The sequence below is a fragment of the Hoylesella nanceiensis DSM 19126 = JCM 15639 genome, from assembly GCF_000379965.1.
Classification (GTDB): domain Bacteria; phylum Bacteroidota; class Bacteroidia; order Bacteroidales; family Bacteroidaceae; genus Prevotella; species Prevotella nanceiensis.
Map to the genome: position 1 here is coordinate 1 of NZ_KB904335.1, position 57671 is coordinate 57671.

At 39.1% G+C, this 57671-nt stretch carries 48 protein-coding genes and 7 tRNA genes (1 of these 55 running past the window's edge); 38 read left to right on the plus strand and 17 right to left on the minus strand.

Features of this window, described 5'->3' with window-relative positions; genetic code table 11:
• The coding region (locus A3GM_RS11250; RefSeq protein WP_026216139.1) for a carboxypeptidase-like regulatory domain-containing protein at positions 1–362 on the minus strand (362 nt) is incomplete at its 3' end.
• A gap of 1155 nt (positions 363–1517) precedes the next feature.
• Between A3GM_RS11250 and A3GM_RS0110425 the strand changes: the two genes are divergently transcribed.
• From A3GM_RS0110425 to A3GM_RS0110445, 5 genes are all read left to right on the plus strand, one after another.
• Complete coding sequence (locus A3GM_RS0110425) at positions 1518–3569, plus strand: protein-disulfide reductase DsbD family protein (protein WP_018363308.1); 2052 nt, start codon at positions 1518–1520, stop codon at positions 3567–3569.
• A gap of 283 nt (positions 3570–3852) precedes the next feature.
• The gene (locus tag A3GM_RS0110430; RefSeq protein WP_018363309.1) at positions 3853–5145 is read left to right on the plus strand and encodes an L-cysteine desulfidase family protein; all 1293 of its coding nucleotides are present in this window, start codon (positions 3853–3855) and stop codon (positions 5143–5145) included.
• 993 nt (positions 5146–6138) lie between these two features.
• Positions 6139–9339: a SusC/RagA family TonB-linked outer membrane protein gene (locus A3GM_RS0110435; protein ID WP_018363310.1), complete on the plus strand. Its 3201-nt coding sequence runs from the start codon at positions 6139–6141 to the stop codon at positions 9337–9339.
• Between the two features lie 16 nt (positions 9340–9355).
• The gene (locus A3GM_RS0110440; protein ID WP_018363311.1) at positions 9356–10999 is read left to right on the plus strand and encodes a RagB/SusD family nutrient uptake outer membrane protein; all 1644 of its coding nucleotides are present in this window, start codon (positions 9356–9358) and stop codon (positions 10997–10999) included.
• A gap of 184 nt (positions 11000–11183) precedes the next feature.
• The gene (locus A3GM_RS0110445) at positions 11184–12521 is read left to right on the plus strand and encodes a deoxyguanosinetriphosphate triphosphohydrolase (RefSeq protein WP_018363312.1); all 1338 of its coding nucleotides are present in this window, start codon (positions 11184–11186) and stop codon (positions 12519–12521) included.
• Positions 12522–12976: 455 nt separating this feature from the next.
• On the opposite strand, the gene A3GM_RS0110450 is transcribed toward A3GM_RS0110445, so the two are convergent.
• Both A3GM_RS0110450 and A3GM_RS0110455 read right to left on the minus strand, forming a co-directional pair.
• Entirely contained in the window at positions 12977–13198 is a 222-nt protein-coding gene (locus A3GM_RS0110450) for a DUF2795 domain-containing protein (protein WP_009228605.1), read from the minus strand.
• 330 nt (positions 13199–13528) lie between these two features.
• The gene (locus A3GM_RS0110455) at positions 13529–15577 is read right to left on the minus strand and encodes an HD family phosphohydrolase (RefSeq protein ID WP_018363313.1); all 2049 of its coding nucleotides are present in this window, start codon (positions 15575–15577) and stop codon (positions 13529–13531) included.
• Positions 15578–15691: 114 nt separating this feature from the next.
• Between A3GM_RS0110455 and gltX the strand changes: the two genes are divergently transcribed.
• The 3 genes from gltX (at position 15692) to A3GM_RS0110470 (ending at position 19493) form a co-directional block, all read left to right on the plus strand.
• Entirely contained in the window at positions 15692–17209 is a 1518-nt protein-coding gene (gene gltX / locus A3GM_RS0110460) for a glutamate--tRNA ligase (protein ID WP_018363314.1), read from the plus strand.
• Between the two features lie 177 nt (positions 17210–17386).
• The gene (locus tag A3GM_RS0110465; protein ID WP_025830199.1) at positions 17387–18604 is read left to right on the plus strand and encodes a 3-deoxy-D-manno-octulosonic acid transferase; all 1218 of its coding nucleotides are present in this window, start codon (positions 17387–17389) and stop codon (positions 18602–18604) included.
• A gap of 130 nt (positions 18605–18734) precedes the next feature.
• Positions 18735–19493, plus strand: a complete 759-nt coding sequence (locus A3GM_RS0110470; protein ID WP_154648155.1) for a hypothetical protein — start codon at positions 18735–18737, stop codon at positions 19491–19493.
• Positions 19494–19536: 43 nt separating this feature from the next.
• Here A3GM_RS0110470 and A3GM_RS0110475 read toward each other — a convergent pair.
• Positions 19537–19609 (minus strand) — tRNA-Pro (locus A3GM_RS0110475).
• Positions 19610–19760: 151 nt separating this feature from the next.
• Here A3GM_RS0110475 and A3GM_RS0110480 point away from each other — a divergent pair.
• Positions 19761–19833, plus strand: a tRNA-Phe gene (locus A3GM_RS0110480).
• Between the two features lie 393 nt (positions 19834–20226).
• On the opposite strand, the gene radC is transcribed toward A3GM_RS0110480, so the two are convergent.
• The 3 genes from radC to efp all read right to left on the minus strand — a co-directional run bounded on the left by radC (position 20227) and on the right by efp (position 22625).
• Positions 20227–20916, minus strand: coding sequence for a RadC family protein (gene radC / locus A3GM_RS0110485; RefSeq protein WP_018363317.1), 690 nt, complete (start codon positions 20914–20916; stop codon positions 20227–20229).
• Positions 20917–20965: 49 nt separating this feature from the next.
• A complete protein-coding gene (locus tag A3GM_RS0110490) occupies positions 20966–21970 on the minus strand; it encodes a glycosyltransferase family 2 protein (protein ID WP_018363318.1) in 1005 nt (334 codons plus the stop codon).
• Between the two features lie 88 nt (positions 21971–22058).
• Positions 22059–22625 (minus strand): elongation factor P, encoded by a 567-nt coding sequence (efp, locus tag A3GM_RS0110495; RefSeq protein WP_018363319.1) that lies wholly within the window; start codon positions 22623–22625, stop codon positions 22059–22061.
• A gap of 366 nt (positions 22626–22991) precedes the next feature.
• Between efp and rpmH the strand changes: the two genes are divergently transcribed.
• The gene (gene rpmH, locus A3GM_RS0110500) at positions 22992–23147 is read left to right on the plus strand and encodes a 50S ribosomal protein L34 (protein WP_009228614.1); all 156 of its coding nucleotides are present in this window, start codon (positions 22992–22994) and stop codon (positions 23145–23147) included.
• Between the two features lie 246 nt (positions 23148–23393).
• Positions 23394–24470, plus strand: a complete 1077-nt coding sequence (locus tag A3GM_RS0110505) for a serine protease (protein WP_018363320.1) — start codon at positions 23394–23396, stop codon at positions 24468–24470.
• Positions 24471–24564: 94 nt separating this feature from the next.
• On the opposite strand, the gene A3GM_RS0110510 is transcribed toward A3GM_RS0110505, so the two are convergent.
• The 7 genes from A3GM_RS0110510 to A3GM_RS0110540 form a co-directional block, all read right to left on the minus strand.
• A complete protein-coding gene (locus A3GM_RS0110510) occupies positions 24565–25329 on the minus strand; it encodes a UDP-2,3-diacylglucosamine diphosphatase (protein ID WP_018363321.1) in 765 nt (254 codons plus the stop codon).
• 16 nt (positions 25330–25345) lie between these two features.
• A complete protein-coding gene (locus tag A3GM_RS0110515) occupies positions 25346–25666 on the minus strand; it encodes a metal-sulfur cluster assembly factor (protein WP_018363322.1) in 321 nt (106 codons plus the stop codon).
• Between the two features lie 312 nt (positions 25667–25978).
• Complete coding sequence (locus A3GM_RS0110520; RefSeq protein ID WP_025830196.1) at positions 25979–26875, minus strand: helix-hairpin-helix domain-containing protein; 897 nt, start codon at positions 26873–26875, stop codon at positions 25979–25981.
• 62 nt (positions 26876–26937) lie between these two features.
• Positions 26938–27453, minus strand: a complete 516-nt coding sequence (locus A3GM_RS0110525; RefSeq protein ID WP_018363325.1) for a CYTH domain-containing protein — start codon at positions 27451–27453, stop codon at positions 26938–26940.
• Positions 27454–27591 (minus strand): hypothetical protein, encoded by a 138-nt coding sequence (locus tag A3GM_RS11710; RefSeq protein WP_018363326.1) that lies wholly within the window; start codon positions 27589–27591, stop codon positions 27454–27456.
• Between the two features lie 102 nt (positions 27592–27693).
• Entirely contained in the window at positions 27694–28815 is a 1122-nt protein-coding gene (gene prfB / locus A3GM_RS0110535; RefSeq protein WP_018363327.1) for a peptide chain release factor 2, read from the minus strand.
• Positions 28816–28881: 66 nt separating this feature from the next.
• Positions 28882–30690, minus strand: a complete 1809-nt coding sequence (locus A3GM_RS0110540; protein ID WP_018363328.1) for an AMP-dependent synthetase/ligase — start codon at positions 30688–30690, stop codon at positions 28882–28884.
• A 472-nt stretch (positions 30691–31162) separates the two neighbouring features.
• On the opposite strand from A3GM_RS0110540, the gene A3GM_RS0110545 reads away from it, so the two are divergent.
• The gene (locus A3GM_RS0110545; RefSeq protein ID WP_018363329.1) at positions 31163–32251 is read left to right on the plus strand and encodes a hypothetical protein; all 1089 of its coding nucleotides are present in this window, start codon (positions 31163–31165) and stop codon (positions 32249–32251) included.
• Here A3GM_RS0110545 and A3GM_RS0110550 read toward each other — a convergent pair.
• Complete coding sequence (locus tag A3GM_RS0110550) at positions 32248–32508, minus strand: hypothetical protein (RefSeq protein ID WP_018363330.1); 261 nt, start codon at positions 32506–32508, stop codon at positions 32248–32250. The two genes, A3GM_RS0110545 and A3GM_RS0110550, sit on opposite strands and share 4 nt — an antisense overlap.
• Positions 32509–32647: 139 nt before the next feature.
• Here A3GM_RS0110550 and mutY point away from each other — a divergent pair, with 139 nt between their 5' ends.
• The 9 genes from mutY to A3GM_RS0110595 all read left to right on the plus strand — a co-directional run bounded on the left by mutY (position 32648) and on the right by A3GM_RS0110595 (position 43063).
• Positions 32648–33709: an A/G-specific adenine glycosylase gene (mutY, locus tag A3GM_RS0110555; RefSeq protein ID WP_018363331.1), complete on the plus strand. Its 1062-nt coding sequence runs from the start codon at positions 32648–32650 to the stop codon at positions 33707–33709.
• Between the two features lie 78 nt (positions 33710–33787).
• Positions 33788–34417 (plus strand): hypothetical protein, encoded by a 630-nt coding sequence (locus A3GM_RS0110560; protein ID WP_018363332.1) that lies wholly within the window; start codon positions 33788–33790, stop codon positions 34415–34417.
• 103 nt (positions 34418–34520) lie between these two features.
• On the plus strand, positions 34521–35462 hold the full coding sequence (locus A3GM_RS0110565) for a PorP/SprF family type IX secretion system membrane protein (RefSeq protein WP_026216192.1): 942 nt from the start codon (positions 34521–34523) through the stop codon (positions 35460–35462).
• 119 nt (positions 35463–35581) lie between these two features.
• Positions 35582–37033, plus strand: a complete 1452-nt coding sequence (porK, locus tag A3GM_RS0110570; protein ID WP_018363334.1) for a T9SS ring complex lipoprotein PorK/GldK — start codon at positions 35582–35584, stop codon at positions 37031–37033.
• Position 37034: 1 nt separating this feature from the next.
• Positions 37035–37799, plus strand: a complete 765-nt coding sequence (porL, locus tag A3GM_RS0110575; RefSeq protein WP_018363335.1) for a type IX secretion system motor protein PorL/GldL — start codon at positions 37035–37037, stop codon at positions 37797–37799.
• Positions 37800–37834: 35 nt separating this feature from the next.
• The gene (gene porM, locus A3GM_RS0110580; RefSeq protein ID WP_025830194.1) at positions 37835–39385 is read left to right on the plus strand and encodes a type IX secretion system motor protein PorM/GldM; all 1551 of its coding nucleotides are present in this window, start codon (positions 37835–37837) and stop codon (positions 39383–39385) included.
• Between the two features lie 35 nt (positions 39386–39420).
• Positions 39421–40476 carry a type IX secretion system ring subunit PorN/GldN gene (porN, locus tag A3GM_RS0110585; protein WP_025830193.1) on the plus strand — a complete coding sequence of 352 codons (1056 nt, stop codon included), beginning with the start codon at positions 39421–39423 and terminating at the stop codon, positions 40474–40476.
• Between the two features lie 48 nt (positions 40477–40524).
• Positions 40525–41139: a porin family protein gene (locus A3GM_RS0110590; RefSeq protein WP_018363338.1), complete on the plus strand. Its 615-nt coding sequence runs from the start codon at positions 40525–40527 to the stop codon at positions 41137–41139.
• A 382-nt stretch (positions 41140–41521) separates the two neighbouring features.
• Positions 41522–43063: a membrane protein gene (locus A3GM_RS0110595; RefSeq protein WP_018363339.1), complete on the plus strand. Its 1542-nt coding sequence runs from the start codon at positions 41522–41524 to the stop codon at positions 43061–43063.
• A gap of 252 nt (positions 43064–43315) precedes the next feature.
• On the opposite strand, the gene priA is transcribed toward A3GM_RS0110595, so the two are convergent.
• Together priA and A3GM_RS0110605 are read right to left on the minus strand one after the other, a co-directional pair.
• Positions 43316–45586: a replication restart helicase PriA gene (gene priA / locus A3GM_RS0110600; RefSeq protein ID WP_025830191.1), complete on the minus strand. Its 2271-nt coding sequence runs from the start codon at positions 45584–45586 to the stop codon at positions 43316–43318.
• 93 nt (positions 45587–45679) lie between these two features.
• Positions 45680–47476 carry an aminopeptidase P family protein gene (locus A3GM_RS0110605; RefSeq protein ID WP_018363341.1) on the minus strand — a complete coding sequence of 599 codons (1797 nt, stop codon included), beginning with the start codon at positions 47474–47476 and terminating at the stop codon, positions 45680–45682.
• 274 nt (positions 47477–47750) lie between these two features.
• Between A3GM_RS0110605 and A3GM_RS0110610 the strand changes: the two genes are divergently transcribed.
• From A3GM_RS0110610 to rpoB, 17 genes are all read left to right on the plus strand, one after another.
• Positions 47751–48743, plus strand: a complete 993-nt coding sequence (locus tag A3GM_RS0110610) for a malate dehydrogenase (RefSeq protein ID WP_018363342.1) — start codon at positions 47751–47753, stop codon at positions 48741–48743.
• A gap of 593 nt (positions 48744–49336) precedes the next feature.
• On the plus strand, positions 49337–49528 hold the full coding sequence (gene rpsU / locus A3GM_RS0110615; protein ID WP_009228641.1) for a 30S ribosomal protein S21: 192 nt from the start codon (positions 49337–49339) through the stop codon (positions 49526–49528).
• Between the two features lie 81 nt (positions 49529–49609).
• On the plus strand, positions 49610–50503 hold the full coding sequence (gene xerA, locus A3GM_RS0110620; protein ID WP_018363343.1) for a site-specific tyrosine recombinase/integron integrase: 894 nt from the start codon (positions 49610–49612) through the stop codon (positions 50501–50503).
• Between the two features lie 16 nt (positions 50504–50519).
• Positions 50520–50819, plus strand: a complete 300-nt coding sequence (gene hpf, locus A3GM_RS0110625) for a ribosome hibernation-promoting factor, HPF/YfiA family (RefSeq protein WP_018363344.1) — start codon at positions 50520–50522, stop codon at positions 50817–50819.
• A gap of 101 nt (positions 50820–50920) precedes the next feature.
• Positions 50921–50994, plus strand: a tRNA-Thr gene (locus tag A3GM_RS0110630).
• A gap of 31 nt (positions 50995–51025) precedes the next feature.
• A tRNA-Tyr gene (locus tag A3GM_RS0110635) sits at positions 51026–51108 on the plus strand.
• 17 nt (positions 51109–51125) lie between these two features.
• Positions 51126–51198, plus strand: a tRNA-Gly gene (locus A3GM_RS0110640).
• Positions 51199–51203: 5 nt separating this feature from the next.
• Positions 51204–51275, plus strand: a tRNA-Thr gene (locus tag A3GM_RS0110645).
• A gap of 86 nt (positions 51276–51361) precedes the next feature.
• Positions 51362–52552, plus strand: coding sequence for an elongation factor Tu (gene tuf / locus A3GM_RS0110650; RefSeq protein WP_018363345.1), 1191 nt, complete (start codon positions 51362–51364; stop codon positions 52550–52552).
• A 66-nt stretch (positions 52553–52618) separates the two neighbouring features.
• Positions 52619–52691, plus strand: a tRNA-Trp gene (locus A3GM_RS0110655).
• A gap of 17 nt (positions 52692–52708) precedes the next feature.
• Entirely contained in the window at positions 52709–52900 is a 192-nt protein-coding gene (secE, locus tag A3GM_RS0110660) for a preprotein translocase subunit SecE (protein ID WP_018363346.1), read from the plus strand.
• 14 nt (positions 52901–52914) lie between these two features.
• Positions 52915–53460: a transcription termination/antitermination protein NusG gene (gene nusG / locus A3GM_RS0110665; protein WP_009228645.1), complete on the plus strand. Its 546-nt coding sequence runs from the start codon at positions 52915–52917 to the stop codon at positions 53458–53460.
• A 61-nt stretch (positions 53461–53521) separates the two neighbouring features.
• On the plus strand, positions 53522–53962 hold the full coding sequence (gene rplK / locus A3GM_RS0110670) for a 50S ribosomal protein L11 (RefSeq protein WP_018363347.1): 441 nt from the start codon (positions 53522–53524) through the stop codon (positions 53960–53962).
• A 22-nt stretch (positions 53963–53984) separates the two neighbouring features.
• Complete coding sequence (rplA, locus tag A3GM_RS0110675; protein ID WP_018363348.1) at positions 53985–54677, plus strand: 50S ribosomal protein L1; 693 nt, start codon at positions 53985–53987, stop codon at positions 54675–54677.
• A gap of 18 nt (positions 54678–54695) precedes the next feature.
• Entirely contained in the window at positions 54696–55214 is a 519-nt protein-coding gene (gene rplJ, locus A3GM_RS0110680; protein WP_018363349.1) for a 50S ribosomal protein L10, read from the plus strand.
• A gap of 51 nt (positions 55215–55265) precedes the next feature.
• Positions 55266–55643: a 50S ribosomal protein L7/L12 gene (gene rplL / locus A3GM_RS0110685; RefSeq protein WP_018363350.1), complete on the plus strand. Its 378-nt coding sequence runs from the start codon at positions 55266–55268 to the stop codon at positions 55641–55643.
• Between the two features lie 142 nt (positions 55644–55785).
• On the plus strand, positions 55786–57671 hold the 5' end (the start) of the coding sequence (rpoB, locus tag A3GM_RS0110690; protein WP_018363351.1) for a DNA-directed RNA polymerase subunit beta. Its footprint extends 1927 nt past the window's final position; the window shows 1886 of its 3813 coding nt (coding positions 1–1886); it begins with the start codon at positions 55786–55788; the stop codon falls past the right edge of the window.

Consider the following 57671-nt stretch of genomic DNA (forward strand, 5'->3'; position numbering starts at 1 on the left):
TCGGTTGCACCAGTAAACAATCGTCTGTCGGTTTTAGTCAAACCAGTTACCACAACGTCTGATAATACTTGTGCATCGCTTTTCAATAGCACTTTCATGTTGGTGGTTCCTTTAAGTGTTTGAGCCACCATTCCAATATAACTAATAGTTACTTTGGGATTACTTTCATTCACCGAAAGCGTAAATTTACCGTCAATGTCGGTCACAGTAGCTATCTTTGTGCCCACAACTGTAACAGTTGCACCAATAACTGGTTCGTTATCAGCGGCACCAATAACCACTCCCGAGACTTTTGTTTGAGCTAAAGCAGTTCCTAAACAAAGGAAAATGCCAGCTAAAAACACAGCTAGTCTTTTCTTCATAAATTCTCTCTCTATTATTAATTAATGTGATACAAAAACTTTTTATCATGAGGTGAAGTCTTCAAGACTTTCCTAACGCCACTCTATTCCGTAGATTTGAATAAAGAGCTACACATAATGTATGTTTTGTTTCGATTTAAAACAAAATGGTGTCAACTACTAAAAAGAATGAAAGAAAAACAATATTTCAGTAGAGTTGTTAGCGAAAATAGGGAAAATGAAAATTTTTTACAAGCAAAAAAGCAAAAGAAATTGTTTCTATAACAAATCTTAACACTAAAATTGCATAAATCTATTAAATCTCGATATTTATGCAATTTACATACAGAAAGAGCCTACTTGTGTGATGTTTGTAATAAATTGAAAGCTAAGAGTGTGTTTATTTTGATTTTCTTCTATAAAATATTGAAAATAAAATAGTATTCGTTGTGAATTTAAATTGCATATTTATTCTGTTAAGAGCTTTTGTTGTCGGTTTAAAGGGCTTTTTTATTGCGAATAAAGATAATACTTGTTAAAATCAAGTTAGTTTGTATTCGTTTCTCGATTGTTGACGAAATGCAATGGAAAGGTAGAACTTTGGCATTTATATAGTCGACGTGTTGCAGATTGAAAGCTATTGAGTTAAGGCAGAAAAGTGACAGAAAACGTAAAACATTCATATTCTTTTGTTTACAATGCTCATTCCTTCGCTTTTCAAAAGCATTGATATTGCACTGCAAAAACATTGATATTGGTGTGTAATTGCATAGCTTTTATAGTGCAAAAGCATTGAGTTGAGAATCTAATTCAAAAACCTTTCCAACGCAATCGAAAAACAACCCCAAAGAACTAACAACGAATGTTGGAATAAACTAATAAGAATAAGCGATAGAAGGGTATTGGGGTAGCGAAGTAAAATAATGATAAAACTATCTATATTTTTATCGATTTTTTGTGTACTAATCGTATTAAATATGTATATTTGCATGTTGTTTGTTCTTGATGTCGGTAAAAGTGGTAGATAATTATCACTCAACGAAGTAAAGAATGTAATACAAAGAGTAGATAAAAAATATGTTTTGTAAGCTCTTTTATATTTCAACTTGAGCAATAAAAACTTGTTGTATACAAGCAGAAAATAACCATTAATTACGCAAAAGAAAGCACACGAAGATGAAAAAAACTATCTCTATGGCGCTATTATTGCTTATTGCAATATTCGCTAACGCACAGATGGCAACCCCAGTGAAGTCTTCTTCACAGTTAAAAATGGGTAAAGGCGCAGAAGCAGAAATGCTTTTTACGCTTACAATTGAGCCTAATTGGCACGTTTATTCAACCAATTTGGGTTCTGGAGGACCAACTGAAGCTGCCTTGAAGTTTGACAAAAAAGACGGAATTGAGCTTGTTGGTGGTTTAAAAGCAGTGGGCAAAGAAATTAGTAACTTTGACCAAATGTTCGGAATGAACCTTCGTTATTTCGAAAACCACGTAACATTCGTTCAAAAAATTAAGTTTACTAAGCCCGAATACACCATCGATGCTTTCTTAGAGTATGGTGCATGTAGCGACAAAATGTGTCTTCCTCCTTCTGAAGTTGCATTGAAGAAGAACGGAAAAGCACCCGTTACTGCGGCTGCTGACGCTACAAAAGACGTAAAAAAAAACGAAAGTGAGATAGAAAAAGACGCTGAAACGCCTGAAACGGTGACTGCATTGCCCGCAGATAGCGTTGTTCCTGCAAAGGTAGACACCTCTTCGGGCGTTGCAAGTGGAGATCTTTGGACTCCCGTTGTGAAAGAACTTCAGGCAAAAGACGGCGTTAGCGACATCGCACAACAGTCTATTTTTTACATCTTTTGCATGGGATTCTTGGGCGGATTGTTGGCACTTTTCACACCATGTGTATGGCCAATTATCCCTATGACCGTTAGTTTCTTCCTCAAAAGAAATAAAGATAAAAGCAAAGGATTGCGTGATGCAATAACCTATGGTATTTCTATTGTGGTGATTTATGTCGCATTAGGCTTGGTTATTACATCTATATTTGGTGCAAGTAGACTAAATGATTTGGCTACAAATGCGATATTCAACATCGTGTTCTGTGCGCTTTTAGTTGTATTTGCACTGTCTTTCTTTGGCTGGTTCGAGATAAAACTTCCCGAAAAATGGGCTAACTCAGTAGACAATAAAGCCAATAACACAAGTGGATTGATATCTATCTTCCTCATGGCTTTCACCCTTTCGTTGGTAAGTTTCTCTTGTACAGGTCCAATTATTGGCTTCCTTTTGGTGCAAGTAAGTACAACTAACAGCATAGCAGCACCCGCAATTGGTATGTTTGGCTTTGCTCTTGCACTTGCATTGCCCTTCACTTTGTTTGCATTGTTCCCATCTTGGCTCAAACAAGCACCCAAATCAGGTAACTGGATGAACACCATTAAAGTTACATTGGGTTTCATTGAGCTTGCATTCGCATTGAAATTCTTCTCAGTTGCAGACCTTGCTTATGGTTGGCACTTATTAGATCGTGAGGTGTTCCTTGCTATTTGGATCGTAATATTCGGTATGTTGGGTCTTTATCTCATTGGAAAGCTTAAGTTTCCAAGCGACCTTGTGAATGGAGAAGATAAGGCAATGCCCGTTCCTGCGATAGCTCTTGGTATGGTATCTCTTGCCTTTACCGTTTATCTTGTACCAGGATTGTGGGGCGCACCCGTTAAAGCTGTAGGTGCTTTTGCGCCTCCTATCAATACACAAGACTTCAACTTAGATACCAAACAGGTACATGCTGCATACAAAGATTATGAAGAAGGAATGGCAGCAGCTAAGCAATTGGGTAAGCCAGTGATGATAGATTTCACAGGATTTGGCTGTGTTAACTGTCGTAAGATGGAGGCTTCGGTATGGACCGACCCACAAGTTGCAGCTAAGTTAACCAACGATTATGTCCTCATCTCTCTCTTTGTAGACGATAAGACACCACTTAAAGAACCTATTGTCGTTACAGAAAACGGACAAGAGCGCAAGCTTCGCACAATAGGAGATAAGTGGAGCTACCTTCAAAGAGTTAAGTTTGGTTCGAACACTCAACCTCAATATGTTGGACTCGACCACAACGGAAAACCTATTACTGGCTCATATAGCTATAAAGAAGATATTCCTGCCTACTTAGATTTCCTTGATAAGGGTCTTGAAACCTTTAGAAAAGCGCAACAAAAATAGGCTCATTGATTGATGAAACGAATGTATATCCCGCTCGATTCTTATATAAAGAAGACAGAACCCGCATTCGTTTCATCAATTGTTTTAAATAGACTATCTATAAGAAGTTATTTTATTCGAAAATAAAAGCAATGTTTTTGGTGTGTAATAGCAGTTCTTTTAGCATGCAAAAGCAATCCTTTTACAACCTAAAAGCAATTCTTTTTAATTCGACTATCTTTTCAATTGCCTTTCGAACCAATTCAGAAACATTATAATCAACACTTTAAATTAGCCTTAAACAATGATTAATGCAGAAACAAGAGCACAGATTATCAACCTTATTAATAAAGAAGTTGTGCCTGCAGTGGGCTGTACTGAGCCTATGGCAGTGGCATTGTGTGCCGCAAAAGCAGCCGAAGTGTTGGGCTGTAGACCGCAAAAAGTGAGAGCACAGCTAAGTGCAAACATCCTAAAAAACGCCATGGGAGTGGGTATTCCTGGCACAGGTATGATTGGATTGCCTATCGCAATTGCCTTAGGAACATTGATAGGGAAGAGCGAATATCAGTTAGAAGTGATTAAAGATCTCACTCCTGAGACCTTAGAAGAGGGCAAAGCCTTTATCAAAGAGCAACGAATAACGATCTTACGAAAGAGCAATATAGAAGAAAAACTATATATAGAGGTAGAGAGCTCTACTGAAACAAGCACGGCAACAGTCATCATTTCTTGCGCACATACTAATATTGTGTATGTCGAAAAAGATGGAAATGTGTTGTTAGATAATCGCACTACTCGCTCGGAATCATGTGAACAGAAAGATATTTCGCTTGATTTAAAGTTGGTTTACGACTTTGCAACCACTGCTCCCGTAGGTGAAATAGACTTCATTCTCAAAGCCAAAGACTATAATTTAAAGGCTGCCGAAGATTCGCTTAAAGGCAATTACGGCCATTGTTTAGGTAAAACTATGGACCGTCCGCTATCTCATGGCATCTTTGGAGATAGCATTTATTCGCACATTATCGCCAAAACTGCATCGGCATGTGATGCTCGTATGGGGGGAGCAATGATACCAGTGATGAGTAATTCAGGCTCAGGAAACCAAGGAATATGCGCTACTAACCCCGTAGTTGTATTCGCTTTAGAGAACAAAAACACCGAAGAGGAATTGGTGAGAGCCTTAATTTTAAGTCACTTAACCGCAATTTATATCAAACAAAGTCTTGGAAAGCTTTCCGCTTTGTGTGGTTGTGTGGTGGCTTCGATAGGCAGTAGCTGTGGAATTACCTACTTGATGGGAGGCGACTATGATAAGATTTGTCACTCAGTGAAGAACATGATAGCTAATTTAGCAGGTATGTTGTGCGACGGAGCCAAGCCAGGTTGCTCGCTAAAGATTAGCTCTGGCGTTTCAACCGCATTGCTTTCGGCTGTATTGTCAATGGAAGGTCGTTTCGTTACCGCTGCAGAAGGCATCGTAGATGATGATGTAGATAAGTCTATTCGCAACCTAACCAGTATTGGAGCCAATGCAATGAACCTCACAGACGAGATGGTTTTGAACATTATGGTGAACAAAAACGGTTGCTAAGTAATTATAATTCCTATTTATTGGTAAGCTGATTTTCTTATATTTGCCCGCTGTCTTCGTGCCGATAAGCTTATACTCCTATTAGATTAATAAGGTGTATGCTTAATAATAAGAAGGAGGAATGATGGCGAATGAAAAGAAATAAAGAGATAAAACGATTGCGTTGCTAAGAAATTAGTAGCGCAATTTTTATTTTGTGGCAATGCCTTTGAAAGCGGGCGGTGTAGGGTAGGGATGTAAAAGCAATGCTTTTGATTGGTAATTGCAGTGCTTTTAGAGGGTAATAACATTGCTATTACGAGCCAATATCATTGCTTTTGCACTGTCATTGTTTTGTGCTGTTTAATCGTTCTTGTGTCTTGTTTAATGCAGTGGAAAAGCCTTTGTGGTGCAAGAGTTCTTCCTTTCTTTTTAGTATAGATTGTTTTTGTCTTCTATTAAGGAATTAACTCATTTGTAAATAGATTTTTAATAAATTTTGTTTCATAATAGTTTGTTTTTTACATTCTACTTTCTTTTAAATAATAAAGATACTATGTTTGAGCTACTTAGCGTTATTTTGTTCTCTGTTTTATTGTTAATTACTTGCGTATTGATGTAAATCAAGTTTTAAATAATAAGAAATAGCTATCTAATTCTTTTACTTTGAAACTTAGTTCTCAAATTTATTGCTATTTAATACCTAAAAAGTTGGCTTCATACAGTTTTTATACAAGAAACAGTTAATATATGTTTAAATTGGAATGTAATTGCAACTTTCGCTTGCTTTGTTCGTCGCTTTTCCCTATTTTTGTAAAAATCGAAAAGAAGACTGTTTTAAATTTCAATTTCAAAGAATACGTTGTTTATTTATAATGAAACGTAAGAAATTGTTTGAGAGAGTATAAACTTGGATGTAAAAACTATTGTAAAGGCTTATTCTGTTTGTGAGTTGTAGCATAAAAAGATAAGTCCCACATCATTTATTATTATTTGTTATAAACCAAAAAGATTATGAGAAGAAAACTAACATTGATTTTTTTGAGTCTCTTTGTCGTCGTTTCTGCAGCTATTGCACAAACAACCGTAAAGGGATTAGTACTCTCTTCGGAGGGGAATGAACCTGTGATAGGTGCTTCAGTAAAGGTGGTTGGCGCAGATAAAGGCGTCATTACAGACACTGATGGTAATTTTTCGATAAGCGTAAACAGCTTAGACGAACGCTTGGAAGTATCATATATTGGTATGATTACTAAAATAGTGAAAGCCTCAAACAATTTAAAAGTAGTGTTAGATCCCGATCATAAACAGATAGATGAAGTGATTGTGGTGGCTTATGGTAAGCAAAAAAAAGAAGCATTTACGGGTGCAGCAGGTGTAGTAGGTAGCGAAACACTTAGCAAACGTGTTGTTTCTAATGCCTCAACAGCCCTTGCTGGTAGTGTAGCCGGTGTGCAAATGTATAGCACAAACGGTGCTCCTGGAGCAGATCCAGTCATTCGTGTTCGTGGTATTGGCTCTATTTCTTCAAGCAATAAACCTCTTATTATATTAGATGGTGTACCTTATGATGGTGATATCTCATCAATCAACCCTTCTGATATCGCTTCAATGACCGTATTGAAAGATGCTGCTTCGAACGCTATCTATGGTGCTCGTGGTGCTAATGGTGTTGTGATGATTACCACAAAGAATGGTAATACAGGCGATGCTAAGATTACTTTCGATGCTAAATGGGGTACAAACAGCCGCTTAATTCCACAATATGACATTATAAAAGACCCAGGACAGTATGTTCAAACACAGTTCAAGAGCCTTTATAATTCGCAACTTTACGCTGGACAATCAGCGGCAGATGCTTACGCTTACGCAACAGCTAGTATCTTTGATGCCAACAATGGTGGTTTAGGTTACCCTATTTACACTGTTCCAACAGGTGAAAATCTAATTAAAGAAGATTTCAGTATCAATCCAAATGCAAAGCTTGGATATTCTGATGGCACCTATTATTATACTCCAGACGATTGGTATAGCGCAGCTATTAAATCAAGTTTCCGTCAAGAGTACAATGCTTCTGTGTCTGGAAAGACTCCACGTTTGCAATATTATGCAGGTGTTGGCTACCTTGGAGATACAGGTTTGATTCCTAATTCAGAGTTCAAACGCTACTCAGCACGTGTTAATGCAGACTATCAAGCAAAGAAATGGTTGCGTATTGGTACCAATCTTGCTTACGCATATACCAACACTCGTTTGGCAGCTGACCAAGATTCAGAGACGGGTTACACCTCTGCTGGAAACGTATTCTACATCTCTAATAATATAGGTCCAGTGTATCCTCTTTACGTTCGTAATGCAGATGGCTCAATAAAGATCAACCCTGCAACAGGAAATCCTGTGTACGACTCAGGTAATAACACTAACTATAGCCGTGGAAACTTCGCTGGTAATGCTGTACGTGATGTGTATTATAACAAAGGAAACTCTGATCGTGATGTGCTAACAAGCAAGGTTTATGCTCAAATAACACCAATCGAGCATCTTGTTTTAACTGCAAATATAGCAGCAAACCTTGTTAATCAACGTAAAAACGTGTTGTATAGCATCTTTGCTTCTGAAACAAATGCAGATGGAGTAGCAACAGTTTCTACTAAAAGAGCATTCGGCGTGAACAACCAATACTTAGCAGAATATAGCAATACATTCGGCAAACACAGCTTAAGTGCATTACTTGGATATGAAAAGTATCGTTATACTTACAAATATTTAAGTGCATCTAACGATCATCTTTACAACCCATTTATTAGCGAATTGAACAATGCTGCGAACGCACCTCAAAGCCGTCCAGAGTCATATGTAGACGAATACATGTCTCAAGGTATATTCTCTCGTTTGCAATATGATTACGAAGACAAGTATTTCGTTAGTGCTTCGTTCCGTAGAGACGCTTCTTCTGTGTTCCACAAAGATCACCGTTGGGGTAACTTTGGTAGTGTTGGAGCTGCTTGGTTGATAACAAAAGAACCATTTATGCAATCGCTTACATGGTTGAACTCATTGAAGCTAAAAGCAAGTTGGGGTAAACAAGGTAACGATGCGTTGTTGAATCCAACTACATCAAAGCGTCAATATTATGCTTATCAAGACTTTTATGCACCTTCATATAGCAACGGAAACTATTCATTAGTAATGACTTATAAAGGTAATAAAGATCTAACTTGGGAAACATCTTACAGCTTTAATACTGGACTTGAGTTCAGTGTGTTGAACAATCGCATAACAGGTAGTATTGATTTCTTTAGCCGTAAGACCGTAGACCTTATCTATAATAAGCCAGTTCCACCATCTTCTGGTATCGTAACAGGCTCAATTCCAACCAACATCGGTAGCGTTTTGAACACAGGTGTAGAGGTTGATTTGAACGGAGTGATATTAAAAGGAAACGATTTGCTATGGACTGCAAATCTAAACCTTACTCACTATAAGAATAAGATCTTATCGCTTTCACCTGAGTTAGAGGCTCTTGGAGGCCAAAAGGGTTCTGTATTTATTCGTAAAGTGGGCGGTTCACTTGCAAATGCTTATCTAAGAGAGTACGCAGGAGTAGATCCTTCAACTGGAGAAGCACGCTATTATAATGATCCCGACAATGGAGATTATAGCTATGCAACATCTTATAACGCTGCAACACGTACCGACTTAGGTGACCTTTTACCTAAACTTTACGGCGGATTCGGCACTCGTCTCGAGTTTAAGGGCTTCGATTTCTCTGCAATGTTCTCGTATCAGTTGGGCGGAAGAATATATGATGATGGCTATGCAATATTCATGCACACTGGATCTGGATCACGAGTGGGATACAATTGGCATAAAGATATCTTGAATGCATGGACTCCTGAGAATACAAATACAAACATACCACGTCTAAGTGCTGGTGATAATGTAACAAACAGCGCATCAAGTCGCTTCTTAATTAGCTCAGATTATTTAAGCATTAACAACTTAACTTTGGGTTATACTCTACCAAAGAACTGGCTAAATAATATTGGTTTACAAGCTGCAAGAGTATATTTGGCATGCGATAACCTAGCAGTTTTATCTGCACGTAAGGGTCTTGATCCACGTTATTCTTATGGTGCTTCAGGAAATAATGGTGCTTCTAGTGATTATCCTGCAATGCGTACAGTTACTGCAGGCGTACAAGTTACATTCTAAATAGGGGGAAATTATAATGAGATATACAAAATATTTATATACAGTTCTTGGTGTTGCACTACTGGTTAGCTGCTCGGATATCAACGATATCACTACACAAGGACACGATCTTTCTGCTGAACAAGTAGCAGAAACCAATAGAGTTAATCCTGAAAGACTAAAGGCAAGCGTCACAGGTCTATATCAAATTGCTGCCCTTCCGGGTAAAGTTTCTGACACAGACAATGATGCTGGAATCATGACTTACATGCTTTCGGCAGATTGTAACGGTCCTGATATGACCAGTACTGCAGCTGGTTACAACTGGTATTCGCCCTCTTCGAACTACTCAGACCACTTAAGTTCAACAACAATTAATGCAGTTGGCTACAATACTTGCTACAATCAGATAGAGGCTGCCAATACAATTCTAAGACAAATAGATGAGTCTACAGCCACAGCTACACAAAAACACTATATCGGTAATGCAAGATTTTGTAGAGCATTTGATTACTTGTTGCTTGCAACTCGTTATCAATTGAACTATCAAGTGGATAAAACTGCACTTTGTGTGCCTCTTGTTACAGAGAAAACAGACAATGTTTACAATAACAAACGTGCCACAGTTGAAGAAATTTACAATCAAATTATATCAGACTTAACATCTGCAATTGAGCTACTTCAAGGCTATCAACGTCCTGATAAGAGATATGCTAACGTGGCAGTAGCTAATGGTTTGCTTGCAAGAACATACCTTGCTATGGGCGAATACGCAAAAGCTGCAGAGTATGCACAAAAGGCTATCGATGCAACCGATGCGCAACCAGCATCAATAAGCGATGTGTCTAAGCCAGCATTCTGCGACGCTTCGAAAGAAAACAACTGGATGTGGGGTATTCTTTTAACTGTAGATGATATCTCTTCTCAGTCTATTGCACCCATGAGTTCACAGCTTTCATCATTCCCCGGCTATGGTTATACAGGCGCAGGAGCATGTTATAAGGACATTAATGTATTGTTATACAACAAGATTCCATCGACAGATGTGCGCAAAGAATGGTGGGTTGGACCTTCAAAAACCAACAGTCATTTAAATGGATTGACATGGGAAGAGGCTGGAGTAACATTGAAAGGCAATGAGATTATCACAGGTTCATTAGAATCAAAGCAACCATTTAGAGTTTATACCAACGTGAAGTTTGGTATGAAAGGAGGGCTTGGTTCACCCAACAACAATAACGACTCGCCTCTAATGCGTGTAGAAGAGATGTATTTAATCAAGGCAGAAGGACTTGCAATGAGCGGTAATTTAGCTGCAGGAAAGCAAGTGTTAGAAGACTTTGTGAAGACATATAGAGACCCATCATATAGTGTTACAGCTACAACAGCAGCGGCTTTCCAAAACGAAGTGTGGTTCCAACGTCGTGTAGAACTATGGGGTGAGGGCTTCTCAATGTACGATTTGTTGCGCTTGCAAAAGCCACTTGTACGCTTCCACGCTGGCAAAGAGACCAATGTTGTAACCCGTTACCGCTTCAATATGCCTGCAAACGATCCTTACTATGCATATCGTTTCACTCAAAAAGAGCGTGACAACAACAAGGGAATAGTAGATAACACCACAGGAAAAGAACCTGTTTCAGGACAAAATGGTGACCTAAGAGATGGTGTTACCGATTAAATAGATATTTATTTGGTTTATATATAAAGTAGAGTTACTTGCTAATCGCATAGATTTAGCAGGTAACTCTTTTTCGTTTCAAGTGCTCAAAGAGCCTCATTTGTGGCAACTTATATCGAAAAAGTGGTATATTTGCAAATAAAACGCATTTTAAGTACAAGATAAAAGCATAACAATAGATATGATGAAGTGGTTAGATCTCATAACAAACAAACGCTTAGGAGAAGAAAATAAGCACTATTCTCGAATGGACGATAGGTCAGAATTCAAGCGAGACTACGACCGTTTGATCTTTTCGGCACCCTTTCGACGTCTTCAAAACAAAACACAAGTGTTCCCATTGCCAGGTAGTGTGTTCGTACATAACCGCTTAACGCACAGCTTAGAGGTAGCTTCTGTGGGCATGTCGTTGGGCAATGACGTGGCAAAAAAATTATGTTTGAAACACCCTTCATTGCAAAACACCTTGTTTGAAGAGATTGGAACCATTGTTAGTGCGGCCTGCTTGGCTCACGATTTGGGCAATCCTCCCTTTGGACATAGTGGAGAAAGCGCCATACAATCTTATTTTTTAGAGGGTGAAGGGGCGCAACTTCAACCGCTATTAAAACCCGAAGTGTGGAGCGATATCACCCATTTCGAAGGCAATGCCAATACCTTCCGCTTGCTCACCCATAGATTTAAGGGGCGACGAGAAGGCGGATTTGCGATGACCTACACCACTCTTGCATCGATAGTGAAATATCCTTCGTCGTCGAACGCATCTCAAAAGAAAGGTAAGTTTGGCTTCTTTACCGAAGAAAAAGACGTGTTTCAGCGTGTGGCTAACGAACTAACCATTCCTTGTTTGCACGAGAATGGTTCAGAATTGCGCTATGCTCGTCACCCACTTGTGTATCTTGTTGAGGCTGCCGACGATATTTGTTACGAGGTGATGGACATCGAAGACAGTCATAAACTCAAGATCTTGTCGTTCGACGAAACCCAAAATCTCTTGCTTTCGTTCTTTACTTCAGAGCGAAGAACACAGATATTGCAACGCATAGAAGAGGAAGAGCTTACAGATAAAAATGAAATTATAGCTTATTATCGTGCTAATGTGATTGGAGCATTGATTCGTTCGTGTGTGAAAGTGTTTGTGGATAACGAAGAAAAGATATTGAGTGGTACTTTCGAAGGGGCGTTGATGAAACACATCGACAAGCATCTTTATGAGGCATATCAGCATTGTGTGCGTTTATCTATCAAGCAAATATACAACAGTGCGCCCGTTCTAAATGTGGAGTTGAGCGGTTATAAGATCATTCAAACCTTGCTTCATTCTTTTGTTAACGCTGCTCTCGAGCCTCACAAGTTCTATTCTCAGCAGATTTTGAAGCAGTTTAGCGAGCAATACGACATCACTAACGAAGACTTGAATGTGCGAATTATGGCTGTGTTAGACTATATTAGCGGTATGACAGACTTATATGCGCTCAATATTTATCAGCGAATTAGCGGTATTTCGCTACCACTTGCATAGCTCATTTGTACCAATTAAGGACACTTATCCTTTCCTTTAGAATGGGGAGGACGATGATATAAGAATTGATTTTCTTTTTAATGCAGAACCCTTCTCGATGAGATACTAAAGTGAGGACAATTCTGTTCTCAACTAAAAGCATTGTTTTTGTAGAACGAAAGCAATGCTTTTATCATGTAAGCTCAATGCTTTTACGGCACAAAGTCTATGTAATTGCCAGATGCTTGCAAAGTGCCTGAAGAATAAAGGGATAGCAAAGGGTGGGAGAGAAGCAAGGAAATGCGCTTGAGCAAAGGTGCAATAAAACAAAAAGAGCTTAGTTACTCACCTATAAAAGCGGTGGCATCTAAACTCTTTCGTTGTTTCTTGTGGTAGAATCTTTGTTGCTTTGCGGTTCAGTTAATAACTAATCGCCAACAAAGAGTGGGTCGTCAGTTTTTGAATAAGTGTGAAACTTAATATTCGTCCTCGTTGAATAAGAAGTCTTCTTTAGAAGGATAATCAGGCCAAATGTCTTCAATACTCTCGTAAACATCGCCTTCGTCTTCTATTTCTTCAAGGTTTTCAATAACTTCAAGAGGTGCTCCCGAACGTGAAGCATAATCTAATAACTCTTCTTTTGTTGCGGGCCAAGGTGCATCTTCCAATTTAGATGCAAGTTCAAGTGTCCAATACATAGTTGTTATATTTTTTGTTTTTTGTTTAAATCAGTATTGAATAAAGAGCAGGTTTTGCGTTGAGTGTCTTTTAGTCTCAATTCGATTCACTCTTTATAGTTTTAATATTGCACTATAGCTGTTTTGTTCTTGTGGTGCAATTAGGCTTTTTCTTCTTACTGACTACAAAAATAACGATTTTTGTTTAATATGCAAAAGTTCTCTTATTTTTTTACTATTAAAGTGTAAATTTTTGTTTATTGCGTTCTATCTCTCCACTACTTGCCTTATAAACACGAGGTTGTGACGATGCAAGTGCAAATGTGGAGAGATCGAAAACTATTGCTTTTATTAATTATTGGGCTTGGGATAAGACACACGAGTGTGGTAAATCGACTTCAAACGCTCTATCAATACCTGCTTAGCAATGGCGATATCTTTAAACGTAATAGGGCAGTTGGTGAAGTAACCGCTATTCACTTGGTCGTCGATAAGTGTGTTTACCAAGTTCGAAATGCTTTCTTCTGTGTACTCAGGAAGCGATCTTGAGGCCGCTTCTACAGTGTCGGTCATCATCAATATGGCTTGTTCTCGAGTGAAAGGGTTAGGTCCTGGATATTGGAAAGGAGCCTTATCCACCTCTTCATCGGGGTGTTCATTTTGGTATTTAATATAGAAATACTTGGTAAGTCCTTCGCCATGGTGTGTCAAGATGAAGTCTTTTATGAACTGAGGAAGATTGTGTTTCTCTGCCATTCGTACGCCTTCGGTGACGTGACTGATGATGATTCGTGCACTTTCTTTATATGGAAGGTTGTTGTGAGGATTGTTTCCTGCTTGGTTTTCGGTGAAGAAAGCGGGCGAAATCATCTTTCCGATGTCGTGATAAAGAGCTCCTGTACGAAGCAATAAACTATTGGCTCCAATCTTATTAGCTATCGCTGCCGCCAAGTTTGCAACGGTAATAGAGTGTTGGAAGGTTCCAGGTGCAATCTCACTCATCTCTCTTATCAAGCTTTTATTGGTGTCTGATAACTCAAACAGCGTAACATCAGATATAAATCCAAATGTTTTCTCGATAAGATACATCAGCGGATAAGCCAATAAAAGTAGCACTCCGTTGGCAATGAAGTGATAATACATCTCGTGATCGAGTGCAACTCCACTATCGTCTTGCATAAATTGTAATGCAAAGTAAATGGCTGCCGAGGATAAAGTGACGAAAAGAGCAGCTTTAAGAATCTGTGATCGTTGTGAAAGTTCACGCAAAGAGTAGAGTCCAGCCATTCCAGATACCAGTTGAACAATGATGAATTCGAACTGATATTTAACGGCTGCGGCACATAAAAGCGTGGTAATAGTGTGCGTTAAGAATGCTGTTCGGGTGTCCATAAACACACGGGTGAAAATGGGAACCATAGCAAACGGAATGATATAAACGCTGAAAAAGTTCTTACTTACAATGATAGACACCAGTATGGGGAACAGGGTTATCATGGTGTAGAGCATCGCAATGTTTCGAGTGTTATTGAAATAGTCTCTTCTAAACATTGCCAAATAGCATGTAAAGAGTCCAACTATGATAAAAACAAATATCAATTGCCCTATAAGTGTGCGTGTAATCTCGTTCGAAGACGAGTTTCTGCGGTGCATTTCACGCTCAAATGAATTGAGAACTCTATAAGTATAGTCGTCAACAATCTCGCCTCGGTCTATAATTTTCTGTCCACTTACCACAATTCCGCTTGCAACTGCAATGCTACTAAGCATGTCTGCCTTTTCAGTCTCAGTTCTTTTGCGGTCGTAAATGAGGTTGGGTTCGAGGAAATCGTTAAGGTCTGCCCTTTGAAGAATAGCCTTTTGAGCTACCAAACTCTCATCGTTTAGAAGCTGTTCGTATGCCGACAAGGTAGAATAAATGCAGTTTAAAGCTATGCTTTGCGCCTCTTTTCCTGCCACAACACGTATTGCAGCCGATGAATCTTTGGCCATTTCGTTATACTCTTTCGTATAAATAATGCCCGTTTGGTATAGTCTATGCAATCTGTTTAGAATGATATTCTTATACTCCTTTGGTAAATTTGGAATACCATCTTTAAACTTCTCGTTGAAACGAGCTATGTTGGTGGCTTCTACCGAGGGCGAATAATTATAGTAAGGCATAAACATTTGCAAAAGAGAGTCTTGCTCTTTCTTTATCGTTTCGTCAGTCTTATAAACAGGAAAGTCGAACTTTGCAATGAAAGGACCATACACCCAAGGACGTCCAATGTCGTATCTAAACTGCTGTTCTTTATTTCTTGGCAAGAACCAAACAATGAGTACGACACTTAAAAGAATAAGAGTTGCTATTGATAAGAAACCCTTTAAAAGATTATTTTTTATTGGATTGATTTGCATGTATCGAAAAAACTTTACTAAATTTACAGTGCGAAAATACAAAAAAAATACGCTAAAATAGAGAAAAAGATGTAATTTTGCACGAAATTTAATATCTTATATAATAGTAAGACTATGACAGATAGAAAAGTAAGAGTACGTTTTGCGCCCAGTCCTACAGGTGCTTTACATATCGGAGGCGTAAGAACTGCCCTTTATAATTACCTCTTTGCACGTCAGCATGGAGGCGACTTTGTGTTTAGAATCGAAGATACTGACTCGAATAGATTTGTTCCTGGTGCTGAAGAATACATCATAGAATCATTCCGTTGGTTAGGTCTTACATTTGATGAAGGCGTTGGTTTGGGCGGAGAATATGGTCCTTATCGTCAAAGTGAACGTCGACATATCTATAAAAAATATGTAGATGAGCTTTTAGAAAACGACAAAGCATACATCGCTTTCGATACTCCTGAAGAGTTAGAAGCTAAACGTAACGAGATAACTAACTTCCAATACGACGCAAGTACACGTCAATTGATGCGTAACTCTTTAACAATGAGTAAAGAAGAGTGCGAAAAACGCATCGCAGATGGTGAACAATATGTTGTTCGTTTCAAAGTAGAACCAGGCATAGACGTACACGTTCACGACCTTATTCGTGGCGAAGTGGTTATCAAGAGCGATATCATCGACGATAAAGTGCTTTACAAAAGTGCCGATGAATTGCCCACTTATCACTTAGCAAACATTGTAGACGACCACTTAATGCTTATCTCTCACGTCATAAGAGGTGAAGAATGGCTACCAAGTGCGCCTTTACATGTATTGTTATACGAAGCCTTTGGCTGGCAAGATACAATGCCTCAGTTTGCTCATTTACCACTACTTCTTAAACCAGAAGGCAAAGGTAAGCTTAGTAAACGTGACGGAGATAGACTTGGTTTCCCTGTTTTTCCATTAGAATGGAAGGATCCTAAGACTGGAGAAGTATCGTCTGGATTTAGAGAATGTGGCTATTTCCCCGAAGCAGTAATCAACTTCTTGGCTCTATTAGGATGGAATCCAGGAACCGAACAAGAGCTATTTACATTAGAAGAGCTTGTTAATGCGTTCGATATTACAAAGTGTAGCAAGTCTGGAGCACGCTTTGATTATCAAAAAGGAATATGGTTTAACCACGAATATATTTTGCACAAGAGCAACGAAGAGATAGCAAAACTCTTCGCATGTGTGGTTGCAAACAATGGAGTCGACGAGACATTAGAGCGCATTACGCTTGTTGTTTCGATGATGAAAGACCGAGTTAACTTTGTACATGAATTGTGGCCATTGTGCTCTTTCTTCTTCCTTCCACCATTAGAGTACGACGAAAAGACTGTAAAGAAGCGTTGGAAAGAGAATTCTGCACAAGTAATGACCGAGCTTGCAGGCGTTCTTGAGTCGTTAGACGACTTTAGTATTGAGCATCAAGAGCAGGTTGTGATGGCTTGGGTCGAAGAAAAAGGCTACAAATTAGGCGATGTTATGAATGCCTTCCGATTAGTATTGGTTGGTATTGGCAAAGGACCTGGAATGTTCGACATCTCTGCTTTCCTTGGAAAAGAAGAGACCTTGCGCCGTATTCGCCGTGCAGTTGAAGTATTAAAGTAAAAGAATTAGACAATAAAAGTGCTATGAGAGCAACCCTCTCTATAGCACTTTATCTTTGTTTTGCAATGCTTTTGAATAACAAAAGAAGCCATATTACATCGTAAAAGAAGCCCAATTGCGCAGCAAAAGCATTTCAATTAACAAATATATTTCGTTGAATTAAAAAATAAGAACGTTTTGTATCACATAGCAATATACCTCTATTTAATAGGAGTCGCTATTCTCTCACTCTTTAATCGCAAAGTAAAGAAGATGTGGAAGGGCGAACGTGAAGCCGTGAAAACGCTGAGGGAGAAAGTAGATCCCAATGCAAAATACATTTGGTTTCACGCTGCTTCGCTTGGAGAATTTGAACAAGGACGTCCTCTTATTGAGTATATTCGCAAACATTATCCAAGTTATAAGATTCTACTTACCTTCTTTTCGCCTTCAGGATACGAAGTTCGTAAAGACTATGAGCATGCTGATATAGTGTGTTATTTGCCTTTAGACACCGTATTTAATGCACGAAGATTCTTAAATGCCATACGTCCCAGCATGGTGTTCTTCATTAAATACGAGTTTTGGTATAACTACTTGCACATCTTAAAGAAAAGAAATATACCCGTATATAGCGTTAGTAGCATCTTCAGACCCAATCAAATCTTCTTCCGTTGGTATGCTTACGAATATCGAAAGGTATTGAAGTGCTTCACACATTTCTTTGTTCAGAATGAGAAAAGCAAAGAATTACTTTCCACAATAGGTATTTATAATGTAGATGTAGTGGGCGATACACGTTTCGATAGAGTGTTAGATATAAAGGAACAAGCTAAAGATTTGCCCCTTGTTCAAGCCTTTATCGCCAATAAACCCACCTTTGTTGCAGGTTCAAGTTGGGCTCCCGACGAGCAAATCTTTATTAAATACTTCAACGAACACCCCAATTGGAAACTCATTATCGCTCCTCATGTGGTGAATAAAGAGCACATCGACAGCATCAAAGCACAGATTTCAGGTCGTGTAGTGCTGTATAGTCAGGCGTCAAAAGCCGATGTTGAGACCGCAGATTGCATGATAATCGATTGCTATGGCTTGCTTTCGAGCATCTATCGATATGGAAATATCGCTTATGTTGGAGGCGGATTTGGAGTAGGAATACACAATGTTCTCGAGGCAGCAGTGTGGAATATTCCCGTAATCTTTGGTCCAAATAATCGTAATTTCATGGAAGCTCGCAATCTAATTGCCGCTTCTGGAGGCTTTGAAATCAGCTCTTACGCTAACTTTGAGGCGTTAATGCAACGTTTTTCACAATCTCCAGCCTTCTTAGAGCAAAGCGGAAACAATGCAGGACAATTCGTAAAAGACTTTACAGGAGCCACCACTCGAGTGCTAAGTCATATCGAATTGTAAACAAAGGGGCATCTTTCATTAAACGATTGTCGATATTTAGGAAGGCGATTATATCCACGTTGATAGATATAAGTTGCTTTTATTCAGTTTATTATTCAATAAGTTTAACGCAAAAAGAATTGTTTTAGCTATGAATTCGATGAGAGATAAGAATACCGTTCGAGAGCTATTACAATCTTTCGAGCAAGATGTTTCGAGCGAATATCTATTTCGAAACATTCCCAAAGCGCAATTTTTACGAGATTTACAACACGACATTGCTCACCCCAACACCATCTTTCAAGGCGAAAATGGAACCTGTGGGGCTGCCGTTTTGTGCAAGTATTTAGTAGAAGAGCACGTTGTTGTGTATGTAGAAATGGCGTTATCGTTGTATAAAAACGGCACATTCACCCGAAATAAGCTACACCTTTCTATTCCCAAATCCATGCTTAAAGAGATCAATGAACGACTCCAACGCATGACAATCAATAGCGTTTCGGCCATTATGCAAGGTGCATTAACGCATCATCAGAACCTCCTTTTGTCGTATAATGCCTTGAAGCACGGCTCAGGTTGTCGTTCCTTTATGTGGCAATGGTATCCTCCTAAATTCATCAAACAGCTTTTAGACATACCCGTAAAGATGCTTTTGCTACCCCCAATGCGCACCCTTCAATCCATAAATTTTAGCGAATTCTTTGTCATTGGCTTAGTGCATCACAACAAAAAACAATTAAGTTGTGGCTTTCCAAACCATTATATCGAGTTGAAAAGCTGTGGAGAAGAGAGAGGATATTATTGGACTTGGGGCGAAAACACCTTGCGCACCTTTGCCAATAAACGCCTGCCTTTGAAGTTCTTCATTGCCTATTTGGTGCCACGAACAAAGCAAAAAGAAGAGGATTGAGATAAAAAAGGACACCAAGAACATGGTGTTCTTAGTGAATTTGTCGGGATGAGGCGACTCGAACGCCCGACTCCTACGTCCCGAACGTAGTGCGCTACCAACTGCGCTACATCCCGATTAGGGAGGAAAAGAACAAAATTTGATTCATAAAACCCTAATTATACCCCAAAGATACACTTTTTTTTAACACGTTAAATAAATTGTTTGCAAAAAGTTTGGCAGATAAATAAAAAAGCATTACCTTTGCAAACGCAATTAAGAAACAATGGTACCATAGCTCAGTTGGTAGAGCAAAGGACTGAAAATCCTTGTGTCCCCGGTTCGATTCCTGGTGGTACCACACTTCAAAAAGAGGTTTATTACTTTCAAAGTAGTAAACCTTTTTTTCGTATATACCCTTTAAGTCGTTTGCAAAGGGTTTGCAATTCCCTTCAAAAAGCATAGCTTTTACAGCGCAAAAGGATTGCTTTTACAACCTAAAAGCATTGATATTAGAGTGTAAAAGTAGGGCTTTTATTTTTCAATTGAAAAGTATTTGAAAATCAAGAAGATAGATAGTGAGGCATAAAAGCTTATTTCTTCTCACTTTTTTGGTGTTCATCTTTCGACATTTTAGCAAGAGTTTTTCTCATTCTTCGGGCTATATTCTCCCTTACTTAAAAGGAAAAAGACTCTATCTTGCAATAAAAAAGAGCAAGAAAGGGGGAGGGATGGACGATAAAAAACGAGAGTATTAGAGTCTGCCTTCTTCTCTATAAGAAAAGAATTTGCCGTCTCCAATGATGATGTGGTCGAGGAAAAAGAGGCGAAGAAAGTCGCATCCTTCTTTCAATTGTTGGGTGAGTTGGTCGTCAGCTCTGCTTGGTTGAATGTTATTACTGGGGTGATTGTGGCAGAACACCACTACAGTGGCGTTGCACAAAAGGGCTTCTTTCACCACAATACGCACGTCGACAGCCGTTTCTGTTATGCCTCCTTTCGACAATTGCACCGCTTTGATGAGCTTGTAGCCTTGATTAAGGTATAAAACCAAGCCGTGTTCAACGCTCTGTTCGCCAATAATGCAATGCGCATAGCGATATATTGCCTCGGCACTGCTAAGCGTTTCTTGCTCTATAACGTCCGATTGTGCACGTCGTTTGCCCAATTCACATGCCGCAAGAATCGTTACTGCCTTGGCTTCTCCAATGCCTTTAAACGACATAAGTTCGCTTGCGGTCATCTTTCCCAATGCATTTAAATTGTTATTGCATTGCGAAAGCACCTGTTTCATCACCATCACGGCATCTGTTTCGGCATATCCTGTGCCTATAAGAATGGCTAATAGCTCGGCATTCGACAAACTTTGAGCACCTTGTTTCAATAGTTTCTCTCGTGGTCTGTCGTCTTCGGGCCAGCTTGTAATACTGAGTTTCTTGTCCATTGGTTAGTAAGTAGTAGTTGGTTTGTAGGTTGGGTGGGATAGAAAAGCCTTATTTATAGAAGTTCTTTTCAAAGGCTTGAAACTCGTCTAAGCCTCTAACACATCGCTTCCACCATGCTTCAATAAAGCCAAGTCCATAGCCCATCAACTGCGTAAAGGCTGCACCTACCGACAAAAAGCCAATTTTTATGCTCTTATAGTGCGTTGCCGAGTCGATGAAAATAAGTATACTATAAAGCAAAAGGAGTGAAAGTGGAACGAAACTGCACAAAAGAAGGGCAGAAAGGCATAGCAAGAATACCCCAACGGTGAACACTGCGGGCAAGAGATGCACCAGTTTGAGCGACGAAGGGTATTTCTTGTATAAGTTAATTCGTGCTATTCCGCTGTTGTAAACCTGCTTAAAGAACTTACGAAAATCGGTTCTTCGTTTGTGATAAACCCATGCTTCTGGAAACAAACGACATCTATATCCATTGTCGAAGATGCGTATTGAAAAGTCGATATCTTCGCCAAAGCGCATCTTTGAGAATCCATTCAAAGCCTTATAGACATCGCTTTTGATGCCCATGTTGTATGAACGGGGATAGAACTTGTCGAGTTTTTTCTTGCCACCTCTTATTCCTCCAGTGGTAAAAAACGAGGTCATAGAGTAAGAAATGGCTTTTTGTATGGGCGAAAAGTCGTGATGTGCCCTGTCGGGACCACCAAAAGCGTCGCATGGTTCTCGCTTAATTTCGTCGAGAACATGTTGCATATAGGTCTCAGGAAGCACCACATCGCTATCTAAAACGATGTAATATTCACCGCAAGACTTATCTGCTCCGTAGTTTCTTGATTGTCCTGGACCGCTATTTTCTTTGTAATAATAATGTAAGTTCAATTGTTCAGAAAAGCGTTCGCACACCTCTTTACATGTAATTTGCGAACCATCTTCCACCACAATCACCTCGAACATACTGCTATCTACAGTTTGTTGGGTTAAGCTTTGCAAGAGTTCTTCCACCTCATTGGGTCGGTTGAACACAGGAATGATGAATGAAAATAACGGCATAGACGGCTAAATGGTTTAGAAAAGTAATGAAACAAAACGGCAACCCTTTATCACTTGGTTCTAAAGGGTTGCCATCTCGATATGTAAATTATTCTTTTACACGTTGAATATAAGAACCATCTCGTGTGTCAACTTGAATTAAGTCGCCTTCATTGATGAACAAAGGAACACGGATTTCTACACCTGTTTCAAGTGTTGCAGGCTTAGTTGCGTTAGTTGCAGTGTCGCCTTTGATACCTGGTTCGCTGTGAGTAATGCGCAAGTTAGTCTTCACTGGCATCTCAGCAAACAACACTGTACCGTCTGTTGTGTCTGTAACTACTTCAACAATATCGCTCTCTTTCATGAAAGCAACACCAGAAATAGCTTCACGAGGGATTGGAGATTGCTCGAAAGTTTCTTGGTTCATGAAGATATAATCTTCACCATCTTGATATAAGTATTGGTAAGGACGACGTTCGATGCGTACATCTTCAAGCTTGAAACCAATTTGGAATGTACGTTCAAGTACACGACCTGTGGTTACGTTCTTTAGCTTTGTACGCATAATTGTATTACCTTTACCTGGTTTTACATGTTGGAAATCGATGCAAAGCCATATACCATTGTCCATACGGATGCAAGTTCCGATCTTAATTTCTTGTGAGTTGATCATTTTTGTTTATCTATTTTTGATATTAACTTTTTATTCCAGTAAATATACTCTTTTGTAATTGCTTTTCAATAGCATTGCTTTTGAGTTGTAAATGTAATGCTTTTGCACTTAAAAAGCGTTGCTTTTACATTCTAATTTGCATGCTTTTCAAAATCATTTCGTATGTTGTTGATTATTAGTAAGTATGCATTCAAACAACAACAGCATTGCTACTTTTATTGTAAGTTATGGCGCAAAGTTACAAAGAAAATATAAAAAAGAATGAGAGAACGCACTAAAAATCAAATAATTCTTTGTTATTTAAAAAGAAATAAGTAATTTTGCAACCCGAGTTCGAATAATAATAACAATAAATAAATAAATAAAATGAAAAGAACATTTCAGCCTCATAACAGACGAAGAGTTAATAAACACGGCTTTAGAGAAAGAATGTCTACTAAAAATGGACGTCGTGTATTGGCTGCACGTCGTGCTCGTGGCCGTAAGAAACTTACTGTTTCTGACGAACATCATGGTAAATAATCAACTATTTATCATCGAGAATGATGGTGAAAGGCAGTAAAAAGATTGATAAGTCTTTTTACTGTCTTTTGTTGTTTATAGTGAACTAAGCTACCTTGGCAACCTAATTAGAAGGAAAAAGCAACGCTTTGAAAAACCATTTTGTATAGAGGTGCTATATATAATAAGGTGAACTATAATTCAAAACAACTCTTTTGATAGGATTTCTGTAGATTAAAATGTATTTATTAGACCCCTTTTAAGAAAATGAAAAAGAAGATATTGTCGCTTGTAACCATGCTTGTTGCAGTGTTATTGGCGAGCTGTGGCAATTTAAGCACAGACGAAATAAACGAGAAATGCGCTTCGGGTGTAGTGCTGATACGCAACCAAAGCTACTTTGAATTGCGCCTAAATAATGGTGAATCTTTTTATTTTACAGACTTTAATAAGGAAGAAGACACCTTTGAAGGATGGACTTCTGAACGCAGTGAGATAGAGAAAAACGAGAGTTATGGCACTGGTTTCTTTATATCTGATAAAGGATTGATTGCCACCAATAATCATGTTGTGGCGTCAAAGATCGATGAAGACGAGACAAAGAGATCGTTATCGGAAATGTTTAATAACTATAAAGAGGCTTGTTATGGCGAATATTATAGCTATAATGAGGAAATAGAAGGACTCGAAGATACTAAACAAGAGAAGTTTAATGCAGGTGAAGACTACTCAAAAGAAGACTCTATACTTGCTGAAATTCGTCAAGAAAGAGCCGAAATAGAAACAAGATATCGTGAATTAGAAAGGATAAACATTCATAAGAGTAAGCTTATTTACCACCGAGAGATTGGTATTTCGTATAATAACTCATGGGTAAAGAAAGAATCTGACATTATTCCTTGCACCGTGTTAAAGACTGATGCGCAACACGACTTAGCGATTATTCAGCTTGATAGCAAGGTAACTCCAAGCGAAAACTATATCTTTAACGTGCCAGCAGTAGATCCATTGAACTCTTATAGCTTTAAAGATAATATGAAAAAGAAGGCAGGAGAAGATAAAAACTCAAGTGTTTACATGATTAGTTTCAATCTTGGTCCACAGCTTGCGCTTACCACTGAGGGTATAAAATCACAGATAAACTTAGGTAATATCTCGCAAAAAACCGATGAGCAACTACTCTATTCAATTCCAAGTTTACCAGGTTCGAGCGGTTCTCCCGTTGTAAATGAACAAGGAGAGTTGGTTGCTGTGAACTTTGCAGGACTCAGTACGACTCAAAGTTTCAACTATGGTATCCGTGTAAAATTCCTTTATAGCTTGCTACAAAGCCTACCAAAGTAAGCCAAAATAAAGAATATAGAATACAAAATAAGGCTCTTTTCGATCGTGAAAAGAGCCTTATTGCTTTTTATAACATTGCTGTTGTGTCGTCATTTTATGGAATACTCTCACCTTCGATATATTGTTCGAGGAACAAATGCTCGCCATCGAACACCGCATAGGTGAATTGTGTGATCCAATCTCCAAGTATAATCATACGTGCTTTGCGTGATAATACAAGGTCGAGTTCGATGTGTCGGTGTCCATAAATAAAGTAGTCGACATCAGAATGAGTCTTTAAATAGTCCTTAGTGAATAGCACCAAGTGTTCTTTATCTTCGCCCATGTAGCGTGGTTCTTGTCCTGCCATGTGCTTTAAACGGCTCCTTTTTGCCCAATTTAAGCCCAAAGCAAGTCCCCAACGTGGGTGAATGGCATTCAAAAGACGCTGACAAGTTTTGTTATGGAACAGCTTTCGAAGTAGTTTAAACTTCTTATCAGGGTCGCCAAGGCCGTCTCCGTGTGCCAAAAAGAACACCTTATCGTATAATTCAACGGTCTCTGGCTCTTTATGAATAATCATTCCGCATTCCTTTTCAAAGTATCCATAACTCCATAGGTCGTGATTTCCCACAAAGAAATGCACCTCGACACCCATGTCAGTCAATTCAGATATCTTGCCAAAGAAGCGAGTATAGCCTTTAGGAACGCATAGTTTGTATTCGTTCCAAAAGTCGAATATATCTCCAAGGAGGTATATTGCCTGTGCTTTATGCTTGATAGAATCGAGGAAACGCACAATTCTTCGTTCTTGAGTGCGTCCGTGTTCTATTGCAAGCGAGCCAAGATGGGCATCAGAAAGGAAATAAATGTTCTTCATATTATTGAATCATTGGTTATTCAAAACCTAACTCAACACGTGCTTCTTCGCTCATCATGCTTTGATCCCATGCAGGTTCAAACACAAGATTTACCTTTGTTGAGGTGACACCTGTTAAGCTTTCCACTTTTGATTGTACGTCGGCAAGAATGAAATCTGCCGCAGGACACGCTGGAGCTGTAAAGGTCATATCCAGTTCAACGCCTCCTTCTTCGTTTACATCGATACTATAAATTAAGCCAAGATCGTAGATGTTTACGGGTATTTCAGGGTCGTAAACGGTTCTAAGAACATCTACTATGCTTGCTTCTATCTTGAGTTTTTCTTCTTGTGTCATATTCTTTATTTTTAATTATGTATTCTACAAAGATAAATAAAATACTCCAATTGTGCATAAGTTTTGCGATAATCATTGCTTTTTCTTTAGAAAGTGCAAATCGCTTCTTTTCTTTTGAATGAACAAGATAGAAGCGAGTGCGAACTAAAAGCATAGCTTTTGATGGCTCATAGCAATGCTTTTGCAGCCTAAACTCAATGCTTTTACAGTCTAAAAACATAGCTTTTAGAGTGCGAAGGCAAAGTGATGTGTTTTGGAATGGGTTGAGATGAAGCTAAAAAGCCTTTGAATAAAGAGATATAGAGGGTTTTATTAGAAGGCGATATAGGGTTTTAATCGCTCAATATCTTGTTGCGAAAATTCTTTTAATTGTTGCAATTCGTCGATGCTTTTTATGGCTCCTTTAATCCTTCTATAATCGATAATGGCTCGGGCTTTATAGAAATTGAAATAAGGGTGACGCTTTAATTGATTTAAAGAGAGTTGGTTGATGTGCAAAGGTTGAATGTCGTTGGGGTTGGTTTGGAAGTAGGGAAGTGCCTCAGAGGGGAAGTTTTCGATTTCGTTGAGCTGTTTTTCGGAATAGAATCCGCCTAAGCGTGAGCGGTAACGAACAATCTCTCGGGCAAAGAAAGAGCCAATTCCTGGTACCTTTTTCAGTTCGTTGGTGTCTGCAACATTCAATAAAATTTGCTCGTTGGCACGTAATTTATGGGCAAAATGGGTGGAGTCGTTTCGTTTGGGCTTGTCGGAATGAATAAAGTTGGCAGCTTCTTGATAGTCGGAAGATATCGAGATATAAGGCTCGAGTGTGCGATATTGCTTTAAGGTGAGTCCATAGAGCTTGGCAAAATCACTGGCTTGACGATATATTCCACCCTTAGCTCGATAGCGATAAATGCTCTTCACTTGCCAAGGTTGCAAGCCTAAGGAAAGTAATAGGGTGCTGTCGGCAGTGTTGGGGTCGAACTTTTGCAGGTGAATGGCAATGCCGTCTTCCTCTTTATAATAAGTTTTTGGGGTGCCGTTGAGGCTGCTTTTATCTGTGATTAGCTTTGCGGTGGTGTTGCTAATGTTGCTGTTGGGGTGGGAAAGTAGGTGCCTTTTGCCCACAAGAAAAATAGTGGCAACAACGCAAATGCCGATGAATAGAATGGAAAGGGCACGCCTATCCGATCGCTGAAGATAAAAGAAATATTTCAGTTTCATGGTGGTTGTGGTTAGTAATAAAGGGTTCTTGGTGGCGATTAAAGGTATGTGTGGGGGCGAGGTTATGGTTCTTTGCTTTGCAATTGCTCTTCTGCCCACTTATCTTTCCATAGTTTATAGGGGAAGTGTAGCAAGAAAGAGTTATAGAATCGCTTGTCGCCTGTAACCTCTTTTTCGATAAAATCGGGCTTAATAAAAGGCTCGTCAATGCTCGAAAGCTCTACTTCTGCCATGATTAAACCTTCGTTGTCGCCATAAAATTCGTCTACTTCAAAGGTATGCTCACCGCTTTTGATAAAGAATCGCTCTTTCTCTATCATTCCGCCTTTGCATAATTTGAATAGATTTTCTGCCTCTTCGTGGGTGATTTCTTTCTCAAATTCATAGCGAGAGAGTCCTCCATCGACCGAACGAGACTTGATGGTGAGGAACGATTTGTCGCCTTTTGTTCTAATTCTAACGGTTGCATCTTGGCAAGGAATATAGCCTTGCTTAATGGTTTGATGAGCAAAGGCAAGGCTTTTAAATGCTTTTGCCTTGCTCACAATAAACTTTCTTTCTATTTCTAAGCCACTCATTTATACAAAAAAGAATGAAGCCATACTTAATAAACCAAGAATAATAAGGGCAATGAAAATGTACTTGATAACGTTCTTTGCCTCTTTTTCTTCGTGTTCTCTACGTTTCTTACGGTTAATCTTACTTTTTTCGCTCATAGTTGTATAGAATTTAATTGTTAATGGTTTATTGATTGTTATTTAATTTGATATCTTTTGCTTGAAAAGGGCTTTGAAAGTATGGTGCGATGGCAAACTAATTTATTGCTCATCGTTCACTGGAAACTCCATTAAGTAAGCCTTAATGAACTCGTCTATCTTACCATTCATCACGCCATCTACATCAGTTGTTTGATAATTGGTGCGGTGATCTTTCACTCTTCTGTCGTCAAATACATAACTTCTAATTTGACTTCCCCATTCAATCTTTTTCTTTCCTGCTTCTATTTTCGCTTGAGCTTCGAGTCGTTTCTTCATTGCTCGGTCGTAAAGTTGCGACTTTAGCAAGCGCATAGCATTGTTTCTGTTTTCTAACTGCTTTCTACTTTCAGTGTTTTCAATCAAGATTTCCTCTTCAACTCCAGTGTCGGGGTCGGTATATTGGTAGCGCAATCGTACTCCAGTTTCAACCTTATTGACGTTCTGTCCACCTGCTCCTCCACTTCGAAAGAGGTCCCAACTCACCTTAGAAGGGTCTACATACACCTCAATAGTATCGTCAACGAGGGGCGAAACGAATACACTTGCAAACGAAGTCATTCTTTTTCCTTGCGCATTGAATGGAGATACTCGCACAAGTCGATGCACTCCGTTCTCACTTTTCAAGTAACCGTAAGCAAATTCGCCTCCTTCTATCTCCATAGTAACGCTCTTTATGCCCGCTTCGTCGCCTTCTTGGAGGTTACTTATGGTGACTTTATGTCCGTGAGACTCTGCCCATCGCATGTAAAGTCGCATCAACATTGATGCCCAGTCTTGACTTTCGGTACCTCCAGCGCCTGAGTTGATCTTAAGAACACAATCCATTGGATCTTCTTTTTGGCGCAACATGTTCATCAACTCCAATGCTTCTACAGCTTGAAGAGCCTTTTTATAGGTTTCATCTACTTCGCTTTCAGAAACCATTTCGTCGTGAAAAAAGTCGAAAGAGAGCTGCAACTCGTCTGCCAAAAGGCGCACTTCTTTGTAGCCAACGAGCCACTTTTCGATGCCTTTTACCTTCTTCATTTGCTCTTGTGCACGCTCAACATCGTCCCAAAAGTCGGGTGCTTGCGTTCTAAGTTGCTCTTCTTCGAATTCAACTTTCTTCTCTTCTATATTTAAATAGGAGTAGAGTGCGTCTGCTCTTTCTTGTATATCTTTGAGTTGTTCTGCCGTAATCATTCACTGAAAGTGTTTTAGTTGTTTATTAAGAAACAACGACCTATATCCTTTTTGAGGGGTTATTGATTATTCGACGTACATCTTTTCGATGACATCTTTATAGTTTTCGTAGATAACTCTACGTTTTAATTTGAGCGTGTTAGTTAGCTCTCCAGCCTCAATACTAAAGTTTCTGGGTAGGAGAGTGATGCGTTTCACCTGTTCATAGCTTGCCAATTGCTGTTGAATGGTGCTAATTCTGTCCATCACCAGCTTGTTTATTTTCGAGTTACTGCAAAGCTCTTCTTTTGAATTGAACGGGATATTGTGCGACAAAGCATATTCTTCTAGCAACTGATAGTTAGGCACAACGAGTGCAGAAACAAACTTTCTTTCGTCGGCAATGATTGTTACTTCGTCGATATATCTATCTACTAATAATAAAGTTTCAATTTGTTGAGGAGCGATGTACTTTCCATTTGAAGTCTTAAAGAGATCCTTTATTCTCTCAGTTAAGAAGAGCTCGCCATCTTTAATGTATCCAGAATCACCTGTATGGAAGAACCCATCGCTGTCGAAAGCAGCCTTGTTGATTTCGTCTCTCTTATAATATCCCTTTGTAATGGTAGGACCTTTGAGTAGAACCTCATTGTTTTCGCCTATTTTTATCTCAAGACCTTCGATTGGAATACCCACAGATCCAAGAGTAAAAGGTTTGCCTCTATGGTCGCACGACACTGTTGCTAAGCTCTCAGTAAGTCCATATCCAGCCAACATATCAATGCCAATAGCATGTACAAAGGTCTCTATTTCGGGCGAAATGCGAGCTCCTGCGGTTGGAAAGATATTTGGTTCGGTGAAGCCTAGTTGCTTTCTAACCTTGCTAAGTATTGTTTTATTGAGTAAATTGTATTCCAATCGCAATGCAAGAGGAGGTGTTTTGCCCTTACTTAGATAGTCTATATTGTGCTTTTTGCCCACAGATAGGGCGTGTTTGAATATCTTTTGCTGAATAGCACTTGCGCTTTCAATCTTCTCATTCACTCCACTATAAACCTTTTCCCAGAACCTTGGCACTGAAGACATGCAGGTTGGGTGAGTCTCTTTCAATGAGATCAAGATGTCTTTAGGATTGGTATTGATGATGATTTGTGCGCCCTTGCTTAGTGAAAGATATGCCCATGCACGCTCAAAGATATGTGTAAAGGGCAAGAAGCTCATCACTCGGTCGGTATCTGTAACGGGAACGCATTTCGTATTGGCTTCAAGTGCAGCCTCATATTGGCCGTATGTAAGCATAACACCTTTGCTATCGCCCGTCGTTCCGCTTGTATATAAGATATTACACAAGTCGTCATTGCTTGCAGTGCGATACAATTCCTCAACCTTTTCTTGATGTTGTAGCCCTTTACCAAGTTGAATAAAGTCCTTAAAATATAAGGTAGTGTTATCTTCTTTGGTAAGAGTTACACTCTCATCGAATACAATAATCTGTGTAAGAGAAGGGCAATGCGAAAGCACTCTGCGTGCTTTGTCGTATTGATCTTGCTCTCCAACGAACACCATTCGTATCTCTGCATCATTGATAATGAATTGAATTTGTTGTTCACTACTTGTTGCATAGAATGGAATAGTGATGGCTTTAACTCCATAAGCGCCAAAGTCTGTGTACAAATACGATAGGCAGTTCTGCGAAAACACAGCAATCTTATCGTGTGGTTGTATTCCTAATTCGAGAAAAGCGTTGCTCACTTCTTTCACATGTTGTGAAAATTCGTTCCATGAAACGCTGTTCCACGAATCGCAACCAAAATCTTTATACGTTAAAGCTGGCTTTTCTTTATATTGCGAAGCCATTGTATGTATAAGAACAGAGAGGTGACGTTGGTTTTGCATATTGTGTCGATTATTGATTTACTATTTGCAAAGATAATGTAAAAATATTGATTTGAAGACAGTTATTTTTGATTTTATTCTACCCAACGGCAGAGGTGCTACTATATAATAAGGTGTAAATAGACGAGCAGAGAGCCTTTCTTTAAAAGAGAAAATACATTTTTTTAGAACCTAATAGCAGGTGTATATTATTTTGTTTAATATATTTTACGAAAATAATGAGTCGAAAATTACTTTTTGAAGGTTTTTTATTAAATAACTAAGAAAATAATGCTTTTAAATTAATTTATATCAAATAAAAGCATTAACTTTGCATCGAAATCATAAAACCTGTGTGTTTTTATGCTATAACATCTTAAAAAATGAAAGCCCAGAGGGCGTAATAATTACCTTAGACTTCAACAATAACACGCTAAAGAGCGTATTGTTAAACAGCTTGATTACATTAATTAATAACTTAAAACAATAGATTATGATGAAAACATCTACTACTAAACGAATTGGTATGGCACTTGTCATGCTATTTGTATGTGCTTTTGCATTTGCAGAAGATTTGCGTCTTGATTTTAAGAAGAATCCTATGGAATGGCCTAATGGTCGTGATAAGATGGCGCTTAACACCGAATACACTTATAAAGATATTGTCTTTACAGTGACAAAGTTCGATGGACGCTTTAAAACTTATATGGATAGAAATTATTTAACCATTAATCCTTACAATGTTTTTAAATTAAAAGCAATTAATGGAAAGCGCATAAAGAAAGTTGCTTTTCAAATAAGAATGGACGAAGATTACACATTAGAGACTGATGATAAACGCTTTGCAGTGAGAGAAAACTCTAAATATTTCTACCATGAGTGGGACGAAGCAAAGGAAGAAATTGTGTTTACTAATGCAAGTCGCTTAACAGAAGTGATCGTATCAGATATGTTTATCACCTTAGAAGGTGAAGAAACACCTGTAGCTCCAGAACCAGAGGTGCCAACAACAACTGCAACTTACGACTTTAGAAGCTTAAATCCAGCTTGGAATGTTGAGAGTGTAGAATACGATCCTTTCAATAAAACAAATGGAAAGATTGAAGATGACCATACACTTGTGCAAGATGGAGTAGTGCTTACACCATCAAATGTGGCTCGAAACGAATATATTCGTGTATTAGAACATATTCTAACAATACCTGCAACCAGTGGTTTCTCACTCGAAGCACCAGCAGGAAAGACCATTGCTAAAGTAGAATTCCAATTCGGTAGCACAAGAAGTTATCTTAAAGCAAAAGGTTCTAACGACGAAATTGCAGTAGTTAGCAAGATGGGTACATACGAAGTGAATGCTCAAAAGGTATCTTTCGAAGCTATAGAACGCAAGTCTCAAATAGTTAAAATCAATGTTGTTTTGAAAGATGCTACAACAACTGGCATCACAACAGTGCGTGAAACAAAACAAAACGACAATCGTGTTTACAACCTAAATGGTGTTGTTGTGGGCACAACAGAGCAATTAAACACTCTACCAAAGGGCGTTTATATTGTAAACGGAACTAAGATTTTAGTTCATTAAGATGTAAAAATTAATTGTATTAATGATAATGTTTTTAGATGGTAGCCTCGTTGTTCGTGATGAATGACGAGGCTTTTTTGTGCCATCTCCTTTCTTACTTCATCATCGTTCAAAAGCCTTTGCTGTTCAAAGGTGTAGGGTATGTTTCTTAAACTCATTGCTTTTGGCAGGTAATAGCATAGCTTTTGGGGTGCAATAACATTGCTATTATCTTGTAAAAGCACCGCTTTTATTGATGTTATCAAAATCTGTTTCATTAAAATAACCGAATGATTATTCCCTAAAATTCTACTTTTCCAAACGAAAAAGCAAGAATCAAAAAGTGCGTTTTACCACAATCGAAAGCCCGCTTTGCTCATCACTTCTAAAGAAAAAACATTATCTTTGCGGTTAAATATGAGTAAAGAACAACAGTTTGCACCCACACTTTTAGCGTGGTATGGCATCAACGGGCGTGAACTTCCATGGCGCAAAACAACCAATCCCTATTTTATTTGGTTGAGTGAGATCATTCTTCAACAGACAAGAGTTGAACAAGGAATGAGCTATTGGCATAAGTTTGTAGATCACTATGGCACCGTTGAACAGCTTGCTGCAGCCAGTGAAGATGCAGTTCTGTTGCTTTGGCAAGGATTAGGCTATTATTCTCGGGCACGAAACATGCGAGTTGCGGCTCAACAAGTAGTAGAAATGGGCGGTTTTCCCACCACTTCAAAAGAGTTACAGCAGCTAAAAGGTGTGGGCGTTTACACCGCATCTGCCATTGCTTCGTTTGCTTTTAACGAGCAAGTTGCCGTTGTTGATGGTAATGTTTATAGGGTGTTGGCACGCTATTTTGGTATAGATGCACCCATAGACGACCGAAAAGGAAAAGAACTTTTTGAGCAGTTGGCTCAGCGTTTGTTGCCTCATAAAGACAGTGCGCAATATAATCAGGCGATAATGGATTTCGGTGCGCTTCAATGTGTGCCTGCTTCTCCCAATTGTATGCAATGTCCTTTGGTGGAAACTTGCGATGCTTTTAGAAATAATAAGGTTGCAACCCTGCCTGTAAAGCAAAAGAAGGTGAAAAAGCAAAATGTGCTTTTAAATTATGTTTACTTGCAATACAAAGGAAAAACGGCCTTGATGCGTCGAGGAAAGGGTGATATTTGGAACGGATTGTGGCAACCTTTGTTGTTAGAAGACCTGCTTCTACAACCCATTGAACCATCAACCGAGTGCAAAACATTGCAAAAGCACTATCCACAAGCCGTTCAGGTGGTGAAAGATCTCAAACATCTGCTTACCCATCGAACCATCTTTGCCAATATGTTTTTTATCCGATTAGAACAAGAAATTACCCTTCCCGAACCCTATCAGTGGGTGAAAGAAGATGAAATAGAGCAGTATGCACATTCTCGTTTAGTTGAGTTGTTGCTCGAAAAAGTGAGAGATTATTTGGGAGCGAACCACTAAAAAGAGGCTCATCTTATTGCTCTTTTAAAGCATCGAACCACTAAAAAGAAAGCAAAAGAAATAGAAGAACAGCATTATATGAAAAGAAAGAATCCATTGTTTGCCAACATTCAATATTCGATAGGTTATGTTTATCGTTGGATAGTGCGTGCAACCAAGTGTCAAGGTTTCGGCATTCAGTCGCCTTGGGCATTTCGTTTTGCTCGCAATGTCATCAACGAGCATGCTCCATATTATGCTTATAGCGAATTAAAAAAAGCTTTTCCTTATGCCACTAAGCTCGAGCATAAATTAGGAAAACTCTATTTTCGTGTTGCCAACTTTATGCAACCCACTTGCTGGTGCATTGTGGGTGAGGCCGAAGAGTGGATAGAACCCTATGTAAAGGCAGGCAGTAAAACCACTCGAGTGATTGTAGCTAAAACAGAAAAAGAATTGTTTTGTAGCGAATTGGCTAACGAAGAGAGTGTTGTTTTGCTGGTGCAAGACTTTAATGTGGATAACACATTGCTTCAAAATGCAATCTCTCTGCTTTCAGAAAAGAGCGTTGTGGTGATGCCACACATCTATAAAAACAGCGTAAACAAAAGGCTTTGGCGTTTTATTGTGAACGATACTAAGGGGCAAGAGTGTTTCGATTTATACTATTGTGGACTGGCTTTCCTCGACCAAAAACGACATCCTCATTATTATAAAATAAACTTTTAAATAGGTGCAAAATAGCCCTTTGTATCTAAAGAATAATGAGTTAATAGTATAAATAATATAATAAAAAGTACAATAAAGTAGCAATCAAAGCGTTATTAATAACGTGTTGAGAAGATTAATCATAATGGTGGGAGCATTGTTTGCATGCGTTTTGGGTGTAAAAGCGCAATACGATGCTAATTTTAGTCATTATTTCGACATGCCCACATCATTCAATCCTGCCGCAGTAGGAAATCAATCTAAATTGAATGTCACTGCGGCTTATGCTCATAACTTTGCTGGTTTCGAGCATAATCCACGCACAATGTACCTTTCGGGCGACCTTCCTGTTCGCTTTCTGAATAGCTTTCACGGAGTGGGAGGCTATTTTATGAACGATCAAATAGGTTTGTTTACCCATCAAAGCATCAACGCTCAATATGCACTTCAACGCAAATTGTTTGGCGGAGTGCTTGCTATCGGACTTCAAGTGGGTATGCTTACCGAGCAATTTGATGGCACAAAGCTCGATCCAAACGAAGCAAACGACCCTGCATTGCCCACAACTAAGGAGTCTGGAAATGCGGTAGATATGGGCGTTGGCGTCTTCTTTAATAATAAAGACCAATGGTATGTAGGTGCATCGGCAAAACATCTCAATGCTCCAAAGGTGAAACTTGGAGAGCGAAACACACTTCCTGTAGACCCAATGTATTATCTAACGGCAGGCTATCGAATTAAGTTCAGAAACCCATTCGTAACCCTTCAGCCCTCTATCTTGGCACGAACAGATTTAAGTGGCTATCGTGTAGATGTTACAAGTCGTGTGGTTTACAACAACGAAAACCGCTTGTTATATGGCGGTGTGAGCTATAGTCCAACCAATTCGGTGACCTTCTTGATAGGAGGAAGCGTGAAAGGATTTGTGTTAGGCTATAGTTATGAGCTTTATACATCGGCTATTAGTGTTGGGAATGGTAGTCACGAACTCTTCATTGGCTATCAAACCGAAATCAACTTCGCTAAGAAAGGCAGAAATAAACATCAGTCTGTGCGCATCTTGTAAATAGATATTCTTCCTTTATAAAACAGCCATTATCAGCTCATTGATGTGCCAAAAGCGCATCGAAGCAAAACAATAGACAAACAACAAAACGAACAATATAAAGAGATTAAATAATATAAATGAGAAAACAAGTAACATTCCTTTGGACATTTATTGCAGCCATAGCTCTTAGTAGCTGCTTTGGTAGTAAGAATGCCACCACAAATTCGAAGCGAGGTGGTGAGGTTGTTGGAGTGAGTGGTCGCCCTTTTAGCGAGCCAACGCCTTATGGTATGACTAAAATATCACGTGGCTACCTTCACATGGGTATTGATAAACAAGACTCATTGTGGGGCATGAAAACTCCAGTTAAAGACATATCAGTAGATGGTTTCTGGATGGATGAAACAGAAGTGAGCAACTCTAAATATAAACAATTTGTGATGTGGGTTCGTGATAGTATTCTAAGAACTCGCCTTGCAGATCCTGCTTATGGTGGAGATGAAACCTATTTGATTACAGAAGACAAAGAAGGTAACCCCATTTCGCCACGTATTAACTGGAAAAAGCCACTTCCTCGTAAGCCAAACGAAGACGAAAAGCGTGCTTTTGAAAGTCTTTATAAAACCAATCCCGTTACAGGTGAGAAGCTTTTAGATTATCGTCAGTTGAATTATAGATATCAAATATACGATTACACCACAGCTGCTTTGCGTCGTAACCGATTCAATCCAAGTGAAAGAGATTTGAATACCGACAACGAAGGTGCTCCTGTTGAAACCGTAATGATATCTAAAGATACTGCTTATGTTGATGACGAAGGTCGTATTATCAGTGAAACCATCAACCGAGAGCTAACAAGTGAGTGGGACTTCTTAAACACTTACATTGTGAATGTTTATCCCGATACAACCTGTTGGGTAAACGATTTCCGCAATTCAGACAACGAAGTGTACCTCAGAAACTATTTCAGTAACCCCGCATATAACGACTATCCAGTGGTAGGAGTTACATGGGAACAGGCTAATGCCTATTGTGCTTGGCGCACAGATTACCTCTTAAAGGGGTTAGGAGCAGAGGCAAGATATGTTCAACGCTATCGACTTCCAACCGAAGCAGAATGGGAATATGCTGCAAGAGGAAAGAGTGGAGGTGAATTTCCATGGGAAAACGAGAACGTAAAGAGTGGAAATGGCTGCTTCTATGCTAACTTTAAGCCCGATAGAGGTAACTATACGAAAGACGGAAACTTGATAACAAGTCGCACGGGCATATATTCTGCGAACTCAAATGGGCTCTATGACATGGCAGGTAACGTGGCCGAATGGACTGGAACCATCTATACTGAGGCGGGAGTAGATGCTATGAACGATCTAAATCCACAGCTATCGTATAACGCAGCCAAAGAAGATCCATACAAACTAAAGAAGAAAAGCGTTAGAGGAGGATCGTGGAAAGATCCCGAATCGTATATAAGAAGCGCATGGAGAACATGGGAATACCAAAATCAACCACGCTCTTACATTGGCTTTAGATGTGTAAGAAGCTTAGCAAATACCACAAGTGTGAAACAAAAAAAGAATAAAAAGTAATATGACTGAATATAGTAAATACAACATTGTTTATCGTTTGCAAAAGTGGATAGATAGCGTTCCAGGCCAAACTTTCTTGAACTATGCTTATAGTTGGGGTGCTGCTATCGTTATCTTAGGTACTCTTTTCAAGCTAACTCACTTGCCAGGAGCTAACATTATGCTCTTTATTGGTATGGGAACAGAGGTTTGTGTGTTCTTTATTTCAGCGTTCGACCGTCCTTTCGACAAAACAGCTGATGGCTTAGAACTACCTACTCACCCTGATTTAGATGAGGAAGTGCCAGCAGAACAAAATGCAAGTAAACCTGTAAATACAACAGTTCACACTGCAAATGCAGGCTTTGCATCTCAAAATGTAGCTTTTGTGGCTCCTCAAAGCGTTGCTCCTGCAGTGTCAGAGCAAACCATCTCTTGGACAGAACAACAGCAAACACAAACTCCAGAGCTATTAGATGCACAACAAAGATATGTTACTGAGTTGAATAACTTAAGTGAAATACTATCTAAAGTATCTGCTCAAAGCGAGAGATTGGCACGAGATAGTGAAGAAATAGATAATCTAAATCGCACTATTACGGGTATTACTAAGGTGTATGAGATGCAATTAAAGAGTGCAAGTAAGCAGATGTCGACAATCGATGACATCAATGAACAAAGCGCAAAGATGGCAAGTCAGATAGAACAACTCAACAAAATATATACAAGAATGATTGAGGCCATGACTGTTAATATGCGTGCTTCTGGCGCACCTACAATTGAATAACATCGCAATACATAAACACTATTTATATAATAGGTATGGCAATAAAGAAAAGACCAGTATCTCCTCGCCAGAAGATGATCAATCTTTTGTATGTCGTTTTAATGGCAATGCTAGCCCTCAACGTATCAACTGAGGTGTTAGAGGGCTTTTCTGTGGTAGAAGAAAGCTTGAATAGAACCACAGAGAACGCAACAAAAGAGAACAGTTCGATATACGATAGTTTCGCAAAACAATTGCAATCGAACCCCGAAAAGGTGAAGGCATGGTTTGATAAGGCTACAAGTGTAAAGCAGATGAGCGATTCATTGTATAATTTTGCACAAGAATTGAAAGTCGCTATCGTGAAAGAAGCCGACGGAAAAGACGGCTCTTTAGATGCAATAAAGAATAAAGAAGACCTTGAATCGGCTGCTCATGTAATGCTTGCACCAGGCTCTGGCAAGGGAAAAGCATTGTTCAACGCCATTAATAGCTATCGAACCCGAATCGTATCGATGGTGAATAATGCCGATGAAAAGGCGATAATAGAAAGCAACCTCTCTACCATTGTACCAAAGAATGCCCGCTCTCTGGGTAAAAACTGGCAAGAATATATGTTCGAAGGCATGCCCGTTGCGGCTGCAGTCACCCTTTTATCGAAGCTACAAAGCGATGTTCGCCATGCAGAAGGAACCGTATTACATTCTTTAGTGGCAAATGTTGATGTCAAAGATATCAGAGTGAACAAGCTAACTGCATTCGTTATTCCCGAGAGTAGAACCGTTATGACAGGTGATAGATTTGTTTCTCGCATCGTAATGGCGGCAGTTGACACCACACAACAGCCCGAAATATATATCGGAGGCAGAAAAGTTGCATTGAAAAACAATATCTATGAGTTCGCAGCAGGAGGTGTTGGAGAACACTCTTTCAGTGGTTATATCACCATGAAAGATGGTAATGGCAGTATTATTCGTCGTGACTTTACACAGAAATACAATGTTGTTGCGCCCTCAGCTACCGTTTCTGCAGACTTAATGAACGTGCTTTACGCAGGATTTGATAATCCAATAAGCATCAGTATACCTGGAGTTTCACTCCAAGCCGTTACTGCTTCGATGACAGGAGGAGCTTTTCGCTCTGTAGGTATGGGCAAGTTCATAGCTAAACCCGCCGCTGTTGGTAGCAATGTAACCATCAATGTGGCTGCAAAAGGAGAGAACGGAGTGCGCCAAGTGGGTAAATATACCTTCCAAGTGCGTAAGCTTCCCGATCCAATTGCCTACATCTCGCTTGGAACCGACCGCTTTAAAGGAGGCGCAATCGCTAAAGGTGCATTGTTAGGAGTGAACAATTTGAGTGCAGCAATAGACGATGGACTATTAGATATCAAGTTTAATGTCACCTCATTCGAAACCGTTTTCTTTGATAATATGGGTAATGCGGTGCCTATGACCTCTGATGGTGGCCACTTTTCAGCACGCCAACGAGACGAGTTTAGAAAGCTATCACGCAACAAACGCTTTTATATTTCTCGCATAACAGCCGTTGGTCCTGACGGAATAAGCCGCAAACTACCTGCATCAATGGAGGTAATTGTAAGATAATAATATATAGTTGTAGACTAGAAAAAATAAATATGATGAAGAAAGTGTTTCTATTTCTCTTTGCAATTGTTTTCACCTCATCGGCATTTGCGCAAGCTCCTGCACGACGAGCACAGCAAGAACAATCTAAAAGAGCTAATGCAAATAACATTACAACACGTGCTCGTTTGTCCTTTCCAGTGACAGAAAGCCTGCCCGAAGATGTGGTTTGGCGTCGTGATATCTATCGAGAGTTGAACTTGATGGACGATGCTAATGCTGGATTATACTATCCAACAGAGCCCATTGGCACCCAAATGAACCTCTTTACATATATCTTTAAGTTGATGATGACAGGCAACGTAAAGGCTTATGAATATCGTTTAGATGGCAACGAGCATTTCACTGATAGCGCAAGAATAAAGCCTTTGGCTTTTCTTGATAACTATCACATCTATTATGAGCGTACAGGTAAGGGCATAAGAATAGACGATAGCGATATTCCTTCAAAGGAAGTAAAAGGCTATTACATCAAAGAAAGCTCTTATTATGATCAGTCTACTGCCACATTCCACACCAAAGTGTTGGCTTTATGTCCTATTATGAAACGTGAAGACGACTTCGGTGATGCTGCAACTCCTTATCCTTTGTTCTGGGTTAAGTATGATGATTTGGCGCCATTCCTATCGAAACAGACCATTATGACAAGCAACTTGAACAATGCTGCAGTGATGTCGGTAGACGATTACTTTACAAAGAATATGTATAAGGGCAAGATTTACAAAACAAACAACATGCAAGGACTCACCATTGCACAATATTGTCCAAACGATTCGGCTGTTGCTAAAGAGCAAAAACGTATTGAAAGAGAGATTGCAGCATTCGAAAAGAATATGTGGGGTGATGCAGCTAAGAAAGATTCGCTCGATAGTATTGCTAAAATTGCAAAAGATCAGCCTAAGATAAAGAAGAGAACCAACCGCAGAAGTGGTGAAGTGACAGAGCAAACAGAGGTAAAGAAAAACCGAAGAGCAACCATGTCAACTCCTCGTAGCAGTGGTTCTGCAAGAGTAAGTGTGCGCCGTGAACGCCATCTTGTAGACCCTTCATAAAGTGATATTCCTATATAACTCTTTGTATAACTTATAAATTAAACAACTATGAAAAAGATTTTGTTATTAGGATTAGTAGCTTTTATGGCACTATTCTCTACAAATGCTAATGCACAAGTTACCTTTGGTGTTAAAGGAGGCTTGAATGTTAGTAGCATGAAACTAAATAGTGAATTATTTTCTGCATCTAATAAAACAGGATTCTTCATTGGTCCTACTGCTAAATTCACTCTTCCAATCGTTGGAGTAGGTATGGACGCATCTCTACTTTACGACCAAAGAGAAGTTAAAATAATAGGTAATCGCTTCGACGGAACAACCAAATTGGTTCAAAGTCAAATTGTGTTGCCAATCAACTTTCGTTATAGTGCAGGTCTAGGAAGCTTTGCAAACGTTTTTGGTTTTGCTGGTCCGCAGTTCGGTTTCAACGTAGGTGATAAGTCAAAGACCATCATTCAAGATGTAGCAGACTGGAAATTCAGCAACTCAAACTTTAGTATTAACTTAGGAGTAGGTGCAACTCTTTTTGAACATCTACAAGTAACAGCTAGCTATAACGTTGCTTGTGGCAAGACTGGAGAGCTTACTCTCGAGCAAGGAGTACAGAGTGTTGTGAAAGGTCGCAACAGTTCTTGGCAAGTAGGTGCTACTTATTTCTTCTAAAGAAGAGGCATAGCACAACTTTAAAGCATATAACAAAGAGCACAAAGTTGGCTCTTTAAAACCATAAAGGCAATAATCTTATTGAGGTTATTGCCTTTCTTTTGTACAATGTTCAAACGCCTTGTCCGTCTATCATCACGACATAACGTAGTAAAAGCACTGCTATTGCGCCCTAATCTCAATGCTATTACACCTTAAAAGCAATGTTATTGCAATGTAAACTCATTGCTTTTATTTTAGAATGAAATACTACCTTATTTCTTATCTCTACCTACTTCATTTATGCTTTAACTGTTAATAAATATCAAACAACAATGTAGAAATACGGAAAAATAAAACAATTAAATTACCTTTGCAAAGAATTTAATTACATTATTTTAAGATGATAAGAACTAAATTGACCATGTTGGCAGTTGCAACAACTGTTTCAACAAGTGCGTTAGCTGGTGGATTGCTCACCAATACCAATCAAAACATTGCTTTTAATCGAAACTTTGCACGTGAGGCAACTATCGGAATTGATGGTGTTTACTCAAACCCTGCAGGTGTAATGTTTTTAAATAAGGGATTCCACTTATCGCTTAACTTCCAAAACGTGTATCAAACACGTAGTATTTTGAGTGGAATGACTGTAAAACAACTCGGAGCATTGAACGAGGCTGCATTGCAACAAACACCTTTTTATCAACCTTTCAAACTCAATGGAGGTGATGCACAAGGTAGAAAAGAATATGTAGGAAAGGCTTCAGTGCCCATTCTTCCTTCATTCCAAGCAGCATATAACACCGATAAATGGAGCTTCCAAGCAGGCTTTGGTCTTGTTGGTGGTGGCGGTAAAGCCAGCTTTAATGATGGATTAGGTTCTTTCGAACGTCCTATCTCAATGATTCCTGCATTGCTTTATAGCAAGAACTTAGGTTCAACAACACCAGGATATAGCTTTGATAGCTATTTAAGTGGTCGTCAATATATCTTCGGTATGCAACTCGGAGCTGCTTATAAGATCAACGAAAATGTAGCAGTTTATGGTGGTGTGCGTGTGAACTATGTATGGAATAAATACGAAGGTAGCATCACTAACATCTCTGCTAACATCAATGGCACTAATTATCCACTCCATGAGTATTTCGGTACCACAGCAAATGCTTTGGAAACACAAGCAAAAGCATTGCGTGCTCAAGCACAAACCATTACCGATCCTACAACAATTGCAAAGCTAACAGCAGGCGCAGCCCAAGCAGAAGCAGGTGCAAATGCAATGAGAAAGCAACAAGGTGAAGTGCAAGATAAGCATTTGGAATCAACACAAACAGGTTGGGGAGTGACTCCTATTATTGGTGTTGATGTGAAATTGGGCAAGTGGAACTTAGCTTCTAAATTAGAATTCAATACACATCTCAACATACAAAACGACACCAAACGAGATGATACAGGTATGTTCAAGCACGGAGTGAATACCCCTAACGATATTCCTGCATTGCTAACACTTGGTGCTCAATATGAAATTACACCAGAGGTGCGTGTTATGACTGGTTGGCATCACTACTTTGACAAGAGCGCAAAGATGGCTAATGACAAACAAAAGCTATTGAAGAGCGATACCAACGAGTTCCTTTTTGGTGCAGAGTGGGACGTAACCGACAAGATTTTGGTTAGTGCTGGAACTCAATTAACACGCTATGGTCTTGGAAATGGTGCTTACTTGAACGATATGAGCTTTGTAACAAGTAGCTATTCTATTGGCTTTGGTGCTAAATTCCAAGTGGCAAAGAATATGCATGTCAATGTAGCTTATTTCTGGACAAACTACGAAAAGTTCAATAAAACAACAGAAGCAACTCTTGGAGCTGCACAAGTTGTGAACACAGATGAGTTTACTCGTACCAATAAAGCATTTGGTGTGGGACTCGATATCACATTCTAAGCTATAGAATAAGAAAATAATATAACAATAGACTTTGAATAAATGTGTAAAAACAATTAATCCTAAGTAAATAGTTTTTGCTTTTATTACCTAGTGATTACTTCATTTAGTCTATTAGAAACATACATTATTAAGAAAGAGCTGTTTTAAATAATCAATAGTAATATAAAGATTGTAAGGTCGGAAGCTTGTGAAAGTATCCGACCTTTTTTATTGTTTTATTTTGTTGTTGTTCATTTGTTGGGGGAGAAACTACATCGGGTCGATGTCGTAATAGATTTGAATTGCCGCATAAGGTTTATTGTTTAGCAATTCAGCTTGTGCCATTCTGAGGTATTGTCGCACGTCGTTTCCATTTAAACCCAGTTCAAGTTTAAGCATCAACTTGCGTATATGCAAGTCTTTTACTCGTGCAACCGAAGGGCGGTCGGGACCTAATAAACGATCTCCAAACCAACTTCTAAGTCGTCCTGCCAACACATTTGCAGCCCCTTCAGCCACCTTTTCGTGCTTGTGTTTAATGTATATGTAAATAAGTCGATAGAAAGGAGGATATTTAAACATCATTCTTTCTTCCAACGTATCGTTATAAAAGGTTTTAAAGTCGTTGTTAGCGATTTGCGAGATGATGGGCATATCGGCATTTTTTGTTTGCAAAATCACCCTTCCTTGTTCGCCTTTGCGTCCTGCTCTGCCTGCTACTTGCCCCATCATCATAAACGCATATTCGTAAGAACGAAAGTCGGGATAGTTCAATATGCTATCAGCATCGATGATACCCACCACCTTCACCTTGTCGAAGTCTAATCCCTTAGTAACCATTTGCGTACCTATAAGGATATTGGTGCGTCCTTGAGAGAAATCGTTAATGATGCGTTCGTAGGCGTTTTTGGTGCGAGTAGTGTCTAAGTCCATACGAGAAATGCGGGCACCTTGAAAGGTTTCGCTCACCAGTTCTTCAATCTTTTCGGTGCCATAGCCCTTACTTCGCAACTCAGTGCAGCCGCATTTAGGGCAAGAAGAGGGTATGAGATAAGTGAATCCACAATAATGACAACTCAAATGGTTCATGTTTTTGTGGATAGTGAGCGACACATCGCAGTTTTGACACTTAGGAACCCAGCCACATTCCTTACACTCGAGCATTGGAGCAAATCCCCTTCTGTTTTGGAAAAGGATAGCCTGCTTGCCCTCGTCGATGGCTTCTTGCACCGCATCTACGAGTTGTTGAGAGAAGATACCTTTCATAATTTTTCGTCTTCTCAAGTCCTTCACATCGATAATCTCGATCTTGGGTAAGGCAATGTCTTTGAATCGGGTAGTTAATTCCACCAAACCATATTTGCCTTGGCTGGCATTATAGTAACTTTCCATTGAAGGAGTGGCAGTTCCGAGTAAAGTTTTTGCATTGTACATCTTTGCTAACATCACTGCAACAGAGCGGGCGTGATAGCGTGGAGCAGGGTCTTGTTGCTTGAAAGAGGTTTCGTGTTCCTCGTCGATAATAATCAAACCAAGGTTTTGAAAGGGTAGGAATACCGAGCTTCGAACGCCCAATATCACCTTATAAGGATTGTCAGAGAGTTGCTTTTTCCATATCTCTACACGCTCTGCATCGTTGTATTTAGAGTGGTAAATGCCCAGTTGATTGCCAAAAATGCGTTGTAAGCGTTGTGTTATCTGCACCGTTAGCGCAATTTCGGGTAGGATATAAAGCACCTGTTGATGCTTTTCGAGTGCATTTTGAATGAGATGGATATACACTTCGGTCTTTCCGCTCGATGTAACACCATGCAATAGCACGATGTCTCGCTTCATCCATTGCATTAAAATACTGTTATAAGCATCTTGTTGAGCTGCAGAAAGCACCTTTGTTCTAATAGTTTGCTCGTTGTTGGCCGTGTTTAGACGGGTAACTTCTTGCTCATAGGTTGTTAAAATGCCCTTACCCGTGAGTCCTTGTAATGCTGCAGCGTTGCCATTGCTTACGTTCATCAATTCAACTCGAGTGATGTCGCATAGTTCTTGTTGGCTATCTCCCTGCAAAACATCGTCCCAATGCGAAATAGCAAGATAACATTCTAACATTTGTAGTTGTTTGTTAGCTCGCTTAACCAATGATAGAGCACGAGCTAATCCATCTTTCGACTGATAAGAAGGGTGGAGTTGAACGTATGTTTCGGTGCGAGGTCGGTAGCCTTCTTCGGCTTTTAACCCTGCAGGAACAGCCGCTTTGTAAACATCTCCTAATGGAGTCATATAATAATGTGCAATCCATTTCCACAAATCCAACTGCTTTTCGAGTACCACAGGCAGTGCATCGGGGAAGTCGATAGCATCTTTAGTCTCGAAAGAAGGCTTCGTGCTGTGCACTCGTTCGATAATTCCGGTGTAGGTTTTCGAGCGTCCTAAGGGCACAACAACACGCTTGCCCACAACAGCTTTGCGTGCATCATTAGCGTGAACAGAATAGGTAAACAAACCTTCGAGGGGTAAGGGAAGGATTACATCTATATAAATCATTACCACAAAGATAATTCAATTGCATGAAATAGTAAAGCTTTTGCAATGGAACTATCAAAAAAATAGTTTGCAAAAGCTTTATATACTATCGATTTAAGAACGTGTGAGTGGAGCTGTTTTTTCTTTCAACCATTCAACCTCTTGAGGCTCTAATAGGGGAGAAAGAAGTTGGAACACTTTCTTGTGATAATTGTTCAACCACTCTAATTCTTCGTTCGTTAGAAGTTGAATCTTGATGGGCTCTGTTTGAATGGGGCACAATGTGAGTGATTCGAATTGTAAGAATCTGCCAAAGTCGGAATGCATATAGAGCGTTGCCAACATGATGTTTTCGATGCGAACACCAAATTTATCTTGAAGATAGATGCCAGGTTCGTTGGTGATGGTGGTGTTTTCGAAGAAAGGAGCAGGGCGATATTGCATGCGAATTTGCTGTGGTCCTTCGTGAACATTTAAGAAAGAGCCCACCCCATGACCTGTTCCATGTCCAAAGTTAAGGCCTTCTTTCCACAAAGGTTCACGAGCCATGATATCCAACTGCGTTCCATTTGTTCCCTCAGGGAATATCGTTTGCGCCAAACTGATGTGGGCTTTCAATACCAATGTATAGACGTGTTTCTGCTCGTTGGTGAGCTCTCCGAGAGGAATGGTGCGGGTGATGTCTGTCGTTCCGTCGAGATATTGAGCACCACTGTCTAGCAACAAGAAACCTTCGGGCTTGAGTTCTACATTTGTTTCTTCTGTAGGTTCATAGTGAACGATGGCTCCATGTGCTTGATAAGCTGCGATGGTGTCGAATGAAATGCCCTTGTATAAAGGCTGTTCGCTTCGGAATTGTTCTAATTTGTGTGCAATAGAAAGCTCAGTTTCGCCTCCTTTGGGTACGGCTTTTTCTAACCAAATAAGGAATTTAACCAATGCAACTCCATCTCGTTTTAAAGCATTTCTGAAGCCGTTTACCTCGGTTTCGTTCTTGATAGCCTTCATACTTTGAATGGGAGAAGGCTGGTTGACAACCTTTGTTTTTGATGCAGCGTGATACAAAGTGTAGCTAATTTCGTTGCCATCGAGTTGCAAGTTGTATTCAGAGTAGTTTGAAAGATCGGGTAAAATATCATTATACTCTTTTGTTTCGATATGCTTTTCGTTGAGATATGCCAATACTTCGTTATTGAGTTTACACCTATTTATATATAGGGTGGTGCGGTTTTGTGTTACCAACAGATAGGCAACGAAAACGGGATTGCATGGAATGTCGTTGCCACGAAGGTTTAACAGCCACGCAATAGAATCGAGTTGCGATACCAATATGCCGTCTCGTCCGTTATCTTTAAGATATTGTTGAAGATGATTGATTTTTGTTTTGCAATCAATTCCTGCATATTTGAGCGAATGAATAAAGATCTCTTCGGTGGGGAGAGAAGGACGATCGGTCCATATGATGTTGAAAGGATCGAAGTTGGTGCGCAAGGTAATGCCGCCTTTTTGCTGTAAGCTGCGTTTCAATTCTTCTACCTCATTGTTGCAAGAGGTGGTGCCGTTGATGCCTACTTCGGGGCTATGAACATTAGAAAGAACGTCTCCAAGCCATTCACTTATCGATGGAGTAGACGCCAATCCGTCTTTCATTAAAACAATATTGGTGCCCTTTAGCTGTTCTTCTGCTGCGATGAAATAGCGTGAGTCGGTCCATAATGCTGCCTCGTTTAGGGTAATTACTACAGTACCTGCCGAGCCATCGAAGCCCGAAATCCATTCTCTGCACTTCCAAAAGTTGGGGATATACTCGCTGTTATGGGCGTCGCTACTGGGTATGATGAATGCCGAAAGATGCTCTTTTTGCATCACTTGGCGGAGATTTTCAATTCGATTCAATATCGTTTCGTTCATATCTATATCAATTATAAAAGGTAAAATGATTCTATTTATTACGACCTGGCTCTTGGTTTGGGTGCAGAAGAAACACAAAAGCAAACAAAGAGGAGGTTGTTCAATATTTCATACTAAGGTATATAATTAAGAGAAGAGAAACGAAAAGTTTATATGTTTTTAAGAAATCAAGCGATAATAATGCTCAAATAAATGCTGAGAGTAAGCGATTTTTTACTAACTTTGCCACAGAAAAGGTGAATTTAAAATTCAAATAAACATAAATTATAAAGCTATGAGTTTTTTAACAAACGAAAAATTAGTCATTGTTGGCGCAGCTGGCATGATCGGTTCAAACATGGTTCAAACTGCATTAACAATGCGTTTGACAAGCGAAATCTGTCTTTATGATGTATTCTCACCAGAAGGTGTAGCAGAAGAAATGCGTCAAAGTGGTTTCGATGACGTAAAGATCACTGCAACAACTGATGTAAAAGAAGCATTCACTAATGCTAAATACATCATTTCTTCAGGTGGTGCTCCACGTAAAGCAGGTATGACTCGTGAGGACCTTTTGAAAGGAAACTGCGAAATTGCAGAAGGATTAGGTAAGAATATTAAAGAATATTGTCCTGATGTTAAGCACGTAGTTATTATCTTTAACCCTGCAGACTTAACAGGTTTGGTAACTCTTCTTTATTCAGGTTTGAAACCATCTCAAGTAACTACACTTGCTGCTCTTGATACAACACGTCTTCAAAGCGCTCTTGCTAAGAAGTTTAACGTGATGCAAACAGAGATTAAAGACTGTGCAACATACGGTGGTCACGGTGAACAAATGGCAGTGTTCGGTTCTAAAGTAACTGTTGCAGGTAAGAAACTAACTGACATTATCGGTACTCCTGAATTCCCAACAGAAGAATGGGAAGCAATGAAGACTGCTGTTACACAAGGTGGTGCTAAGATTATTGAATTGCGTGGACGCTCTTCTTTCCAAAGCCCTGCTTACCTTTCAGTAGAAATGATTCGCTCGGTTATGGGTGGTGAAGCATTCCGTTTCCCTGTTGGAACATACGTTTCTACAGACAAATACAACCACATCATGATGGCTATGGATACAACTCTTGACACAACTGGTGCTCACTACACAATGCCACAAGGTACAGAAGAAGAGCTTGCTAAGCTTGATGCTAGCTACGAACACTTGTGCAAGATGCGTGATGAGTTGGTAACATTGAACATTGTTCCAGCTATCTCTGAGTGGAATAAAATCAATCCAAACCTATAATATAAATAGGTGAGCGATTAGAGGCCTGTTGTTTTGCAAGGAAAACTTGTGAGAGGGGTCTCGAGAAAAATGTAAAATCATCGATTTTTCAATAATAGAAGGTGTATCTCCAATGGGAGATGCACCTTTTTGTGTTCTTTTGTGAGGGAAAGGCGTTGCTAAAACGAAAGAACTATTGTCTTTGAGCGATAGGCATGGGGTAGAAAATGTTGACAGCTGATGCGTTTGTAAGTAGAAGATTGATGTTGGTTGGGCTTAAAAGGAATCCTTCCTTTTGAAAAGTAAGATATTTTTGTAGGTAATTCCTTTTGCTTTGATCATCCAAAAGATCTGTTTTCGTTCTCTAAAAGCATCATTTTAGTCTTTAAAGAAGGGAGAAAGAAGGGATTATGCAAATGATTAAAAGAACATTTTGAAAGGTTTAAAACAATACAGCCAAAATGAATAAAATCCTAAAAATAAGCCCTTTATGAGAAAAAATCACATGAAAAGTTGTGGGAATAATAAATATAATGTAATTTTGCAGACGCATAATGGGGAAACTATGTCCTTATGTGTATAAGTTTAACTATTTAAAAATTTAAAACTAAAACATGATTATTGTACCAGTTAAAGATGGCGAGAACATCGAAAGAGCTTTGAAGAAGTTCAAGAGAAAATTTGAAAAAACCGGAGTTGTTAAAGAGTTGCGCATGCGTCAACAATATAACAAGCCTTCTGTTTTGAAGCGTCTTAGAATGGAACACGCTGTCTATGTACAAAAACTACGTGCAAACGAAGAATAAAAACGTAGTACATTTTTGGTAGTTTCAATAAAATTCCGTATATTCGCAAGTGAAACATCAGAATGATGCGTGGTGGAATATATGATAATTGACGAATTCTTGAACTATCTTAAATACGAGAAACGGAGATCTTTACTTACAGTAGAGAGCTATTCGGAAGACTTAAAAGCTTTTCAATCGTATTTTACAAATTTAGATAGTCAGCTCTCTTGGGAGACGATAACAGCTAATGATATTCGTTCTTGGATGGAGAGTATGATGGATAAAGGAAACACTGCCACTACAATCAATCGACGGTTGAGTGCATTGCGTTCCTTTTATCGTTTTGCAAGATTACGTCTTGCATTCGAGAAAGATCCAGCAAAGAATATCACAGGACCAAAGAAGCAAAAACTATTGCCGCAGTTTCTGAAAGAAGTTGAAATGGAACGACTTTTAGATGATGTGCTGCAAGGAGATGACTTCGAAAGCATTCGTGATAGAGCAATTATCGCACTCTTTTATGAAACAGGCGTACGTTTGTCGGAATTAACTGCACTGAATTGTAGTGATATCGACTTTGTACAGCGTCAGATTAAGGTAACGGGAAAGCGTAATAAACAACGAATTATTCCCTTTGGTGAAAAACTTGACTTGGAACTGCGTGCCTATATAATAATAAGAGGTGAAAGAGAAAATATAGTAGATGACGCCTTGTTTGTGTCAAATAAAGGTTATCGAATGCTATCAACGACTATTCGTCGAAGGGTAGAATATTATCTCTCTCAGGTTTCAACCTTAAAAAAACGTTCTCCACATGTCCTTCGCCACACTTTTGCAACCGCAATGCTTAATAATGACGCCGATATTGAAAGCGTAAGGCATTTGTTAGGTCATGAAAGTTTAAAGGCAACTGAAGTTTACACTCATACAACTTTCGAGCATTTGAAAAGAGTTTATAGTAAGGCTCACCCTAGAGCCGGCCTTAAAAAATAAAAGAAAGGAACGAATTATGGAAATTAGAATTAAATCAATTCATTTTGATGCTACTGAAAAATTGGAAGCTTTCATTGAAAAGAAAGTGTCAAAATTAGAAAAATCTTTTGAAGATATAACGAAAGTAGAGGTGCAATTAAAGGTTGTAAAGCCTGCAACAGCATTAAATAAAGAAACAAGTCTTAGTGTAAATGTGCCCGGGGAGGCTATTTATGTGGCAAAAACTTGCGACACATTTGAGGAAGGAATTGATCAATGTGTAGATGCTTTGAAGGTGAAGTTGACCAAATACAAGGAAAAAACAAGAAATAAATAAAAAAAAACTCCGAAAAGTTTTGGAGATTAAAAATAAAGTTATACCTTTGCAGACGTTTTACAGTGAGTAGTAAATAAGCTGCCTAGCGGCTGCAAAGATTTGCCTCTTTAGCTCAGTTGGCCAGAGCACGTGATTTGTAATCTCGGGGTCGTTGGTTCGAATCCGACAAGAGGCTCAAAATTTACTAAACGCAAAGTAAACGAATAGGGTAGTTACCAGAGTGGCCAAATGGGGCAGACTGTAAATCTGCTGTCTTTCGACTTCGGTGGTTCGAATCCATCACTACCCACTTCAGTATAATTAATTGCGGAAATAGCTCAGTTGATAGAGCACTAGCCTTCCAAGCTGGGGGTCGCGGGTTTGAGCCCCGTTTTCCGCTCTTATGCTGTAATAGCTCAGTGGTAGAGCACTTCCTTGGTAAGGAAGAGGTCCTGAGTTCAACTCTCAGTTACAGCTCTACTTCTTAACTTCTTTTGTGGAGAGACAGAAGAAAAACAATAATAATAGATTATTCAATTACATAATAAAAAGAAAATTAAGCTATGGCTAAAGAGAAATTCGAGCGTACCAAACCGCACGTTAACGTTGGTACAATTGGTCACGTAGACCACGGTAAAACTACTTTGACTGCAGCCATCTCTAAGGTGTTGCACGAAAAAGGTTTCGGTTCTGAAGAAGCTAGATCATTTGATCAAATTGACAATGCTCCAGAAGAAAAAGAACGTGGTATTACTATTAACTCTGCTCACATTGAGTATGAAACAGCTAATCGTCACTATGCACACGTTGACTGTCCTGGACACGCTGACTATGTGAAAAACATGGTAACTGGTGCTGCTCAGATGGATGGTGCTATTCTTGTTGTAGCTGCAACTGATGGTCCTATGCCTCAAACTCGTGAGCACGTTCTTCTTGCTCGTCAGGTAAACGTTCCTCGTTTGGTTGTTTTCTTGAACAAGTGCGACATGGTTGATGATGCAGAAATGCTAGACCTAGTTGAAATGGAAGTTCATGAAATTCTTGAACAATACGAATATGAAGAAGATACTCCTATCGTTCGTGGTTCTGCTCTAGGTGGTTTGAACGGTGTTGATAAGTGGGTTGAGAAGATCATGGAGTTGATGGATACTGTTGATACATGGATCCAAGAACCTCCACGTGATATGGATAAACCATTCTTGATGCCTATCGAAGATGTGTTCTCAATCACAGGTCGTGGTACTGTTGCTACTGGTCGTATTGAAACTGGTCGTGTTAAAGTAGGTGATGAAGTTGAGCTTCTAGGTCTTGGTGAAGATAAGAAATGCGTTGTAACAGGCGTTGAAATGTTCCGCAAGCTTCTTGATGAAGGTGTTGCTGGTGATAACGTAGGTTTGTTGCTTCGTGGTATCGATAAGAACGAAATCAAACGTGGTATGGTTCTTTGTCACCCAGGTCAGATTAAACCTCACAAGAAATTTAAGGCTTCAGTTTACGTATTGAAGAAAGAAGAAGGTGGACGTCACACTCCATTCGGTAACAAATACCGTCCTCAATTCTACTTACGTACTATGGACTGTACAGGTGAAATCACATTGCCAGAAGGCGTAGAAATGGTTATGCCTGGTGATAACGTCGAAATCACTGTAGAACTTATCTATGCTGTAGCATTGAACGTAGGTCTTCGTTTCGCTATCCGTGAAGGTGGACGTACAGTAGGTTCTGGTCAGATTACACAAATCCTTGAAGACTAATACTAGAGGATTATAGATATTAAGATTCCTGTCTTGCACAGTTTATGCTGGCAGGAATCTTATTTTACGGGTTTAGCTCAGTTGGTAGAGCACTGGTCTCCAAAACCAGGTGTCGAGAGTTCGAGTCTTTCAACCCGTGCAAAAAAAGAAGATAATATGTTCAATAAGATAGTAAATTATTGCAAGACAAGTTATGACGAACTTGCGCATAAAACTACTTGGCCTACACGTGCCGAATTAACACATAGTGCAATGGTTGTATTATCTGCTTCCCTTATCATTGCATTGATGGTTTTTTGTATGGATAGCGTGTTTAAGTTTGTAATGGGTACTATCTATCCCAATTAATACGTTCAAATCAAATGGCTGAAATTGGAAAGAATTGGTATGTGCTTCGTGCTGTAAGTGGTAAGGAAGCTAAGGTAAAAGAATATATCGAAGCTGAGATTAAACACAACACGTTGCTATCGTCGTATGTTTCTCAGGTTTTAATACCTCTAGAGAAGCATGCTTCTTTGCGTAATGGCAAAAGAGTAATTACAGAGAAGATCAGTCTTCCTGGTTACGTTTTTGTTGAAGCTGTTTTGAAAGGTGACGTAGCCCACACATTGAGATTTATTCCTAATGTATTAGGGTTTTTAGGCGGTTTAGATAATCCTTCACCCGTTCCACAGGCTGAGATAAATCGAATGCTTGGTACAGCGGAAGAAACCGAAGTAGCGGATGAAATCAATATCCCTTACGAGGTGAATGAAACTGTGAAAGTTACCGATGGACCTTTTAGTGGGTTCAGTGGCGTTATTGAAGAGGTTAACTCTGAAAAACACAAGCTGAAGGTTATGGTTAAGATATTTGGCCGTAAGACACCATTAGAACTAAGTTTTATGCAAGTCGAGAAAGAGGGATAGAACGTTGTTACGGATGTAATATCTCTTGAATAAATTAAATTTTAATATTAACAAAAAAGAAATGGCTAAAGAAGTTGCTGGATTAATCAAATTACAGATTAAAGGTGGCGCTGCGAATCCTTCACCACCAGTAGGACCTGCTCTAGGTTCTAAGGGTATCAACATTATGGGATTCTGCAAAGAGTTCAATGCCCGCACCCAGGATAAAGCAGGTAAAGTAATTCCTGTTGTTATCACTTACTATACTGATAAGTCATTCAGTTTTGAGCTTAAGACTCCTCCTGCAGCAGTTCAATTAAAAGAAATTGCTAAGGTAAAGAGTGGCTCTGCACAACCTAATCGCCAAAAAGTTGCTTCGGTAACATGGGAGCAGGTGAAAGTAATTGCTGAAGATAAAATGAAAGACTTAAACTGTTTTACAGTAGAGTCTGCAATGAAACTTATAGCAGGTACAGCAAGAAGTATGGGTATCACTGTAAACGGGGACTTCCCTGGTAAATAATTTATAACTTCAATTTAAGAAAATGAGTAAACTGACAAAAAATCAAAAATCAGTAGCTGATAAAGTTGAAGCAGGGAAAGTATACACTCTAAAAGAAGCATCAGAGTTAGTAAAGGAAATTACTACTACTAAGTTTGAAGCATCTTTGGATATCGACGTACGTTTAGGAGTAGATCCACGTAAGGCGAATCAAATGGTTCGTGGCGTTGTTACTCTTCCTAATGGTACTGGTAAAACAACACGTGTATTGGTTCTCTGTACTCCAGATCAAGAATCTGCAGCTAAAGAAGCTGGAGCTGATTATGTTGGTCTTGATGAATATATCGCAAAGATCAATGGAGGCTGGACAGATGTTGATGTAATTATTACAATGCCATCATGCATGGGTAAGGTTGGTCCTTTAGGTCGTGTTTTAGGTCCTCGTGGATTGATGCCAAACCCAAAGAGTGGTACTGTTACAATGGATGTAGCTAAGGCTGTAAAAGATGTAAAGTCTGGTAAGATTGATTTTAAAGTTGATAAGGCTGGAATTATCCATACTTCAATTGGTAAGGTTAATTTCACACCTGAGCAAATTTATCAGAATGCAAAAGAATTTATTGCTACTGTTATCAAACTTAAGCCTGCTGCTGCTAAAGGTACATATATCAAGAGTATCTTTATTTCAAGCACAATGAGTAAGGGTATCAAGATTGATCCTAAATCAGTTGAATAACTCTAAAAGTTTTGTACAATGAAGAAAGAAGTAAAAGATACTATAATCGTTGAGTTAGGCGAGAAGCTTAAGTCTTATCCACATTTTTATCTTGTAGATGTTACAGGTTTAAATGCTGAGACAACAAGTGAATTGCGTCGTAAGTGCTTCAAGAATGAAATTAAGATGCTTGTTATAAAGAATACTCTTTTACACAAAGCATTTGAAGCATCTGAGATTGATTTTGAACCTTTGTATGATTGTTTAACAGGTAACACTGCTGTTTTGTTCACAAATACAGCGAACAGTCCTGCAAAATTATTGAAAGAGTACATAAAGCAAGGTGTTCCTTCTCTTAAAGCTGCATACGCAGAAGAGAGCTTATATGTAGGAGCAGACAAGCTAGAAGAACTTGTTTCAATTAAGAGCAAGAATGAAGTTATTGCTGAGATCGTTGCTTTGTTGCAATCTCCTGCAAAGAACGTCATTTCAGCTTTACAATCAGGTGGCAACACAATCCATGGAGTTCTAAAAACTTTAGGAGAGCGTCCTGAATAAGATAATAAATTAATACAATAACGAATAATTAAAAAAATAAAATAAAATAAGATGGCAGATATTAAAGCTATTGCTGAAGAATTAGTAAATTTGACAGTTAAAGAAGTAAATGAGTTAGCAACTGTTCTTAAAGAAGAATACGGTATCGAACCTGCTGCAGCTGCTGTAGCTGTAGCTGCTGGTCCTGCTGCTGGTGGTGCAGCTGCTGGTGAAGAAAAAACATCTTTCGATGTAGTTCTTACTGATGCTGGTGCTGCAAAACTACAAGTTGTTAAGGCAGTTAAAGAAGCTTGTGGCTTAGGTTTGAAAGAAGCTAAAGATCTAGTTGATGGTGCTCCTGCAACAATCAAAGAAGGTCTTTCTAAAGACGAAGCTGAGAACTTGAAGAAAGCAATCGAAGAAGCTGGTGCTAAAGTAGAATTAAAGTAATTTAATTCCCATCTAATTTGCAAAGACTTTGATGTCTTTTGCTAGATAAAACAATTATGGTTAGAATTTACTAAGTAGGTGAATTCTAACCATTTTGTGTCTTTAATGAAATTATTTTGTAGATAAATACATACAAATATTGATGGCTTCAAAAATTGTTGATAATAGAATAAACTTTGCAAGCGTGCATAATCCGATGCCATATCCGGATTTTCTCGACGTGCAATTAAAGTCCTTTAGAGACTTCCTACAGTTAGATACTCCACCAGAGGAGCGTAAGAACGACGGTTTATATAAGGTGTTTGCAGAAAACTTCCCTATAACCGACACACGTAATAATTTCGTTCTTGAGTTTTTAGATTATTATATCGATCCTCCTCGTTATTCAATTGACGAGTGTCTAGAGCGTGGACTAACTTATAGTGTTCCTTTAAAGGCAAAGATGAAATTATATTGTACCGACCCAGATCATGAAGATTTCGGTACATTTATCCAAGACGTTTTCTTGGGTACCATTCCTTATATGACTCATAATGGAACTTTTGTGATTAATGGAGCTGAGCGTGTTGTTGTTGCTCAGTTGCATCGTTCACCAGGTGTCTTCTTCGGACAAGGTGTTCATGCAAATGGAACAATGCTTTATTCTGCTCGTATCATTCCATTTAAAGGTTCTTGGATTGAGTTTGCGACCGATATTAACAATGTAATGTACGCTTATATCGATCGTAAGAAGAAATTACCTGTTACAACTCTTTTGAGAGCTATCGGTTACGAAACTGATAATGATATTCTTCAAATCTTTGATTTAGCCGAAGAAGTTAAGGTTAATAAGAAAGTTTTGAAGGCATCTATTGGTAGAAAGTTAGCTGCTCGTGTATTGAAGACTTGGAATGAGGACTTTGTTGACGAAGATACAGGCGAAGTAGTTTCTATCGAGCGTAATGAGATGATCATGGATCGTGAGACAGAGATTACAGAAGAGAATATGGAAGACATCCTAGATAGTGGCTGTTCAACCATATTGTTGCACAAAGACTCTGAAATGGCCAATAAGTATTCTTTGATTTTTAACACACTTGCTAAAGACCCAAGTAATACAGAGAAAGAAGCCGTTAACTATATCTATCGTCAATTGCGTAATGCAGATCCTGCAGACGATACAAGTGCACGTGAAGTATTCCAAAACCTATTCTTCTCAGACAAGCGTTACGACTTAGGAGAAGTAGGACGTTACCGTATCAATCGTAAGTTAGGACTTGAGATTGACATGGATACACGTGTTCTTACCAAAGATGACATCATCGCAATTATACGATACTTGATTCAGCTTATCAATTCGAATGCAACAGTCGATGATATCGACCACCTTTCAAACAGAAGAGTGCGCAATGTAGGCGAACAATTAGCTAATCAATTCTCTATAGGATTGGCTCGTATGAGCAGAACAATCCGTGAACGTATGAACGTACGTGACAATGAAGTGTTTACACCAACAGATCTTATCAATGCTAAGACCATCTCAAGTGTAATCAACTCATTCTTCGGAACCAACCCATTGTCTCAGTTCATGGACCAAACCAACCCACTTGCCGAAGTAACTCACAAACGTCGTTTGTCAGCTTTAGGTCCTGGTGGTTTGTCTCGTGAGCGTGCAGGCTTCGAGGTTCGTGACGTTCACTACACACACTATGGTCGTTTGTGTCCAATTGAGAGTCCTGAAGGTCCAAACATTGGTCTTATCTCATCTCTCTGCGTATATGCAAATATCAACGATCTAGGATTTATTGTAACTCCTTATCGTACAGTTAAGGATTCAAAAGTAGAGATGGACAACAAGAATGTTGTTTATCTTACAGCTGAAGAAGAAGAAAATAAGATTATTGGTCAGGGAAATGCTCCACTAACAGTAGATGGTTCATTTATCCGTTCAACCGTAAAATGTCGTCAAGATGCCGACTATCCAGTTGTAGCACCAGAGCATGTTGATCTTGTAGACGTATCACCTCAACAGATTGCGTCTGTTTCTGC

Coding starts and splice junctions, on each gene's coding strand:
- A3GM_RS0110425 (WP_018363308.1), top strand. CDS start 1,518: ATGAAAAAAACTATCTCTATGGCGCTATTATTGCTTATTGCAATATTC.
- A3GM_RS0110430 (WP_018363309.1), top strand. CDS start 3,853: ATGATTAATGCAGAAACAAGAGCACAGATTATCAACCTTATTAATAAA.
- A3GM_RS0110435 (WP_018363310.1), top strand. CDS start 6,139: ATGAGAAGAAAACTAACATTGATTTTTTTGAGTCTCTTTGTCGTCGTT.
- A3GM_RS0110440 (WP_018363311.1), top strand. CDS start 9,356: ATGAGATATACAAAATATTTATATACAGTTCTTGGTGTTGCACTACTG.
- A3GM_RS0110445 (WP_018363312.1), top strand. CDS start 11,184: ATGAAGTGGTTAGATCTCATAACAAACAAACGCTTAGGAGAAGAAAAT.
- A3GM_RS0110450 (WP_009228605.1), bottom strand. CDS start 13,198: ATGTATTGGACACTTGAACTTGCATCTAAATTGGAAGATGCACCTTGG.
- A3GM_RS0110455 (WP_018363313.1), bottom strand. CDS start 15,577: ATGCAAATCAATCCAATAAAAAATAATCTTTTAAAGGGTTTCTTATCA.
- gltX (WP_018363314.1), top strand. CDS start 15,692: ATGACAGATAGAAAAGTAAGAGTACGTTTTGCGCCCAGTCCTACAGGT.
- A3GM_RS0110470 (WP_154648155.1), top strand. CDS start 18,735: ATGAATTCGATGAGAGATAAGAATACCGTTCGAGAGCTATTACAATCT.
- radC (WP_018363317.1), bottom strand. CDS start 20,916: ATGGACAAGAAACTCAGTATTACAAGCTGGCCCGAAGACGACAGACCA.
- A3GM_RS0110490 (WP_018363318.1), bottom strand. CDS start 21,970: ATGCCGTTATTTTCATTCATCATTCCTGTGTTCAACCGACCCAATGAG.
- efp (WP_018363319.1), bottom strand. CDS start 22,625: ATGATCAACTCACAAGAAATTAAGATCGGAACTTGCATCCGTATGGAC.
- rpmH (WP_009228614.1), top strand. CDS start 22,992: ATGAAAAGAACATTTCAGCCTCATAACAGACGAAGAGTTAATAAACAC.
- A3GM_RS0110505 (WP_018363320.1), top strand. CDS start 23,394: ATGAAAAAGAAGATATTGTCGCTTGTAACCATGCTTGTTGCAGTGTTA.
- A3GM_RS0110510 (WP_018363321.1), bottom strand. CDS start 25,329: ATGAAGAACATTTATTTCCTTTCTGATGCCCATCTTGGCTCGCTTGCA.
- A3GM_RS0110515 (WP_018363322.1), bottom strand. CDS start 25,666: ATGACACAAGAAGAAAAACTCAAGATAGAAGCAAGCATAGTAGATGTT.
- A3GM_RS0110520 (WP_025830196.1), bottom strand. CDS start 26,875: ATGAAACTGAAATATTTCTTTTATCTTCAGCGATCGGATAGGCGTGCC.
- A3GM_RS0110525 (WP_018363325.1), bottom strand. CDS start 27,453: ATGAGTGGCTTAGAAATAGAAAGAAAGTTTATTGTGAGCAAGGCAAAA.
- A3GM_RS11710 (WP_018363326.1), bottom strand. CDS start 27,591: ATGAGCGAAAAAAGTAAGATTAACCGTAAGAAACGTAGAGAACACGAA.
- prfB (WP_018363327.1), bottom strand. CDS start 28,815: ATGATTACGGCAGAACAACTCAAAGATATACAAGAAAGAGCAGACGCA.
- A3GM_RS0110540 (WP_018363328.1), bottom strand. CDS start 30,690: ATGCAAAACCAACGTCACCTCTCTGTTCTTATACATACAATGGCTTCG.
- A3GM_RS0110545 (WP_018363329.1), top strand. CDS start 31,163: ATGATGAAAACATCTACTACTAAACGAATTGGTATGGCACTTGTCATG.
- A3GM_RS0110550 (WP_018363330.1), bottom strand. CDS start 32,508: ATGAAACAGATTTTGATAACATCAATAAAAGCGGTGCTTTTACAAGAT.
- mutY (WP_018363331.1), top strand. CDS start 32,648: ATGAGTAAAGAACAACAGTTTGCACCCACACTTTTAGCGTGGTATGGC.
- A3GM_RS0110560 (WP_018363332.1), top strand. CDS start 33,788: ATGAAAAGAAAGAATCCATTGTTTGCCAACATTCAATATTCGATAGGT.
- porK (WP_018363334.1), top strand. CDS start 35,582: ATGAGAAAACAAGTAACATTCCTTTGGACATTTATTGCAGCCATAGCT.
- porL (WP_018363335.1), top strand. CDS start 37,035: ATGACTGAATATAGTAAATACAACATTGTTTATCGTTTGCAAAAGTGG.
- porM (WP_025830194.1), top strand. CDS start 37,835: ATGGCAATAAAGAAAAGACCAGTATCTCCTCGCCAGAAGATGATCAAT.
- porN (WP_025830193.1), top strand. CDS start 39,421: ATGAAGAAAGTGTTTCTATTTCTCTTTGCAATTGTTTTCACCTCATCG.
- A3GM_RS0110590 (WP_018363338.1), top strand. CDS start 40,525: ATGAAAAAGATTTTGTTATTAGGATTAGTAGCTTTTATGGCACTATTC.
- A3GM_RS0110595 (WP_018363339.1), top strand. CDS start 41,522: ATGATAAGAACTAAATTGACCATGTTGGCAGTTGCAACAACTGTTTCA.
- priA (WP_025830191.1), bottom strand. CDS start 45,586: ATGATTTATATAGATGTAATCCTTCCCTTACCCCTCGAAGGTTTGTTT.
- A3GM_RS0110605 (WP_018363341.1), bottom strand. CDS start 47,476: ATGAACGAAACGATATTGAATCGAATTGAAAATCTCCGCCAAGTGATG.
- A3GM_RS0110610 (WP_018363342.1), top strand. CDS start 47,751: ATGAGTTTTTTAACAAACGAAAAATTAGTCATTGTTGGCGCAGCTGGC.
- rpsU (WP_009228641.1), top strand. CDS start 49,337: ATGATTATTGTACCAGTTAAAGATGGCGAGAACATCGAAAGAGCTTTG.
- xerA (WP_018363343.1), top strand. CDS start 49,610: ATGATAATTGACGAATTCTTGAACTATCTTAAATACGAGAAACGGAGA.
- hpf (WP_018363344.1), top strand. CDS start 50,520: ATGGAAATTAGAATTAAATCAATTCATTTTGATGCTACTGAAAAATTG.
- tuf (WP_018363345.1), top strand. CDS start 51,362: ATGGCTAAAGAGAAATTCGAGCGTACCAAACCGCACGTTAACGTTGGT.
- secE (WP_018363346.1), top strand. CDS start 52,709: ATGTTCAATAAGATAGTAAATTATTGCAAGACAAGTTATGACGAACTT.
- nusG (WP_009228645.1), top strand. CDS start 52,915: ATGGCTGAAATTGGAAAGAATTGGTATGTGCTTCGTGCTGTAAGTGGT.
- rplK (WP_018363347.1), top strand. CDS start 53,522: ATGGCTAAAGAAGTTGCTGGATTAATCAAATTACAGATTAAAGGTGGC.
- rplA (WP_018363348.1), top strand. CDS start 53,985: ATGAGTAAACTGACAAAAAATCAAAAATCAGTAGCTGATAAAGTTGAA.
- rplJ (WP_018363349.1), top strand. CDS start 54,696: ATGAAGAAAGAAGTAAAAGATACTATAATCGTTGAGTTAGGCGAGAAG.
- rplL (WP_018363350.1), top strand. CDS start 55,266: ATGGCAGATATTAAAGCTATTGCTGAAGAATTAGTAAATTTGACAGTT.